46 protein-coding genes and 6 pseudogenes (2 of these 52 only partly in view) are annotated in these 57382 nt (G+C 73.3%); 23 read left to right on the top strand and 29 right to left on the bottom strand.

The features are described from left to right. The 7 genes from ACZ3YO_RS23915 to ACZ3YO_RS23885 form a co-directional block, all read right to left on the bottom strand. On the bottom strand, positions 1-570 hold the 5' end (the start) of the coding sequence (locus ACZ3YO_RS23915) for an AI-2E family transporter (RefSeq protein ID WP_465572651.1). 606 nt of this gene lie to the left of the window's left edge; 570 of the gene's 1176 nt are visible here — the first part of the coding sequence; it begins with the start codon at positions 568-570; the stop codon falls past the left edge of the window. 152 nt (positions 571-722) lie between these two features. Then, complete coding sequence (locus ACZ3YO_RS23910) at positions 723-1166, bottom strand: hypothetical protein (RefSeq protein WP_465572649.1); 444 nt, start codon at positions 1164-1166, stop codon at positions 723-725. Between the two features lie 160 nt (positions 1167-1326). Beyond that, entirely contained in the window at positions 1327-2436 is a 1110-nt protein-coding gene (locus tag ACZ3YO_RS23905; RefSeq protein WP_465572646.1) for a winged helix DNA-binding domain-containing protein, read from the bottom strand. Continuing rightward, on the bottom strand, positions 2433-3152 hold the full coding sequence (locus ACZ3YO_RS23900) for a glycerophosphodiester phosphodiesterase (protein ID WP_396323639.1): 720 nt from the start codon (positions 3150-3152) through the stop codon (positions 2433-2435). The genes ACZ3YO_RS23905 and ACZ3YO_RS23900 overlap by 4 nt, the downstream gene beginning before the upstream one ends. A gap of 65 nt (positions 3153-3217) precedes the next feature. Beyond that, entirely contained in the window at positions 3218-3670 is a 453-nt protein-coding gene (locus tag ACZ3YO_RS23895) for a hypothetical protein (protein ID WP_465572644.1), read from the bottom strand. Positions 3671-3824: 154 nt separating this feature from the next. Beyond that, entirely contained in the window at positions 3825-4241 is a 417-nt protein-coding gene (locus ACZ3YO_RS23890; RefSeq protein ID WP_465554250.1) for a TOBE domain-containing protein, read from the bottom strand. A 207-nt stretch (positions 4242-4448) separates the two neighbouring features. After that, positions 4449-5642, bottom strand: coding sequence for an ROK family transcriptional regulator (locus ACZ3YO_RS23885; RefSeq protein WP_465572641.1), 1194 nt, complete (start codon positions 5640-5642; stop codon positions 4449-4451). Between the two features lie 173 nt (positions 5643-5815). On the opposite strand from ACZ3YO_RS23885, the gene ACZ3YO_RS23880 reads away from it, so the two are divergent. The 7 genes from ACZ3YO_RS23880 to ACZ3YO_RS23850 all read left to right on the top strand — a co-directional run bounded on the left by ACZ3YO_RS23880 (position 5816) and on the right by ACZ3YO_RS23850 (position 12536). After that, a complete protein-coding gene (locus ACZ3YO_RS23880) occupies positions 5816-7075 on the top strand; it encodes an MFS transporter (RefSeq protein WP_465572639.1) in 1260 nt (419 codons plus the stop codon). Between the two features lie 121 nt (positions 7076-7196). Then, positions 7197-7982 carry a dienelactone hydrolase family protein gene (locus tag ACZ3YO_RS23875; protein WP_465572637.1) on the top strand — a complete coding sequence of 262 codons (786 nt, stop codon included), beginning with the start codon at positions 7197-7199 and terminating at the stop codon, positions 7980-7982. A 99-nt stretch (positions 7983-8081) separates the two neighbouring features. Next, positions 8082-8822, top strand: coding sequence for a TVP38/TMEM64 family protein (locus ACZ3YO_RS23870; protein ID WP_465572634.1), 741 nt, complete (start codon positions 8082-8084; stop codon positions 8820-8822). Between the two features lie 91 nt (positions 8823-8913). Further along, positions 8914-9444, top strand: coding sequence for a DinB family protein (locus ACZ3YO_RS23865; RefSeq protein ID WP_465572631.1), 531 nt, complete (start codon positions 8914-8916; stop codon positions 9442-9444). A 268-nt stretch (positions 9445-9712) separates the two neighbouring features. Next, a complete protein-coding gene (locus ACZ3YO_RS23860; protein WP_465554207.1) occupies positions 9713-10105 on the top strand; it encodes a cell division protein SepF in 393 nt (130 codons plus the stop codon). A 231-nt stretch (positions 10106-10336) separates the two neighbouring features. After that, positions 10337-10882 carry a TetR/AcrR family transcriptional regulator gene (locus ACZ3YO_RS23855; protein WP_396323648.1) on the top strand — a complete coding sequence of 182 codons (546 nt, stop codon included), beginning with the start codon at positions 10337-10339 and terminating at the stop codon, positions 10880-10882. A gap of 70 nt (positions 10883-10952) precedes the next feature. Beyond that, complete coding sequence (locus ACZ3YO_RS23850; RefSeq protein ID WP_465572627.1) at positions 10953-12536, top strand: MFS transporter; 1584 nt, start codon at positions 10953-10955, stop codon at positions 12534-12536. A 56-nt stretch (positions 12537-12592) separates the two neighbouring features. Here the strand turns inward: ACZ3YO_RS23850 and ACZ3YO_RS23845 are convergent, their stop codons facing one another. The 3 genes from ACZ3YO_RS23845 to ACZ3YO_RS23835 form a co-directional block, all read right to left on the bottom strand. Beyond that, on the bottom strand, positions 12593-15058 hold the full coding sequence (locus ACZ3YO_RS23845) for a SpoIIE family protein phosphatase (protein ID WP_465572625.1): 2466 nt from the start codon (positions 15056-15058) through the stop codon (positions 12593-12595). Between the two features lie 148 nt (positions 15059-15206). Continuing rightward, the gene (locus ACZ3YO_RS23840) at positions 15207-15827 is read right to left on the bottom strand and encodes a TetR/AcrR family transcriptional regulator (RefSeq protein ID WP_465554215.1); all 621 of its coding nucleotides are present in this window, start codon (positions 15825-15827) and stop codon (positions 15207-15209) included. A gap of 133 nt (positions 15828-15960) precedes the next feature. Continuing rightward, complete coding sequence (locus ACZ3YO_RS23835; RefSeq protein ID WP_465572622.1) at positions 15961-17547, bottom strand: 4-coumarate--CoA ligase family protein; 1587 nt, start codon at positions 17545-17547, stop codon at positions 15961-15963. 236 nt (positions 17548-17783) lie between these two features. Here ACZ3YO_RS23835 and ACZ3YO_RS23830 point away from each other — a divergent pair, with 236 nt between their 5' ends. Further along, on the top strand, positions 17784-18461 hold the full coding sequence (locus tag ACZ3YO_RS23830; protein ID WP_465572619.1) for a hypothetical protein: 678 nt from the start codon (positions 17784-17786) through the stop codon (positions 18459-18461). Positions 18462-18480: 19 nt separating this feature from the next. Next, positions 18481-19143, top strand: coding sequence for a class F sortase (locus ACZ3YO_RS23825; RefSeq protein ID WP_465572617.1), 663 nt, complete (start codon positions 18481-18483; stop codon positions 19141-19143). An 18-nt stretch (positions 19144-19161) separates the two neighbouring features. Here ACZ3YO_RS23825 and ACZ3YO_RS23820 read toward each other — a convergent pair whose 3' ends face one another. The 5 genes from ACZ3YO_RS23820 to ACZ3YO_RS23800 all read right to left on the bottom strand — a co-directional run bounded on the left by ACZ3YO_RS23820 (position 19162) and on the right by ACZ3YO_RS23800 (position 26444). Beyond that, positions 19162-20349 carry an acyl-CoA dehydrogenase family protein gene (locus ACZ3YO_RS23820; protein ID WP_465554221.1) on the bottom strand — a complete coding sequence of 396 codons (1188 nt, stop codon included), beginning with the start codon at positions 20347-20349 and terminating at the stop codon, positions 19162-19164. A gap of 39 nt (positions 20350-20388) precedes the next feature. Beyond that, positions 20389-22320, bottom strand: coding sequence for an acetyl/propionyl/methylcrotonyl-CoA carboxylase subunit alpha (locus ACZ3YO_RS23815; RefSeq protein ID WP_465572614.1), 1932 nt, complete (start codon positions 22318-22320; stop codon positions 20389-20391). Between the two features lie 10 nt (positions 22321-22330). Beyond that, positions 22331-23929 (bottom strand): acyl-CoA carboxylase subunit beta, encoded by a 1599-nt coding sequence (locus tag ACZ3YO_RS23810; protein WP_465572611.1) that lies wholly within the window; start codon positions 23927-23929, stop codon positions 22331-22333. Next, positions 23926-25635, bottom strand: coding sequence for an acyclic terpene utilization AtuA family protein (locus ACZ3YO_RS23805; RefSeq protein ID WP_465572608.1), 1710 nt, complete (start codon positions 25633-25635; stop codon positions 23926-23928). The genes ACZ3YO_RS23810 and ACZ3YO_RS23805 overlap by 4 nt, the downstream gene beginning before the upstream one ends. Before the next feature lie 281 nt (positions 25636-25916). Next, a complete protein-coding gene (locus tag ACZ3YO_RS23800; RefSeq protein WP_465572808.1) occupies positions 25917-26444 on the bottom strand; it encodes a GNAT family N-acetyltransferase in 528 nt (175 codons plus the stop codon). A gap of 411 nt (positions 26445-26855) precedes the next feature. Here ACZ3YO_RS23800 and ACZ3YO_RS23795 point away from each other — a divergent pair, with 411 nt between their 5' ends. Beyond that, complete coding sequence (locus ACZ3YO_RS23795; RefSeq protein ID WP_465572605.1) at positions 26856-27290, top strand: VOC family protein; 435 nt, start codon at positions 26856-26858, stop codon at positions 27288-27290. A gap of 69 nt (positions 27291-27359) precedes the next feature. On the opposite strand, the pseudogene ACZ3YO_RS23790 reads toward ACZ3YO_RS23795, so the two are convergent. Then, positions 27360-27711: pseudogene (locus ACZ3YO_RS23790) on the bottom strand (transposase family protein); the annotation flags it as partial. 147 nt (positions 27712-27858) lie between these two features. Here ACZ3YO_RS23790 and ACZ3YO_RS23785 point away from each other — a divergent pair. After that, a complete protein-coding gene (locus ACZ3YO_RS23785) occupies positions 27859-28389 on the top strand; it encodes a hypothetical protein (RefSeq protein ID WP_465572602.1) in 531 nt (176 codons plus the stop codon). 142 nt (positions 28390-28531) lie between these two features. Beyond that, positions 28532-29300: pseudogene (locus ACZ3YO_RS23780) on the top strand (transposase). Positions 29301-29370: 70 nt separating this feature from the next. Here ACZ3YO_RS23780 and ACZ3YO_RS23775 read toward each other — a convergent pair. The 4 genes and pseudogenes from ACZ3YO_RS23775 to ACZ3YO_RS23760 all read right to left on the bottom strand — a co-directional run. After that, positions 29371-29785: pseudogene (locus ACZ3YO_RS23775) on the bottom strand (transposase family protein); the annotation flags it as partial. A gap of 183 nt (positions 29786-29968) precedes the next feature. Beyond that, positions 29969-30409: a hypothetical protein gene (locus tag ACZ3YO_RS23770; RefSeq protein WP_465572599.1), complete on the bottom strand. Its 441-nt coding sequence runs from the start codon at positions 30407-30409 to the stop codon at positions 29969-29971. Between the two features lie 529 nt (positions 30410-30938). Continuing rightward, the gene (locus tag ACZ3YO_RS23765; RefSeq protein WP_465572596.1) at positions 30939-31922 is read right to left on the bottom strand and encodes a GNAT family N-acetyltransferase; all 984 of its coding nucleotides are present in this window, start codon (positions 31920-31922) and stop codon (positions 30939-30941) included. A 42-nt stretch (positions 31923-31964) separates the two neighbouring features. Next, a pseudogene (locus ACZ3YO_RS23760) lies at positions 31965-32174 on the bottom strand (IS256 family transposase); the annotation flags it as partial. A gap of 97 nt (positions 32175-32271) precedes the next feature. Between ACZ3YO_RS23760 and ACZ3YO_RS23755 the strand changes: the two are divergent. Then, complete coding sequence (locus ACZ3YO_RS23755; RefSeq protein ID WP_465572594.1) at positions 32272-32625, top strand: hypothetical protein; 354 nt, start codon at positions 32272-32274, stop codon at positions 32623-32625. Positions 32626-33599: 974 nt separating this feature from the next. Here ACZ3YO_RS23755 and ACZ3YO_RS23750 read toward each other — a convergent pair. Together ACZ3YO_RS23750 and ACZ3YO_RS23745 are read right to left on the bottom strand one after the other, a co-directional pair. Continuing rightward, positions 33600-34106, bottom strand: a complete 507-nt coding sequence (locus ACZ3YO_RS23750) for a GNAT family N-acetyltransferase (protein WP_465572591.1) — start codon at positions 34104-34106, stop codon at positions 33600-33602. A gap of 116 nt (positions 34107-34222) precedes the next feature. Then, complete coding sequence (locus ACZ3YO_RS23745; RefSeq protein ID WP_465572589.1) at positions 34223-35842, bottom strand: MFS transporter; 1620 nt, start codon at positions 35840-35842, stop codon at positions 34223-34225. A 523-nt stretch (positions 35843-36365) separates the two neighbouring features. On the opposite strand from ACZ3YO_RS23745, the gene ACZ3YO_RS23740 reads away from it, so the two are divergent. From ACZ3YO_RS23740 to ACZ3YO_RS23730, 3 genes are all read left to right on the top strand, one after another. Beyond that, on the top strand, positions 36366-37748 hold the full coding sequence (locus ACZ3YO_RS23740) for a diacylglycerol/lipid kinase family protein (RefSeq protein WP_465572586.1): 1383 nt from the start codon (positions 36366-36368) through the stop codon (positions 37746-37748). 264 nt (positions 37749-38012) lie between these two features. Beyond that, positions 38013-38264, top strand: a complete 252-nt coding sequence (locus ACZ3YO_RS23735) for an amphi-Trp domain-containing protein (RefSeq protein WP_396323662.1) — start codon at positions 38013-38015, stop codon at positions 38262-38264. Positions 38265-38458: 194 nt separating this feature from the next. Beyond that, entirely contained in the window at positions 38459-39616 is a 1158-nt protein-coding gene (locus ACZ3YO_RS23730) for a TIGR03617 family F420-dependent LLM class oxidoreductase (RefSeq protein WP_465572583.1), read from the top strand. 27 nt (positions 39617-39643) lie between these two features. Here ACZ3YO_RS23730 and ACZ3YO_RS23725 read toward each other — a convergent pair. Then, positions 39644-40934, bottom strand: a pseudogene (locus ACZ3YO_RS23725) (DUF885 domain-containing protein); the annotation flags it as partial. A gap of 205 nt (positions 40935-41139) precedes the next feature. Between ACZ3YO_RS23725 and ACZ3YO_RS23720 the strand changes: the two are divergent. Next, on the top strand, positions 41140-42087 hold the full coding sequence (locus tag ACZ3YO_RS23720; protein WP_465572580.1) for an NAD-dependent epimerase/dehydratase family protein: 948 nt from the start codon (positions 41140-41142) through the stop codon (positions 42085-42087). A 253-nt stretch (positions 42088-42340) separates the two neighbouring features. After that, entirely contained in the window at positions 42341-43372 is a 1032-nt protein-coding gene (locus tag ACZ3YO_RS23715; RefSeq protein WP_465572577.1) for an alpha/beta hydrolase, read from the top strand. 307 nt (positions 43373-43679) lie between these two features. On the opposite strand, the gene ACZ3YO_RS23710 is transcribed toward ACZ3YO_RS23715, so the two are convergent. Beyond that, positions 43680-44477 (bottom strand): GNAT family N-acetyltransferase, encoded by a 798-nt coding sequence (locus tag ACZ3YO_RS23710; RefSeq protein ID WP_465572574.1) that lies wholly within the window; start codon positions 44475-44477, stop codon positions 43680-43682. Positions 44478-45226: 749 nt separating this feature from the next. Here ACZ3YO_RS23710 and ACZ3YO_RS23705 point away from each other — a divergent pair. Beyond that, the gene (locus ACZ3YO_RS23705) at positions 45227-45979 is read left to right on the top strand and encodes a DUF3152 domain-containing protein (protein WP_465572571.1); all 753 of its coding nucleotides are present in this window, start codon (positions 45227-45229) and stop codon (positions 45977-45979) included. A gap of 114 nt (positions 45980-46093) precedes the next feature. On the opposite strand, the gene ACZ3YO_RS23700 is transcribed toward ACZ3YO_RS23705, so the two are convergent. Then, complete coding sequence (locus ACZ3YO_RS23700; RefSeq protein WP_465572805.1) at positions 46094-46993, bottom strand: Gfo/Idh/MocA family protein; 900 nt, start codon at positions 46991-46993, stop codon at positions 46094-46096. A gap of 392 nt (positions 46994-47385) precedes the next feature. On the opposite strand from ACZ3YO_RS23700, the pseudogene ACZ3YO_RS23695 reads away from it, so the two are divergent. From ACZ3YO_RS23695 to ACZ3YO_RS23685, 3 genes and pseudogenes are all read left to right on the top strand, one after another. After that, positions 47386-49141, top strand: a pseudogene (locus ACZ3YO_RS23695) (cation:proton antiporter). Further along, a complete protein-coding gene (locus ACZ3YO_RS23690) occupies positions 49138-50457 on the top strand; it encodes a DUF2254 domain-containing protein (RefSeq protein ID WP_465572568.1) in 1320 nt (439 codons plus the stop codon). The pseudogene ACZ3YO_RS23695 and the gene ACZ3YO_RS23690 overlap by 4 nt, the downstream one beginning before the upstream one ends. A 145-nt stretch (positions 50458-50602) precedes the next feature. Then, on the top strand, positions 50603-50932 hold the full coding sequence (locus tag ACZ3YO_RS23685; RefSeq protein ID WP_465572565.1) for a hypothetical protein: 330 nt from the start codon (positions 50603-50605) through the stop codon (positions 50930-50932). 118 nt (positions 50933-51050) lie between these two features. Here the strand turns inward: ACZ3YO_RS23685 and ACZ3YO_RS23680 are convergent, their stop codons facing one another. From ACZ3YO_RS23680 to ACZ3YO_RS23670, 3 genes are all read right to left on the bottom strand, one after another. Continuing rightward, positions 51051-51437, bottom strand: a complete 387-nt coding sequence (locus tag ACZ3YO_RS23680; protein ID WP_465572562.1) for an aldose epimerase family protein — start codon at positions 51435-51437, stop codon at positions 51051-51053. Between the two features lie 47 nt (positions 51438-51484). After that, on the bottom strand, positions 51485-52846 hold the full coding sequence (locus ACZ3YO_RS23675) for a chloride channel protein (RefSeq protein WP_465572559.1): 1362 nt from the start codon (positions 52844-52846) through the stop codon (positions 51485-51487). Between the two features lie 149 nt (positions 52847-52995). Further along, positions 52996-53967, bottom strand: a complete 972-nt coding sequence (locus ACZ3YO_RS23670) for a DUF389 domain-containing protein (RefSeq protein ID WP_465572556.1) — start codon at positions 53965-53967, stop codon at positions 52996-52998. Between the two features lie 212 nt (positions 53968-54179). Here ACZ3YO_RS23670 and ACZ3YO_RS23665 point away from each other — a divergent pair, with 212 nt between their 5' ends. Next, the gene (locus tag ACZ3YO_RS23665) at positions 54180-56000 is read left to right on the top strand and encodes a glycoside hydrolase family 15 protein (protein ID WP_465572553.1); all 1821 of its coding nucleotides are present in this window, start codon (positions 54180-54182) and stop codon (positions 55998-56000) included. Between the two features lie 103 nt (positions 56001-56103). On the opposite strand, the gene ACZ3YO_RS23660 is transcribed toward ACZ3YO_RS23665, so the two are convergent. Continuing rightward, a protein-coding gene (locus tag ACZ3YO_RS23660; protein WP_465572550.1) for a cation:proton antiporter crosses the window boundary here: on the bottom strand, positions 56104-57382 show its 3' portion. 488 nt of this gene lie beyond the right edge of the window; the window shows 1279 of its 1767 coding nt (coding positions 489-1767); the start codon falls outside the window, past its right edge; its stop codon occupies positions 56104-56106.

The following is a 57382-nucleotide window of genomic DNA, read 5'->3' as shown; positions in this document are numbered from 1 at the left end:
GAAGACCAGGGCGAGGGCGAGGACGCCGCCGGTGGCGATCTGGGTGGCGAGGCCGAGCCCGGAGAGCACGCCGTTGGTGAGCGCGGAGACCAGCGAGCTGGTCTCGCCCTTGGCGTTGTCCAGGGCGTGGCGGATCTTCTCGCCGAACGGGCCGAGCCAGTTCGCGAGCCGGTCCCCGGCCTGCGGGAGCGCCTCCGCGATCTGCGGGGCACTGTGCACCAGCGAGTTGACCAGCAGGGCGATCACCCCGCCGACGGCGGCCACCAGCAGGGCGCAGGTGAGCCCTGCGGCCAGTCCGCGGCCGGCCCCGCGCCGCACCATCCACGGCATCGCGGGGTAGAGCAGCGAGGTGCCGAGCAGCGCCAGGATCACCGGGACGGTGGCGGCGCGCAGTTCGACCAGGGCGAAGACGACCAGCGAGGCGACGGTGATGAGGAGGATGCCCGCGACCGACCAGGCGGCCGCGGCCCGGACCGGGGGCGGCAGCATCAGGTACGGCCTGCGGTGGTCCGGCCGGGCCTCGCGGACCGGGCCCTCCGGATCACTTCCGGACGGCAGCTCCCCCGACATCTCCACCTCCGCCCGGGCCGATCAGTCCCTCTGTGCCCCATCTCAGCAGATGATCTGACCGAATGCCCGTTTTCCCGTTCCTCCCGCGCCCACCCCGCCGGGGCGCCCGGCCGGCCACCGGAGTGCCCGGCCCGGACGCCCGCCGAGCACACCTACGGCAGGTGGATCAGAAAGTCCCAGGCCTGCTGCGGGTCCTTGGCGTCCAGCGGTCGCAGCGCGATCCGGGTGGGGAAGATGTCCAGCACGCTGATGTCGAGAGCCAGCTCCTCACCCTCGACCGGCCCGCCGGGGACGACCAGGTGGAACCGGAAGTCGTCCTGACCACCCACCGGGCGCGGCTCCCACTCCCGGGCCTCGGGCGAGCCGACGACCTCGGTGTTCTCCTGCGGGTAGCCCTCGTAGCCCGCGAAGGACCGGTGCCGCTGGTTGCGGAGCACGATGTTGCCGTTGTCCAGCTCCTCCACCTCCCACGACTGCGCCTCCAGCTCGCCCTCGGCCGGCGGGATGAGGACCACGAGCTCCTTGGCCCCCGCCAGGGAGAGCAACTCCTCGTTCGGCTTGCTGATGCTGTAGGTGCCGTTCGGTACGGATGCCACGGTCGACTCCACTCTCGCGGGCGGCGCCGTGCGGGCACCGCCGACTGCTGGGCGAGTCGATTCAAGCGGCGGCGCCCCGGCCGTACACGGAGGAACCGCCGGAGCCTCACCCCATCGAGACCCCGGCCCCGTACGCCCGTACGAGGCCCGAACTCCCGCGCTACACCGCCTCCTCGAACCGGACCGCCCCGCCGCCGCCCGCGAAGGCCAGCACCCGCTGCGCCTCGGCCTCCGCCGCCTGCCGGTCGGCCCGGCGCAGCGCCGCGTACGGGCGGATCACCACCGCGCGCTCCTCGCCCCGGCCGCCCTCCGCGAGCTGCCAGCTGCCGGCGACCAGGCCGTCCACCAGCAGGATGCCGGGCACGATGCCGTTCTGCGTCATCAGCCGGTGCCGGTACTCCTCGGGCAGGACGCGGCTGCGGTCGGCGTGCGAGAGCACCAGGTTGTCGAAGGGGGCGACCAGCCGGACGGGGGCCGGGACGGACGGGTCCGGCCGGGGCGCGTCGGGCAGGTCGTAGAGCAGCCGTCCGTGCTCGTCGCGGAAGGTGAGCAGCCCCGGGGCGAGCCGCTTCAGCACCGGGCCGAGCCGGCTGAGGCCGCACCACTTCTGCAGGTCGGCAGCGGTGGCCGGGCCGAAGGCGGCGAGGTAGCGCAGGGCCAGGTCGTCCAGCGAGGGGGCCGGGTCGAGGGGCCGGCCGAGCCAGTGCTCGGCGGTGGTGTGCGCGGCGCCGCCGCCGCGGCCCCAGACCCCGCGCGGCGGGACCTGCACCAGCGGCAGCCGGCAGCGTGCGGCCTGGGCCAGCGCGGCCGGGTCGCGGTCGGGGCGGGTGGCGGCGAGCAGCGGGCCGAGCTGCCGGAAGGTGCGCGGCTCCTCCTCGACCAGGGCGCGGGCCTCGTCGGCGAGCGCGTCGAGGTCGAGGCCCGCAAGCTGCTTGCCGTAGGTGCCGCGCAGGCCCTGGTCGAGCTGGGGCTGGAGGAGCGGGCGCAGGGTCAGGCAGTCGTCGGCGGTGACCAGGTGGATGGTGCCGCGCTGGAGCGCGATCCGGACGACCCGGCGCTGCTCGATCAGCGCGGTGAGCTCCTCGGCGGCGAAGCCCTCCAGCCGGCAGAGCAGGCCGAGGTAGGGCGGCTGCGGTGCGGCCTGGGCCTGGAGCCCACCGAGGTGGCGGACCAGGTCGGCGGCCGTCATGGTGGCGCGGTCGAGCAGGTGCTGACGGGCCAGCAGGGCGCGGCCGAGCGCCCGGGGGCCCAGGACGTCCGGTGAGGTCACCGACGGCCGTCCAGGACGGAGCGCAGCACGCCGATCCGGTTGCTGGTGATCGAGTCCACGCCGGCCCCGCGCAGCCGGCGCATGGTGCGGCGAAGGTCGGCGGTCCAGGTGGAGACGGCGAGCCCGGCGTCGTGGGCGGCGGCGGTGAACTCGGGGGTGGCCAGGCCGAACGGCGGGTTGAGGTAGCGCGGGCGAAGGTCGTCCAGCAGGGCTCGGGCGGGCAGCCGCGGCTGCTTCCAGGTGAGCGCGATCTCGGCGTCCGGGGCGAGGGCGCGGACGGCGAGCATCGCGGTGGCGGGGCCGCAGAAGGCGACCCGCTGTTCGGCGCCGAGGCCGGTGACGGCCTGCCAGGTGGCGGCGGCGGGGTGTGGGTCGTCCAGGTCGATCAGCAGCCGGGCGGCCGGGGTGGCGGCGACGGCCTTGACCGCCTCGGCCAGGGTGGGGACGGCGAGGTCGCCGTCGCGCAGCTCGTCCAGCTGGTCGAGGGTGACCCGGCGCAGGGGGCGCGGGTCCCCCCAGAGGCGTTCGAGGGTCTCGTCGTGGAGCAGGACGGGCACGCCGTCGCGGGTGAGCCGGACGTCGACCTCGACGGCGTCGGCGCCGGCGGTCAGCGCGGACTCGACGGAGGGCAGGGTGTTCTCGCGGTACCGGTAGGGGTCACCGCGGTGGGCGACGGCGAGGACGGGGCGGCGGTCGGCGGGGATGGGTGCGTTCACGGCGGTGGCGGTCCTCGGGGCCTTCGTCGGGGTCTCGGGTGGAGTGCTCGGCAGGCTGGCGGGGTTCACCGGATCAGCCCCGCGAGCCACGGGGAGAGGTGCTGGTGGGTGACGGCCTCCCGGTAGGGGGCCTCGCCCGGCACGGTGACGATCAGCGTGCAGGACGGCGGGAAGGTCCGCTGCCTCACCTGGACCAGGCCGCTCCAGACCGAGTCGAGGAAGGCCGGCACGCTGTCGCGCGGCACGTCGAAGGCGATGCTCTCGACGGTGACCACCGCCTCGTCGTGGACGAAGAGCCGGACGGTGGTCCCGGGCCGGCCGGTGATCTCCAGCAGCGCCTCGTGGGGTATCGCGTCGAGTTCGCCGTCGGCGCCGCCGACGCCGGCGCCGACCAGGCCGGCGAAGGTCTGGTCGCGGCCGATGTCATGACCGGCCCGGACCTCGCGGCCGTGCCGGGCGGCCATCGCCTCGACCGCGAACACGGCACTCTGGGTGGACGGCAGTGGCGGATGGGGCATCGGGCGGCGGTCCTCTCGTCGGCGGGGCTCTGCGGGGAATCGGGGGCCTACGGGGCGTCGGCGGGTCGGGGCCCTACGGGGCGTCGGAGGTGCTCGGCGGGGCGTGCGGCCGGGAGCCGCAGGGGCGTCGGCGGGCCGAAGCGGCGGAGCCGCCTCAGCGCCTTTCGACCATCACGTTGGTCGACTTGATGACCGCCGTGGCGGGCGCCCCGGGCACCAGGTTGAGCTCCTCCGCCGACTCCCGGCTGATCAGCGAGACCACCCGGAACGGCCCGGCCTGGATCTCCACCTGCGCGGCGACGTCGCCGAGCACCACGTGGGTGACGATGCCCGGGAACCGGTTGCGGGCGGACGACGGCCGCCCCTCGGCCTCGGCGTTCTCGGGGCGGGCCAGCTCCCGGGCGAAGGCGGCCAGCTCGGTGCCGGGGATGATCCGGTGGCCGTGCTCGTCCCGCTCGGCGGCGACCCGGCCGGCGTCCACCCAGCGCCGCATGGTGTCGGCGCTCACGCCGAGCATCGCCGCCGCCTCACCGATCCGGTACGGGTTGACCGGTCCCTCGGGGTGGCCCATGTACGACTCCTGACGGTGGTTCGGTGGCACGGCGGACTCCGGTGTCACGGCGGTCTTCGGCAGCACGTCCGTATCACAGGGGGCGACGGCGGTGGTCCGGCCGTCGCCGCCATCCTGCCGCACCGGGGGCCCGCTCGGCCAAGCGGAGCACCCGCCGTGGCGGCGCGGCCCGGCTGTCCCGGCTCGCCCGGGCCGCCGGGCGGCTCGCTACGGCTCGCCGAAGAGGTCCCGCCGGACGGCGTCGCCGGCGGTGAGGACGGCGCCGCCGAGCACCGCTCCGCCGCCGGCCGTCCCGGCCCGGACCTCGGTGCGCAGCGGGGAGAGCCCGGCGAGCCGGCGCTCGACCCGGCGGGCCAGCTCGACGCCGCCGGCCCGGCCGATCTCGCCGCCGAGCACGACGCAGCCCGGGTCGAGGACGACGCAGACGGCGGCCGTGCCGACGGCGATCCGCCCGGCCAGCTCGTCCAGGAACGGCCCGCCCGGCTGCCCGTCGCCGAGGGCGTCGAGCGCGGCCCGGACGGCGGCTTCGGCGGCGGCCGCGTCGTCGCCCGGGCCGGCCGGCAGGCCGTGGGCGCGGGCCAGGGCGCAGACGGCGGCGCTGCCGACCAGGCCGTGGAAGCCGCCCTCGCAGTCGGTGGCGCTGGGCAGGGCGACGGTGCCCGGCACGGGCAGGAAGCAGATCTCGCCGGTGCCGCCGGAGGCGCCCCGGCGCAGCCGTCCGTCGATGATCACGGCGGCGCCGACGCTGTGGCCGAGCCAGACCAGGACGAAGGTGTCCTGGCCCCGGGCGGCACCGGTCCGGTACTCGGCGCGGCCGGCGAGGTTGACCTCGTTCTCCAGGATGACGTCGGTGCCGGGCAGCTCGCGCAGGGCGGTGAGCAGTTCGGCGTGCCAGGCGGGCAGCGCGCCGGTGCTCTTGAGCCGGCCGGTGGCGGGGTCGACCAGGCCGGGGGCGCCGACCGCGACGGTGTGCAGCTGCTCGACGCCGGACCGGCGGGCGGTGTCGAGCAGGGTCCGGACGATCCGGGCCGCCGTGCCGCTCTCGCCGTCGCCCTCGACGGCAAGATCCGCCGCCGCCAGCGTCTGCCCGGCGAGGTCCGCGACGACCAGGCTGACGCCGCCGGAGCGGACGTCGATGGCGCCGATGTGCGCCCGGGAGGCCACCAGCGCGTAGAGCCGGGCGTTGGGGCCGCGCCGCTGCTCCCCGCGTTCGCCGACCACGGCGACCAGGCCGGCGCGCTGGAGGCGTTCGAGCAGGTCGGCGACGGTGGGCCGGGAGAGCCCGGTGAGGTCGCGCAGTTCGGTCGCGGTCAGCGGTCCCTGGTCGAGGAGCAGGTCGAGCGCCAGCCGGTCGTTGATCGCCCGGGCGGTGCTGGGCGTGGCCGTTCGCGCGATGGTCATGGAAGCGCATCCTTCCAGAGTGTTTCTATCAGGGTCCCTTCCTGATAATTTATCGAACCGCGGCGCCGCACCCGAACCAGGTCGCGCCGGGCACATGGGGGGCAGGACACCTGTGTGCGGAAACCACCCACAGGGCACCGCCGCGCCTCGGCGCGGCCGGGAGGGAAGACCGGATGACCGACACACCGACCGCAGTTCCGCGCCACGACCCGGCCGGCCCCGGCCCGCTGGAGCGGCCCCGCCGGGCCCGGACGGCCGTCGCCCTGGTGTTCGCCGTGCACGGCGCCGTCGGCGGCACCTTCGTCACCCGGATCCCGTGGATCCAGGACCGCCTCGACCTCTCCCCCGGCCAGCTGGGCCTGGCCCTGGTGATGCCCGCCATCGGCTCGTTCCTCGCGATGCCACTGGCCGGCCGGTTCGTCCACCGCTTCGGCGGGCGGGCCGCGGTGCGCGGACTCCTCACCCTCTGGTGCCTGACACTGACCCTGCCCGCCCTCGCCCCCTCGCTCCCCGCCCTCTGCGCGGTGCTGTTCGTCTACGGCGCGACGGCCGGCATGGCGGACGTGGCGATGAACGCGCAGGGCGTCGAGATCGAGCAGCGGCTCGGCCGCTCGATCATGTCCGGGCTGCACGGCATGTGGAGCGTCGGCGGGCTGCTGGCCTCCGGCTTCGGCATCCTCGCCGCCCACCGGGACCTCGACGCCCGGATCCAGCTGCTGGTCACCGCACTGGTACTGACCGCCCTGGCCCAACCGGTCTGCCGGGAGCTGCCCGACTTCCGGGCCGCCGACGGCGCCGAGGCACCGCCGCGGTTCGCGCTGCCGCCGCGCAGTTCGCTGGTGATCGGGCTGGTCGGCTTCTGCGCGGTGTTCGCCGAGGGCGCGTCGATGGACTGGAGCGGCGTCTACCTCAAGGACGTCACCGGCGCCTCGGCCACCCTGGCGGCCGCCTCCTACACGGCGTTCTCGCTCACCATGGCGGTCAGCCGGCTGGCCGGCGACGCGGCGATCCGCCGGCTCGGGGCCGTCCGGGCGACCAGGCTCGGCGGCGCCGTAGCCACCGCGGGCGGCCTGCTGGTGGTCGGCGCGGACAGCCCGGCGCTGGCCATTCCCGGCTTCGCGCTGATCGGCATCGGGATCGCGGTGATCGTGCCGCTGGCCTTCGCCGCCGCCGGCCGGATCGGCACCAACCCGAGCCAGGCCATCGCGGGCGTCGCCACCGTCACCTACACCTCCGGCCTGGTCGCCCCCGCGATCGTCGGCGGGCTCGCCCAGGCCACCTCGCTCACCGTCTCCTTCGGGGTGGTCACCGCCCTCGCCTCCGCCCTGCTGCTGAGCGCGGGCGCGCTGCGCCGCGCCGAGCCGGAGTTCCCGGGCGGCGCCGGCCCCCGGGAGAAGGCCGCCGAAAACGTGACGGCATTGTCACCGAAATAGCCTTTCGGAAATAATCTCCGAGCGATATGATCCATATCCGGAAGAGGATTTCCGCACTAATATCGCCAACTGCCGGACGCACCCGCGCCCGGCAGTTCCGCGACCCGTGGAGTCCTTTCCCGTGTGCTATGACGCCCATGCCGCGCCGCCTGCTTTCACCCCTCCCACCAGCGCGATCGCCGAGGCCACCCGGGTGACCCTGCGGTCCGCCGACGGCACCGCGTTCGCCGCCTTCCTGGCCAGGCCGGAATTCCCCACCGGCCCGGGAGTCCTCGTCCTGCCCGACAACAAGGGCCTTTCCGGTTTCTATCGGGAGACCGCCGTCCGGCTCGCCGAACAGGGCCACCCGGCGCTCGCCCTGGACTATTACGGCCGCACCGCCGGGCCCGACCCGGAAATGCGCGCCCCGGAATTCGGCGAACTGCCGAACCTGCTGCCGCACCTGCTCGCCCTCACCCCGGACGGGCTCGACGCCGACCTCTCCGCAGGCGTCACCCGTCTCCGGGAGTCGGGCGCGGCCGAGGTGGTCGCGCTCGGCTTCTGCTTCGGCGGCCGCCAGGCGTTCCGCGCCGCCGCCCCCCGCTTCGGCCTGGCCGGCGCGGTCGGCTTCTACGGCTACCCCGACGCCCTCAACGGGGCCCCCGGCCCCACCCAGCTCGCCCCCGGCCTCACCGCCCCGGTCCTCGCGTTCTGGGCCGGGGCCGACGAACACATCCCCCCCGCCGCCGTCGCCGCCTTCGATGCCGCGCTCACCGAAGCCGGCTGTCCGCACGAGTTCACGACCTTCCCCGGGGCGCCGCACAACTTCTTCGAGCGCGGCGAGGCCGAGCACGCCGAAGCGGCCAGGACGGCCTGGTTGCGACTGCTGGCCTTCCTGGCCCGCCCCGACGCGTCCAGGCCTGCCTGACCCCACCCCCGCACGTCTCCTCCCCGGGCCCGCCGGCCCGGCCGTCGCGCCCCGGACCTGCCCCCGGGGCTCGACGGCCCACCGATTAGGCTCGGGGCCGTGCCCCTCCCCGCATCGCCCGCACCGGCCGCCACGCCCGCGGCGCCGGCCCCGCCGAAGCCCTCCGACACCGACCCGCACCCGCCGCTGCGCTCGTCGTGGCTGCGGTTCGCCCTGCTGGTGGTGATCCTCGCGGCGGCGGCCGGCTCGCTGCTGCTCTGGAGCCCGACGGCGCTGCTCTCCGGCGGACTCCCCGCCGGGATGCCGGGGTACTGGCTGGCGCCCGCGTTCACCGCCGTCTACGCCGTGGGGACGCTCGCCTTCGTGCCGCGGCCGGCGCTGAACGCGGCGGCCGGCCTGCTGCTCGGCATCCAGCAGGGCGTACTGCTGGCCGTACTGGGGACGACGCTCGGGGCCGCGATGGCCTTCGTGCTCGGGCGGCTGCTCGGACGCGAGGCACTGCGCCCCTATCTGCGCGGGCGGATGCTCACCGCGCTGGACCGGCGGTTCACCGAGCAGGGGTTCCGCAGCGTGCTGCTGCTGCGCCTGCTGCCCGGACTGCCCTTCCAGGCCGGCAACTACGGCGCGGCCTTCTCCGGCGTACGGTTCCTGCCGTTCCTGACCGCGACCGCGCTGGGCGTCGTCCCGACCACGGCGGTCTACGTGACGGCGGCGGCCAGTGCGGGCGAGCCCGGGTCGGCGGCGTTCCTCGTGTCGGCCGGGGCGATCGCCGCCCTGGTCGTGGTGAGCCTGGTCTCGCTCTGGCGGGCCGCGTCCCGGCGGCGCTCGGCCGCCGCCTGAGCGCCCGCCGACCCCGCCGCACCCCGGCGCCGCGCGCGCCCCGCCGACTAATCGGTGGCTTCCGCCGTACCCCTGCGCCAGGATGACCGCCATGACAGCCCCCGTGACGACCGCCACCACCCGGTCCGAGCCCCCGTTCGCCGCGGACGAGACCGCCATGCTGACCGCCTGGCTGGACTTCCACCGTGCCACCCTCTCCGTCAAGTGCGCGGGCCTGAGCGCCGACCAGCTGCGGCTGCGATCCGTCCCGCCGTCCTCGCTCTCCCTGCTCGGCCTGGTCCGGCACATGGCGGAGGTGGAGCGCTTCTGGTTCCGCGCCATCCTGCTCGGCGAGGAGACCGGCCCCGGTGGCCTCTACTGGAGCGAGCAGCACCCCGACGGCGACTTCGACCTCGTCGACGCCGCCGACGCCGAGGCGGACTTCGCCACCTGGCAGGCCCAGATCGCGGCGGCCCGCGCGGCCTGCGAGGGCCTGCCGCTGGAGACGGTGGGCAAGCGCGACCGCCGGGGCGAGCAGGTGACGCTCCGCTGGATCCTGGTGCACATGATCGAGGAGTACGCCCGGCACAACGGCCACGCCGACCTGTTGCGGGAGCTGGTGGACGGCACAACCGGCGAGTGAAATCGTTCCCGCATTGTTGACAGAAGGTCAATTAAGCGGTGACCGCGACCGATATGGTCTACGCGCGCAACCGTCCGCCGTTCCGCTGCGTCGCAACAGTTGCCCGGGTTCGCCCGGGTTTCCGGCGCGGCACGACTCGTACGGGGGTCGCGAGCGGGCACGGGACCGGTGATCAGTGCGATACTCGGACAGTTCCGACGAGTGGATGACGTGTCAAAAGGACACGCGCACCGGGGGACCTGTACGGAACGAGGCAGGGAGGCGCGGCATGGGAGCACTTCGCGACGAGCACCACAACGGGTGGCTGATGCCCTCCGGGAACTACCCGGCCGCGGTGTACGACGACGAGTGGATCGAGCAGGAGACGGTACCGTCCTCCCCCGCTCCCACGAAGATCGTCTCCCTGCGGCCGACGGGCTTCGAGGCCGCCCGGACGGTCGGCGAGCACATCCGGGCCAGCACGCCCGTGGTCATGGACCTCACCGAGATGGAGGAGGCCGAGGCCAAGCGCATGGTCGACTTCGCCTCCGGCCTGATCTTCGGCACCCGCGGCGGCATCGAGCGGATCGCCCGCCGGGTGTTCCTGCTCACCCCGGCGGACGTCGAGGTCATGGTGATCGACCGCCCGCTGGACGACACCGGCTTCTACAACCAGAGCTGAGCACGACCGGCGCCGAGCGGAGCCGGGCCCGAACGCAGTCGGGTCCGAGCAGAGCCGGGCCCGGGCACGACCGGGCCCGAGCAGAGCCCGCCGGCCGCACAGCGCGCACGACCGGGGACGGCACCGCCGTCCCCGGTTTTTTGCTGCCGCCACACCGGCCCCTCCCGCCTCAGATGAGGCTCCGGAGAAATTATTGAGACATCCATGTCTCATTCGACGTACACTCGCCCCATGGCCACCGACCGCGACTCCGTCCTCGAGGCCGCCGTGGGCGTGCTCTCCCGCCGCCCCACCGCCCACCTCGACGAGATCGCCCGCGCCGCGGGCATCAGCCGCGCCACCCTGCACCGGCTCTTCCCCGGCCGGGAGGCGCTGATCCGCGAGGTCGGGCTGCTCGGCCTGCAGCGGTTCGGGGCCGCGCTCGACACCGCCGCCGTCGAGGACGGCGACGCGCACACCGCACTGCGCCGCCTGGTCGACGCCACCGTCCCGGACGCCGCGCTCTGCGCCTTCCTCGCCGGCGAGAACCAGCTCTACGACGACGACGAGATCAACGACCTCTGGGAGTCGCAGATCTCCCGGCTGCACGCGCTCTTCCTGCGGGGCCAGCAGCAGGGTGTCTTCCGCATCGAGCTCTCCGCCGGATGGCTCAGCGAGGCCTTCTTCGACCTGGTGGCCGGCATCGGCTGGGCCATCCAGGACGGCCGGCTCGCCCCGCGCGACGCCGCGTTCTCACTCGCCGAGCTCTTCCTCGGCGGCGCCCTGCGCCGCCCGTAGTCCACCAGCCCCCCCACCCACAGCACCTCGGATCACAGGCCCTCGGAGCAGCGGCCGGAAACCGATACCCATGAGCAGCACCGTCCTCACCCGCCCCCGCCAGCGCTGGACCGGCCTCGCCGTCCTCGTCCTGGCCGTCACCCTGGTCGCCGTCGACGCGACCGTCCTCTCCCTCGCCATACCGTCGATCAGCGAGACGCTGCACCCCAGCGGCACCCAGCTGCTCTGGATCGGTGACGCGTACTCCTTCGTGCTGGCCGGCCTGCTGGTCAGCATGGGATCGCTGAGCGACCGGATCGGCCGCAAGAAGCTGCTGCTGGCCGGCTCCTCCGCGTTCGGTGCCGCCTCGCTGCTGGCCGCCTACGCGCCGAGCGCCGGCTGGCTGATCCTGGCCCGCGCGCTGCTCGGCGTGGCCGGGGCGACCATCATGCCGTCCACCCTGTCGCTGATCCGCTCCCTCTTCCCGGACGACCGCGAGCGGGCCACCGCGATCGGCATCTGGGGCGCGGCCGCCACCGCCGGCGCCGCGCTCGGCCCGGTGGTCGGCGGGGTGCTGCTGGAGCACTTCTGGTGGGGCTCGGTGTTCCTGCTCAACATCCCGGTGCTGGTGCTGCTGCTCGTCCTCGGTGCCTGGCTGCTGCCCGAGTCCAAGGACCCGAAGCCGGGCCGCTGGGACGTGCTGAGCGTGCTGCTGTCGCTGGCCGGTGTGATCGGCGTGGTCTACGCGATCAAGGAGGCCGCGGCCCACGGCGTGGCCCGCTGGGACGTGCCGGTCGCGGCCGTGCTCGGCGCCGCCGCGCTGACCGTCTTCGTCCGCCGCCAGCTGCGACTGCCCACCCCGCTGCTGGACGTCCGGCTCTTCGCCGACCGCCGCTTCACGGGCGCAGTGCTGGCCTCGCTCACCGCGCTCATCGGCCTCTCCGGCGTGGTCTTCGTGACCTCCCAGTACCTCCAGCTGGTCCGCGGATACGAGCCGCTCAAGGCCGGCCTGGCCGAGCTGCCGGCCTTCGCCGGCGCGGTGGTCGGCGGGCTGCTGACCGCCCGGCTGGCCCGGCGCACCGGCGCCCGGGCCGCACTGACGCTCGGCCTGCTCGCCATGGGCATCGGCCTCGGCCTGATCGGCTGGGTGCACCAGGACACCACGTACCTGCTGCTCGCCGCCGCCTTCCTGATCGTCGGCACCGCCGAGGGCGTCGTGTACACGCTCAGCGCCGACCTGGTCCTGGGCGCCGCGCCCGCCGACAAGGCGGGCGCCGCCTCGGCCGTCTCCGAGACGGCGTACGAGCTGGGCACCGCGCTCGGCATCGCGCTGGTCGGCTCGGTGGTCGGCGCGCTGTACACCGGCGCACTGGCCGTCCCGGCCGATGCCGGGGCGGAGGCCACCGCCCGGGCCGGCGAGTCGCTCGGCGGCGCCGTCGAGGCCGCGCACGGCCTGCCGCAGACGGTGGCCGGGCCGCTGCTCGGCAGCGCCCGGGACGCCTTCGTGCACGGCATGAACGTGGCGGCGGTCCTGGCCGCCGCGCTGCTGCTGGCCGCGTCGGCCCTGGCCTGGCGCCTGCTGAAGGGGCTGCCGCAGGCGGCGCAGGAGCACGCGGGCCGCGCGCAGACCGAGCAGCAGCGGGCGGCGCAGGTGCCGGAGAACGTGGGCGCCTGACCGCACGGGACCCCTCGCCCCGACCGGGCGCGGGGTTCCCGTCTACCCGGGAGCCGTCAGACCGTCCCGAAGGGGAGCTCCAGCTCGGCCCAGACCACCTTGCCGTCGCGGGTGAGCCGGCTGCCCCAGCGCTGGGCGAGCTCGCTGACCAGGAACATGCCGCGGCCGCCCTCGTCCTGCTCGGCGAAGGGCCGCAGCTGGGGCGTCTGCCCGCCGGCGTCGGCGACCTCGACGGTGAGCACCCGGTCGCGGAAGAGCCGGAGCCGGCGCGGGGCGTCGGCGTGCAGCAGGGCGTTGGTGACCAGCTCGCTGACCAGCAGCTCGGCGTAGTCGGAGAGGGCGGACAGACCCCAGCCGTCGAGGGCGGCGCGGGTGAAGCGGCGGGCTTTGCCGGGGAGCCGGCCGCCGCCGGTGAGCGGGAGGGTGGCGATCCGGTCCGCGGGCAGCGGCAGTACCCGGGCCATGATCATCGCGATGTCGTCCTCGGTCCCGTCGGTGACCAGCGCGCCGAGGACGGCGTCGCAGCTCTCCTCCAGGGTGCGGCCGGGGCCGGAGAGGGTTTCGGCCAGCAGGTCGATGCCGTCGTCGAGGTCCTGGCCGCGCCGCTCGACCAGGCCGTCGGTGTAGAGGGCGACCATGCCTCCCTCGGGGAGGGTGAACTCGATCGACTCGAAGGCCACGCCGCCGACGCCGAGCGGCACGCCCGGGGGGACGTCGATCCTGCGGGCGGTACCGTCGGGGCCGACCCAGACGGGGGGCAGGTGCCCGGCCGAGGCGACCTGCACGGTGCGCTCCAGCGGGTCGTAGACGGCGCAGATGCACGTGGCGAACTGGCCCTCGCCGATACCGGAGGCGGTCTCGTCCAGTCGGGTGAGCACCTGCTCGGGCGGCATGTCCAGGGTGGCGAGCGTGCGGGCGACGGTGCGCAGCTGGCCCATGGTGGCGGCGGCGCGGATGCCGTGGCCCATGACGTCGCCGACGACCAGGGCGACCCGGCCGCAGGAGAGCGGGACGACGTCGAACCAGTCGCCGCCGACCTCACTGACCACGCTGCTGGGCAGGTAGCGGTAGGCGATCTCCAGGCCGAGGGTGCGGTGGATCTCCTGCGGCAGCAGGCTGCGCTGCAGGGTGAGCGCGGTCTCGCGTTCGCGCCGGTAGAGCCGGGCGTTGTCGATGGCGAGCGCGGTGCGGGCGACCAGCTCCTCGGCGAGGGCGACGTCGGCGGCGGTGAACGGCTCGGGGTTGCGCATCCGGATGAACTCGGCGCCGCCGAGCACCATGCCGCGGGCGGTCATCGGCACCATCAGGTACGAGTGGATGCCGGCCTCTATGCCGGGCCCGACCCGCTCGGGGGTGGCGACCAGGCCGCGCAGCACCTCCGCGTCCACGTGGGCGCGCAGCAGCGGGCGGCCGCTGCGCAGGCACTGGGTGTAGCTGCGGTCGGGCGCGTACTCGGAGACCTCGCCGACGGTGTCGACGGCGTGGACGAGGCCGGACTCGTAGGACTCGCCGACGGCGACGGCGCGCAACTGGACGGTGCGGTCGTCCGGGATGGGGGTCGGTTCGGCGCCGCGCAGGACGGGTTCGAGCAGGTCGACGGTGGCGAAGTCGGCGAACCGCGGGACGACCGCCTCGATCAGCTCCTCGGCGGTGCGCTGGAGGTCGAGGGTGGTGCCGATCCGGGCGGTGGCCTCGGCGATGGTGGCGAGACGTTCCTGCGCGCGGGAGGCGCGGGCCTCGGCCTGGAAGCGCTCGGTGACGTCGATGATGGAGGAGCAGACGCCGAAGACCCGGCCGGTGGAGTCCTCCAGCCGGAAGTAGGAGGCCGACCAGGCGCGGTCGCGCTTCGGGTCGCCGGGGACGCGGCCGTGCGAGCGGGCGTCGACCACGGGCCGGCCGGTGACCAGCACCTGTCTCATGGTCTGTTCTATCTCGGCGCTGTTGATGCCGGGCAGGACGGCGCTGATCCGCCGGCCGAGGTGCTCCTCGACGGAGACGCCGTTCATCCGGGCGAGCGCCTCGTTGAGACGGACGTACCGCAGGTCGGTGTCGTAGACGGCCATGCCGATCGGGGACTGGCCGAAGATGCCGTCGAGGACGGCGAGGTCGGCCTCGACCCGGTGCAGGGCCTGGGTGTCGGAGGCGGTGGCGAGCAGCAGCAGGGTGCCACCGGGGCCGGCTATCGGGTAGGTGCGGAACTCCAGCTCGACCAGGTGGCCGTCCCGGTGGCGGACCGGGAAGACACCGGACCAGCCCTTGCCGCTCAGGATGCGCTCGAACAGGGCGAGCACCTCGGGGCGGTCGGACTCGTCGGTGAGCAGCCGGGCGGCGTACCTGCCGACGACCTCGTCGGCGGAGTAGCCGAGCAGGGCCTCGGCGTCCTCGCTCCAGTGCAGGATCAGACCGTCGTCCTGGAGCAGGGCGGTGGCGAGCGGGACGAGTCGATGGCCGTCCAGGCGTGCGTGGGCTCCGCCCGGTGCGGGTCCGGCGGCGTCGGTCGCGTCCCACTCGTGTCCGTGCATGATCAGGCAGCACCCCGGTTCGGCTCGTGCCCGGCCGGGCGGGGGCCTCGCGGTCCGCCGGCCGGGTTCTTCTCCAGACTGCACGGACATCGGCCGCCCGGCGACCCCTTTGGTCAGGAGGCGTTCCGGGCATCCGGGTGTACGGGCGTCATGGGCGTACCGGCCGCAGCGTACCCTCCAGAACGCTTGCCCACTGCCGGATCACCCCGGATCGTCTGGCGCTGTCGTCGGTGAGCAGGTTGGCCAGTCCGAGACCGCGTGCCATGTCGAGGGTGGCCTGGACGGTTTCGCGTACGCCGGGCACGGTTTCGTCGGCTCCGAGGAAGTCCACGGCGGCCCGGTGGGCCTCGCGGCCGACGTGGCCCTCCAGCGCGACGATGCGCTCGCGCAGCGGCTCCTCGGTGGCGGCGGCGACCCACAGGTGCAGGGCCGCGCGGAACAGCGGACCGGTGTAGAGGCGCACGATCATGCCGACGACGGCCTCGGTGCGGGCGGGGCCGGCGGGCGGCAGCTCGTCCGCGTGGGCGCGGACGGCTGCCAGCCGCTCGGCGGTGACGTGCTCGACGGCCGCGGTGAAGAGGTCCTCGCGGGTCGGGAAGTGGTGCTGGGCCGCGCCGCGGGAGACGCCGGCGCGCTCGGCGACGACGCTGACGGTGGAGCCGTTCCAGCCGACCTCGGCGAGGCAGTCGACGGCCGCCGCCAGCAGCCGTTGCCGGGTGGCGCGGCTGCGGTCCTGCTGCGGGGTGCGGGCGGCGGGGTGGCTGGTCATCGTCGGCGGCTGGTCCTGTTCGTGCGGCGGCGCGGCGGGTCGATCCTCGCAGATCTCCGGGTACTGCCCGGTGGCAGGTGCGGTGGCGTGGTCCGCGGCAGGTCCGGCAGCCGCCCCGCGGGCCGGGGAGGGGTCAGCGGGCGGCCTCGCGGGCGCGCAGCTCGCGGCGGAGGATCTTGCCGGCGGGGGACTTCGGGACGGCGTCCAGGAACTCCACCGCGCGCACCTTCTTGTACGGCGCGACCTGCCCGGCCACGAAGGCGGCGACCTCCTCCTCGGTGAGCGTGCTGCCCGGGGCGCGCACCACGAAGGCCTTGGGGCGCTCGGTGCCCTCCGCGTCCGTCACGCCGATCACCGCCGCGTCGGCGATTCCGGGGTGGCTCAGCAGCAGCGCCTCCAGCTCCGCGGGGGCGACCTGGTACCCCTTGTACTTGATCAGCTCCTTCACCCGGTCGACGATGTACAGGTAGCCGCGTTCGTCGACGTACCCGACGTCGCCGGTGTGCAGCCAGCCGTCGGCGTCGACCGTGGCGGCCGTTTCGGAGGGGCGGCCGAAGTAGCCCCTCATCACCTGCGGGCCGCGGATCAGCAGCTCGCCCCGCTCGCCGGGGCCGAGGTCGGCGCGGGTGCCGTCGAGGGCGGTGACGCGCAGCTCGGTGGAGGGGACCATCCGGCCGACCGAGCCCGGCGAGGGGTCCGTCTCCGTCGGGGAGACGACGTGCGAGACGGGCGACAGCTCCGTCATGCCGTAGCCCTGGAGGACGCGCGGCAGGCCGAGCCGGCGGGCACAGGCGGCGGCCAGCTCGTTGTCCAGCGGGGCGGCCGCGCAGAGCAGGTACTCGACCGAGGAGAGGTCGAAGCGGTCGACGATCGGGTGCTTGGCGAGGGCGAGCGCGATCGGCGGGGCCACGATCAGGGCCTGGACGCGCTGCTCCTCGATCGTGCGGCAGAACTGCTCCAGGTCGAAGCGGGGCAGCACGACCACGGTGGCGCCGCACCGCAGCGGCTGGTTGAGCAGGGCGGCCAGGCCGTAGATGTGGAAGAAGGGCAGGACGGCGAGGATCCGCTCGCCCTCCTCCGGATGGTAGAGGGCGTCGGTCTGGGCCAGGTTGGTGGCGATCGAGCGGTGGGTGAGCATCACGCCCTTGGGCAGCCCGGTGGTGCCGCTGGAGTAGGGCAGCACCGCGATGTCGTGGCCGGGGTCGATGACGACGTCGGGCGCCGGGCCGGTGGCGGCGAGGAGGTCGGCCAGCGAGCGGTGGCCCTCGGCGCCGTCCAGCACGATCAGCTCGACCGGCGGGCAGCCCTCGGCGGCGAGCTGGCCGGCGGCCTGGCGGGCGGTGGCGAGGAACGGCGAGACGGTGACCAGCCAGCGGGCGCCGCTGTCGGCGAGCTGGCCGGCCAGCTCGCCGGGGGTGGCGAGGGAGGAGACGGTGGTGACGGTCGCGCCGGCCCGGGTGGCGCCGTAGAAGGCCATCGGGTAGCCGATCGTGTTGGGGCTGAACAACGCCACCACGTCGCCCTTGCGCACGCCCGCCTCGGCCAGTCCGGCGGCCACCCGCCGCACGGCCGCACCGAGCCGGGCGTGGCTGACCGTCTCCCCCGTGACACCGTCCACCAGGGCCGGCCGGTCGCCGTAGCGCTCGGCCGCGCCGAGCACCGCGTCATGGATCGGCAGGTCGACGATCGCGACGTCCGGGAACTCACTGCGGAACACCAAGGCGTGCCTCCAAATAGGTAGTTGACGCACGATCGGGTGCCCGGCGAAGGCGCTGGAGAGCGGCCGGCCGGGCGCGCGGGACAGGAGCATACGGACAGTCACGCGGTACTGCGCCAATGTGACGAACGATCGGGGAAGCGCGCGTGGCACGCTTGCCGCGTGCGGCGGGAAGACCGGACGGTGTGCGCATGGCCGCCCGCCCCCGAGCGCGGCCCTGACCAGGGAGCACCCCCACCGTGAGACGCACTGCCTTTCTGCCGTCCTCCCCCCGCCGGCTGATGACCGCCACCGCGGCGGCCGCCGCACTGACCTTCGGTGCCGCGCCGCTCGCCCTCGCCGCGCCGGGCGACAACGGCGACGTCAAGGTGCACGACAGCGCCACCTCGCCGGACAGCCGGAACGACGACCCGAAGGTCTGCCAGTTCTACCTGGACGCCTTCGACTTCGACACCGTCACGCTGGTCAACTGGACGGTCGAGCAGCAGCCGCCGACCGGCAACGCGCTGGTCCTGGCCGGGGCCCTGGCGCTGGCCGACGGCACCGGGAGGACGGCCGACTACAGCCTGCCGGACGGGCACTACCGGCTCAACTGGACGTTCGTAGGCGAGAACGGCAGTGCCAAGCACAAGGTGTTCGACGTTCAGTGCGCCTCCTCCTCCCCGTCACCCTCCGGATCGCCGTCGCCGAGCGGGTCACCCTCGCCGTCGGCCTCGCCCGGCCACTCCCCCGGCGGCCCGCCCAGCGGCTCGCCGAAGCCCGGCGGCGGGCCGCACGGCGGGGTCGGCACCGGCGGCGGCGGCACCTCCGGGCCCAACAGCGCGGAGATGCTCGGCGGCTCGGCGCTGATCGCCGCCGCGGCGTGGTTCGGTGTCCGCACGCTGCGCCGGCGCGCCGGACGCAATGCCGAGTCCTGACCGTCGGCACCGCCGCCCCGTGCGGCTCGGCCCCGGCCGTCTGACGGCCGGGGCCGTCGCCGTGGCGGTGGTCGCCGGGGTGTGGCTGGTGCAGGACGGCAGCGCGGACGGCGGCGGGCCGCCGCTGCCGCCCGCTCCGGCCGCCGCACCGGCTCCGGCCCCCGCGCCGGTGACGGCGGGCGGGCCGCCGTCACCGGTGCCCGTCCTGCCCGCGCACGCGCCGCTGCCCGTGTCGGCGCCCACCCGGATCAGGATTCCGTCGATCAAGGTCGACGCCCCGGTGGTCGGCCTCGGCCTGGACCCCGCCGAGCACCTCGCCAGCCCGCCGATGGACCAGCGCAACCTGGCCGGCTGGTACCGCGACGGCGTCACCCCCGGGGCGCAGGGCAACGCGATCACCGTCGGGCACGCCGACAACCGCACCGGGCCGGCCGTCTTCTACCGGCTGGGCCTGCTGCGCGCCGGCGACACCGTCGAGGTGGTCCGCAAGGACCGGCGCACTGCGGTGTTCACCATCGACCAGGTACGGGTGTTCGCCAAGAAGGACTTCCCCGACGCCCTGGTGTACGGCGCGACCGACCGGCCGGAGCTGCGGGTGATCACCTGCGGCGGCCGGTTCGACCGGCGCACCGGCTACGAGTCCAACACCGTGGTCTTCGCCCATCTCTCCTCCGTCAGGTGACCCGCGGCCGGCCGGCGGTCAGTAGGACTTGGGCAGGCCGAGGGTGTGCTGGGCCACGTAGTTGAGCACCATCTCCCGGCTGACCGGCGCCACCCGGCCGACCCGGGTGGCGGCGAGCAGGGTGGCCAGCCCGTACTCCTGGGTGAGCCCGTTGCCGCCGAGGGTCTGCACGGCCTGGTCGACGGTGCGGGCGGCGGCCTCGCCGGCCGCGTACTTGGCCATGTTGGCGGCCTCGCCGGCGGCGAGGTCGTCGCCCGCGTCGTAGAGCAGGCCTGCCTTCTGGGTCATCAGCCGGGCCAGTTCGATCTCCACCGCGCACTGGGCGAGCGGGTGGGCGAGGCCCTGGTGGGCACCGATCGGGGCCGACCAGACGGTGCGCTCCTTGGCGTAGCCGACGGCCTTGCCGAGAGCCTGGCGGGCGAGCCCGAGCGAGAAGGCGGCGGTCATGATCCGCTCGGGGTTGAGGCCCGCGAAGAGCTGGAGCAGCCCGGCGTTCTCGTCGCCGACCAGCGCCTCGGCGGGCAGCCGGACGTCGTCCAGGAAGACCTGGAACTGCTTCTCCGGGGCGACCAGCTCCATCGGGATCGGCCGGTACTCGAAGCCGGGGGTCTCGCGCGGGACGATGAAGAGAGCCGGCTTGAGCTTGCCGGTGCGCGCGTCGTCGGTGCGGGCGACGAACAGGACGGCGTCACAGTGGTCGATGCCGGAGACGAACACCTTGCGGCCGGTGAGCAGCCAGTCGTCACCGTCGCGGCGGGCGACGGTGGTGATGCGGTGGGAGTTGGAGCCGGCGTCGGGTTCGGTGATGCCGAAGGCCATCCTCCGAGTGCCGTCGGCCAGCCCGGGCAGCCACTGCCGCTTCTGCTCCTCGGTGCCGTAGCGGGCGATGACCGTGCCGCAGATCGCCGGCGAGACGATCAGCAGCAGCAACGGGCAGCCGGCGGTGCCGAGTTCCTCCAGGACGATGGCGAGGTCGGTGATGCCACCGCCCCCGCCGCCGTACTCGGCCGGCAGGTTGACGCCGAGGTAGCCGGCCTTGCCGGCGTCGGCCCAGAGTTCGTCGGCGGCCTCGCCGGCACGGGCCTTTCCGAGGTAGTACGCGGAGCCGTACCGGTGGCCGAGGCCGGCCACCGCGCTGCGCAGCGCCTGGCGTTCGGGGGTCTCGATCAGCGGGCTTCCGGGGGTGGTGGTGCGCGGTGCGGACATGCGGGGGTCCTTTCCGGGCGGGGGGGTTCGGCGCGGCTCTCAGGGCTTGGGCTGCACGACGGCGAGCAGGGTGCCGAGTTCGACCTGCTGGCCCGGGGTGGCGCGGAGTTCGGCGAGGACTCCGTCGGCCGGGGCGGTGACGCGGTGCTCCATCTTCATCGCCTCCAGCCAGAGCAGCGGCTGGCCGGCGGTGACGGTGTCGCCGACCGACGCGGCCGTGCGGACGACGGTGCCGGGCATCGGGGCGAGCAGGGCGCCCGGGTCGGTGTGGGCGGCGGGGTCGGGGAAGCGGTCCAGGACGGTGAGCACGGTGGAGCCGCCGGGGGTGTCGACGTACACGCGGTCGCCGTGGCGGGCCACGTCGAAGGTCCGGCGGACCGGCCCGGTGCGCAGGGTGACCTGCTCCGCCGAGGAGGACACCAGGGCCGCGTCGGGGTGGCCGTCGGCCTGCAGGCCGTCACGGGTCAGCCGGTAGCGGACCTCGAACTCGGCTCCGCCGGCGGCCCGGTAGCGCTTGACCTGCGGTTGGGAAGGCAGATTGCGCCACCCGGACGGTAGCGGGGTGCGGCGGGCCGCCGCGTCGGCCAGGGCCGCGGCGAGGGCGGCGATGGCCGTGTGTTCGCCGTCCGGGATGGTGAGTTCGGCCGCGTGCTCGGCCAGGAAGGCGGTGTGCAGGCGTCCGGCCAGGAAGTCCGGGTGCCGCAGCGACCGGACCAGCAACTCCCGGTTGGTGGCGGGCCCGTGGACGCGGGCCCGGGCGAGCGCGTCGGCCAGCTGCCGGGCGGCGGCCGACCGGGTCGGCGCCCAGGCGATCACCTTCGCCAGCATCGCGTCGTAGTGCGCGGTGATCTCTCCGCCGTTGGCGACGCCGGAGTCGAGCCGCAGGCCCGTCCGCCCCCGGCCGCCGAACTCGCTGTGCGGCGAGGTGAGTTCGAGGCGGTGGAGGGTGCCCGTCGCGGGCCGCCAGTCGTTGCCCGGGTCCTCGGCGTAGAGCCGGGCCTCGATCGCGCAGCCGACCGGCTCCGGTGCCCGCCCGGTCAACTTCTCGCCTTCGGCGACGGCGAGTTGGAGGGCGACCAGGTCGAGTCCGGTGACGGCCTCGGTCACCGGGTGCTCCACCTGGAGGCGGGTGTTCATCTCCAGGAACCAGAACCGGCCGTCCTCCGCCAGCAGGAACTCCGCCGTCCCCGCGCCGGCGTACCCGATCGCCTTCGCGGCCGTGACCGCGGCGGCGTGCAGCTCCTCGCGCAGCCGCGCGGAGAGGCCGGGCGCCGGCGCCTCCTCGATGACTTTCTGGTGCCGCCGCTGCAGCGAGCAGTCCCGGTCGCCGACCGCCCAGACGGTGCCGTGGGCGTCGGCGAGCAGCTGGACCTCGACGTGCCGGCCGGTGGGCAGGAAACGTTCGCAGAACACCTCGTCGGAGCCGAAGTTCTTCGCCGCCTCGGCGCGGGCGGCGGCGAGCTGTCCGGCCAGCTCGTCCAGCCGGCGGACCACCCGCATGCCGCGCCCGCCGCCGCCGGCGGCCGCCTTGACCAGCAACGGCAGGTCGGCGGCGACGGGGTCGGTGACGGCGTCCAGCACGGGGACGCCGGCGGCGGCCATCAGACGTTTGGCGGCGGTCTTGGAGCCCATCGCGGCGATGGCAGCCGGGGGCGGGCCGACCCAGGTGAGGCCGGCGTCCCGGACGGCCCGGGCGAACTCGGCGCTCTCGGAGAGGAAGCCGTAGCCCGGGTGCACGGCGTCCGCCCCGGCGGCCAGCGCGGCCCGGACGATCAGGTCGCCGCGCAGGTAGGTGTCGGCGGGCGCCGCGCCGGGCAGGCGGACGGCGGCGTCGGCCTCCCGCACGTGCGGGGCGTCGGCGTCCGGGTCGGAGTGGACGGCGGTGGTGGCGATGCCCAGGCTCCGGCAGGTGCGGAAGACCCGGCGGGCGATCTCGCCGCGGTTGGCGACCAGCAGGTTGGTGATCAGCATGGGGAACCCCTCACATCCGGAAGACGCCGTAGCCGCGCGCGCCCTCGACCGGCGCGTTGTGGATCGCGGAGAGGCAGAGGCCGAGCACCGTCCGGGTGTCGCGCGGGTCGATCACCCCGTCGTCGTAGAGCCGGCCGGAGAGGAAGACCGGCAGCGACTCCGCCTCGATCTGCTGCTCGACCATCGCCCTGATCGCGGCGTCCGCGTCCTCGTCGTAGGGCTGTCCCTTGGCCGCGGCGGACTGCCGGGCCACGATCGAGAGCACACCGGCCAGTTGCTGCGGTCCCATCACCGCCGACTTGGCGCTCGGCCAGGCGAACAGGAACCGCGGCTCGTACGCCCGCCCGCACATGCCGTAGTGGCCGGCCCCGTAGGAGGCGCCCATCAGGACGGAGATGTGCGGCACCCTGGAGTTGGCGACGGCGTTGATCATCATCGCGCCGTGCTTGATGATGCCGCCCTGCTCGTAGTCCTTGCCGACCATGTAGCCGGTGGTGTTGTGCAGGAACAGCAGCGGGGTGTCCCGCTGGTTGGCCAACTGGATGAACTGGGCGGCCTTCTGGGACTCCTGGCTGAACAGCACGCCCTGCGCGTTGGCGAGGATGCCGACCGGGTACCCGTGCAGGCTCGCCCAGCCGGTGGCGAGGCTGGAGCCGTAGAGCGGCTTGAACTCGTCGAAGTCCGAGCCGTCGACGATCCGGGCGATCACCTCGCGCGGGTCGAACGGCACCTTGAGGTCGCCGGGGACGATGCCGAGCAGCTCCTCCTCGTCGTACTTCGGCGGCGCGGCGGCCGCGTCCGGACCGGGGCCCGGCTTGCGGTGGTTGAGCCGGGCGACGATCCGGCGGGCCAGGCGCAGCGCGTCCGGCTCGTCCACGGCGAAGTGGTCGGCCAGGCCGGAGGTGCGGGCGTGCATCCCGGCGCCGCCGAGCGACTCGTCGTCGGACTCCTCACCGGTGGCCATCTTCACCAGCGGCGGCCCGCCCAGGAAGACCTTGGCCCGCTCCTTCACCATCACGGTGTGGTCGGACATCCCCGGTACGTACGCGCCGCCGGCCGTGGAGTTGCCGAACACGACCGCCACGGTGGGGATCCCCGCCGCGGAGAGCCGGGTGAGGTCGCGGAAGAGGGCGCCGCCGGGGATGAAGATCTCCTTCTGGCTGGGCAGGTCGGCGCCGCCCGACTCGACCAGGTTGACCAGCGGAAGGCGGTTGGTGAGGGCGATCTCGTTGGCGCGCAGGGCCTTGCGCAGCGTCCACGGGTTGCTGGCGCCGCCGCGTACGGTGGGGTCGTTGGCGGTGATCACGCACTCGACGCCCTCGATCACGCCGATTCCGGTGACCAGCGCCGCACCGACCGGGTAGTCACTGCCCCAGGCGGCGAGCGGGGAGAGTTCGAGGAACGGCGAGTCCTGGTCGATCAGCAGCTCGATCCGCTCGCGCGGCAGCAGCTTGCCGCGGCCGCGGTGCCGTTCGACGTACTTGGGACCGCCGCCGGCCAGTGCCTTGGCGTGTTCCCCGGCGAGGTTCTCCAGCTTCGCGAGCATCGCGGCCCGGTGCTCGGCGTGGTCGGCGCCGGCCGGGTCGAGGCGGGTGGGCAGGACGGTCACAGCAGCGCCTCCGGGATGTCGAGGTGGCGGGAGCGCAGCCACTCCCCCAGTGCCTTGGCCTGTGGGTCGAACCGGTGCTGGGCGGCGACGCCCTCGCCGAGCAGGCCGGTGAGGGTGAAGTTGACGGCGCGGAGGTTGGGGAGCAGATGCCGGGCGATGGGCAACCCGGCTGCTTCGGGGAGGAGTTGCCGGAGACGCTCGGTGGTGAGGGTGTGCACGAGCCAGCGCCAGCCGGCGTCGTCGCGGGCCCAGACGCCGAGGTTGGCGTCCCCGCCCTTGTCACCGCTGCGGGCGCCGGCCACCAGGCCGAGCGGGGCACGGCGGGTCGGGCCTGCGGGGAGCGGGTCGGGGAGGTCCGGCTCGGGCGGCTCGCCGTCCGGGCCCTTGCCCGCCGGCACCGGCGGGACGGCGATCCGGCGGCCGTCGGGCAGCACGGCGGTGTGCCCGATCGCCGCGGCATCGATGTGGGCGGCGGTGAACACCCCGTACGGCGCGCCCGGCCCGGGCGGGGCGGTGAGGTGGAATCCCGGGTAGCCCGCCAGGCCCAACTCGACCGCGGCCCTGCCGAGTTCGCGGCCGACCTTGGCCGGGTCACGGTCCCGGGCGGTGAGCCGCAGCAGCGCCGAGGCGGTCTCCTCGGTGGCGGCGTCGGGGTGGTCGGTCCGGGCGAGCGTCCAGCGCAGCTCGGCGGGGCGGTCCTGCGGCGACAGGGCGTCCTCCAACTGCCGCCGCACCAGGGCTGCCTTGGCCTCGATGTCGAGCCCGGTGAGGACGAAGACCACCTCGTTGCGGTGGCCGCCGAGCCGGTTCAGCCCGACCTTGAGGGTCGGCGGCGGCGCCTCCCCGCGCACCCCGTCGATCCGGACCCGGTCGGGCCCCTCCTGGGTGAGCCGGACGCTGTCCAGGCGGGCGGTCACGTCCGGGCCCAGGTAGCGCGCTCCGCCGGTCTCGTAGAGGAGTTGGGCGGTGACGGTGCCCGTGGTGACGGCCCCTCCGGTGCCCGGGTGCTTGGTGATGACGCTGGAACCGTCGGCGTACAGCTCGGCGACCGGGAAGCCCGGCCGGGTGACGTCGTGCTCGCCGAAGAACGCGTAGTTGCCGCCGGTCGCCTGCGCACCGCACTCCAGGACGTGCCCGGCCACGACGGACCCGGCCAGCGCGTCCAACTCGTGGGAACCCCAGCCGAAATGGGCGATCGCCGGGCCCGCGACCAGCGCCGCGTCGGTCACCCGGCCGGTGACCACGATGTCCGCCCCGCCCCCGAGGCACTCGGCGATCCCGAATGCGCCCAGGTAGGCATTGGCGGCCAACAGCCCCTCAGGCAGCCCGAGTTCGGCCCTGCGCGGCAGCAGGTCGTCGCCCTCGACGTGCGCGACGGCGGGCGCCAGACCCTGCCGCTTCGCCAACTCCCCTATCGCCTCGGCGAGTCGGGCCGGGTTGAGCCCGCCCGCGTTGACGACGATCCGCACCCCGCGCTCCAGCGCCAGACCTAGGCACTCCTCCATCTGCCGGAGGAAGGTCTTCGCATAGCCGAGGGCGGGATCCCTGAGCCGGTCCCTGGCCAGGATCAGCATGGTGAGCTCGGCCAGGTAGTCCCCGGTCAGCACATCCAGCGGCCCGCCCGTCAGCATCTCCCGGACCGCCGAGAAGCGGTCCCCGTAGAAGCCCGACGCATTCCCGACCCGCAACACCGCACGCGACCCCACAGGCACGCCTCCCCTACCGGTGGCCACAACCTTGCCGTCGCGCAGCAGCGTGGCACCGGGGCGAAAAAAAAGCAATCATGCCTGCTTGTTTTTGCGCGATTGACCACCCCGCTCCCGTCGGCGCTGACGGCGGGCTTGGGGCGCGACGGGTGGTCTGCACGCAGAAAGTGCCTTCCGGCCGGTACGCCTGGGGCCTTGGACAAGCCACGTCGTTGCAGCTCAGACGGTACCCTCGCTTTTCCGGTCATGATCCGGACGCGGCCCCGGGTGGAACGCACAGCTCAGTCGCCGAGGATCCGCTCCCACACCAGCCCGTCCCGCCAGCTCCCATCGAGGAATATCGAGGAGTGCGCGACGCCGTACGGGTTGAACCCGTTGCGGCGCAGCGCCCGCTGCGACGGCAGGTTCTCCAGATTGGTGGACGCCTCGGCGCGGTGCAATCCGAGTTCGTCCGTCATCACCCGGAGTACAAGCCCGACGGCCCGCCCGGCGTGCCCTTGATTCTGGGCGACGCTGGCGATCCAGTATCCGACGGAGCCGCGGCGCAGGTGCAGTTGCGGCAGGATGCCTCCGACGGTGACCTGGCCGATCACCTGGTCATCGGCCAGCACCACGCCCGGCCAGACCGCGCCGGCCCGATACCCGGCCAGAAGCCTGTCGATCCGCTCCGCCTGGCCCTCAGGGGTGAAGAAGGCAGCCGGCTGGGCCGGTTCCCACGGCCGAAAAGCCTCGAAGTCCCGCACCCGATGCGCAGCGATGGGGGCGGCGTCAGTGGGCTCGATCAGGCGGATCCTGGTGGTGCTGTGGATGCGCTGGTCCTCGTCGCGGTTGCGTCGGATGAAACGGCCAGCCTGGGCAACTGTCCTCGCGCCGCCGGGCCCTACGCCTGCCCGCAGCACGCAGAAAGCGCCTTCCGCTCGGACCGGCAGAATCTCTCGACAGAGTTCATCGTCCTAGCCCGGAAGGCACTTTCGCACTTCCCTATGCTTCCGGCCCCATCTCAACCGAAACGGCGGGGCCAAGGGTTGTGCCGTAACTGATCTTCGCATGAGAGTGGTTGGCCGGGATTGGACCCTGGGGTCCCATCCCTTTGGGAGGCACGGCCCTCGGTTCACCCCTGCGACCGCACGACACGGCAGCGGAAGGCGAGGGGCGTAGTCCCGGCAACGTGCGACCCACCCGCCCAGGGAGATGAGCAGGGCCGCTGCTATCGTGCGCTGATGTCAACGATCAAGCAGTTCCAAGTGACCTTCGACTGCGCGGATCCTGCGCGTCTCGCCGGCTTTTGGTGCGAGGTGCTGGGGTACGTCGTACCTCCGGTCCCGACGGGGTTCGCCACTTGGGAGGACTACCATCGCTCACTGCCGCCTGAGGATCAGGTTATCTACTTCGCGTGCAGTGATCCCTCGGGTGTGGGCCCGCGCGTGCTCTTCCAGCGCGTTCCCGAAGGGAAGGTCGTCAAGAACCGGCTGCATCTTGACGTGCGGGCCGGTATCGGGCTCGTGGGTGAGGAGCGGCTGGCCACGCTTGAAGCCGAATGCGCACGGCTGGTCGCGCTTGGCGCGGTACATGTGCGAACGATGCACGCCGATGGCAAGAACGAGTCCTGCATCGTGATGCAGGACATTGAGGGCAACGAGTTCTGTCTCGCCTGAGGATCCTCCGACTCGGCGAGGTAGGTAGCCGTCTCCCATAGACCCCTTCGGTCTTGTATGCGGCGGGAGTTATCCCGTGAGAGCAAGGTTGTGCAGCCGGGCGATCCCGCGGATGGCGTGGTGGACGCCGTGGCCTTTTTTGAGACGGCAGTCACGCAGGATCTTCCAGGTCTTCATGCGGGCGAAGGCGTGCTCGACGCGGGAGCGGACTCGCTTGTGGGACTTGTTGTGCGCCTGCTTCCGGTCGGGCAGTTCATCGCCCTTGCGACGCCGATGGGGCATGAGGAGTCCGGTGCCGGGGTAGCCACCGTCGGCGATCGTTGTGGTCTGTCCGGCCGACGGCGGCCCTCGCGCCGGATTCTGCCCACGCCTCGCAGTCATTGCGATTGCCCGGCAGAGGGCGGCCCATCACGACGACCAGGGGTTGTCCCGTAACTGACTTCCGAGATCGCCGCCCGGGTTCTGCCGACGGTCGGCCGCCAGGACGATCGAGGGGTGGCTCTCGTGGGGGATCGTGATCGTGCACGTGGGCGATGCACTGCCGTCGGGGTTTGGCGAGGGTGGGGTCATGCCGATCACACGTCTCGCCCTCCCGCTCGGTGACACCGAGCGTCCCGTCCCCGTCTGGGCTCTCCGACTCGCCAAAGCCCTCCCGTTCGTGGTGCTGCCACACTGCCTCTGGCGGCTGCCGTTCGCCGCCGACTTCCGGATGGGAATGGTCGACCCGGCGGCGCCAGCTGCTCCCTGGTGGACGCCGTTCTACGTCGTCGGGCTCAGTCTGCTCACCGAGGCGCTGGCGCTGCTCAGCACCGGCCTGGTCAGCGGGTGGGGCGAGGTGGTACCGCGCTGGGTGCCGTTCCTCGGCGGCCGGCGGGTGGCTCCGTTCGCCGCGGTGGTCCCAGCGGCCTTGGGCGGCCTGGCCCTGGTGGCGATGTTCGACCTCTACCCGCTCGCCTGGGCGGGCGTCCTGCCCGAGGGCGGGTTCAGCAACGGATGGTGGATGGCCCTGGCCCGTGTGTGCATCACGCCGGCAATGCTGTGGGGGCCGATCGTGCTGGCCCTGGCCTGGGCCTACTACCGACGCCGCCGACCCGCCTGATGGGTTCGCCGGTCCAGACCGGCCGAGCCCGGATGGCTCCGTTCACGCGAGCCGGCGCAGGGTTGGGCAGCGTGATTCGCCGCGCGGCACAGTGGCCGCGGTCGCCCGGCTCCCGGCAAAGGAGGGGTGAGATGATCTTGCGGTGGCTGGTGTGATCACGGCGGTGGAGCCGTCCTGGATAGCCCCGTTCACCGGGCTGAGTCCGCGCGACTTCCGCAAGCTGTTGACCGTGTTGCGCCGCGAGGGCGCCGACACGGTGCGTCCGGGCCGGCCGTGGAGCCTGCCACTGGACGACCGCGTCCTGCTGGTCGCGGCTTACTGGCGGATGAACCTGACACTGCGGCAGCTCGCGCCGCTGTTCGGCGTATCCAAGTCGGCGGCCGACCGGATCACCGACCACGTGGGCCCGCTGCTCGCGCCCAAGCCCCGCCGCCGCTTCGCCAAGGACACCGTGCTGATCGTGGACGGGACCCTGGTGCCCACCCGCGACCACACGGTCGCCGAGCAGTCGAAGAACTACCGCTACTCCACCAACCACCAGGTCGTCATCGACGCCCACACCCGCCTGGTCGTCGCGGTCGGCACACCTCTGCCGGGCAACCGCAACGACTGCAAGGCATGGGAGGAGTCCGGCGCCAAGGCCGCCGTCGGCAGAACCACCACGATCGCCGACGGCGGCTACCCCGGAACCGGCCTGGTCATCCCGCACCGCCGACCCCGAGGCGGAGAGCTGACCGACTGGCAGGAAGAGCACAACCACGACCACAAGCGAGTTCGCGCGCGCGTCGAGCACGCCTTTCGCCCGAATGGAGACCTGGAAAATCCTGCGCGACTGCCGACTCAAGGGCGACGGCGTCCACCACGCCATGCTCGGCATCGCGCGCTTGCACAACCTCCTCCAGGCCGCATAGGCGGGCGCGTCCAAGGGCCACCCAGCCCTGCCCCGAATCCCTCAAAGATCAATTACGGGACAGCCCTCGGGCGGCTGTCGGCGTCGATGACAACCTGGTGGTTGGTGGAGTACCGGTAGTTCTTCGACTGCTCGGCGACCGTGTGGTCGCGGGTGGGCACCAGGGTGCCATCCACGATGAGCACGGCGTCCTTCGCGAAACGCTGTCGAGGCTGGAGAGCGAACAGGGGACCGAGCTGGTTGATGATGCGGTCTGCAGCCGACGTGGATACGCCGAACAATGGGGCGAGTTGGCGCATCGTCACGTTCGTGCGCCAGTAAGCCGTGACCAATAGCAGCCGGTCTTCCAAGGGCAGGCCCCATGGCCGCCCCCGGCGGACCGTGCCAGCTTCCTTGCGCCGCAGTACGGTCACCAGCTTGCGTAACTGGCGCGAGCCGAGCCCTGTGAACGGGACCTATCCAGGACGACTCCGACGCCGTGATCACACTACTGAAGTTGAATTCGTGATGTCGGTCTGCAGGTCCTGAAGCCGGATCCGCTCCCGCGCGGCCCTCTCGGCGTCGGTCGAACCGCCGCCCTGCGCATACCTCACAGTCCAGGGCCACCGACAGCATCTGCCGGTTGTCAGGCGAACGGCACCGACTCCACCCAATCAAGTTGACCGCATGTCACTCTCCACGACGGCGCTTGTAGTACGCGTACGTCAGAGCCAGGAGAAGAGGGCCCCACAGAATCAGCGGGAGAGTGGCCGCTGCCGCGAGGGCCTTCCACCAGCCGTTGGAGTACTCGACGAGGGGGACCCCGCCGATGTGGAGAAAGGCGAGCGGCAGTGGGTCCCACAGCGCGATGAGTGCCAGACCGCCCAAGGCGGCCGGAACGATCGCTGCGAGCGGTGGAATACGTCGGCCGCCGATGATCGGGATCCAGGAAGGAGCGACTTCGCCCCATCCGGCCACCAGGCCGAAGCAGAGATAGGCGAGCCCCTCGGAGAGAAGGCTGAGCCCGAAGACGTAGAGGATCACCCACCAGTGCCACGTCTTGTGGACGGCGTAGACCTGGCCCATCTCGAAGTCGAACGCGAACGGCAGACGCCAGAGGCACGATGGCAAGACAGCCAGGGGTATGACCTGGGCGGAGCGGATGGCCCACCTGGGGACCGGCTGCGCGGTGTCACCGACCGTCGGGGACGGATGAAGCGTCTTGAATCGCATGGGCCGATCTTCCTTGCCCGGCGGGCGCAGGGGATCGGCCTGAAGTAGTGTCCGACGGTCACCCTCGCGAGGGGCATCGAGTCCTCCGCTGGAAGGGCGGCCGCGGCTCCGGGCGAGCTTCGGTGGCAGGGATGGCTGCTACGAGCCGGGCGAACGGCTGCTTCGCCGGCACCAGCCTTACCCCGGAAGGCTGACCGACATCACGCTCGCCGCTGTCGGTGCGGCGTCATCGCTGCCGCATTGAGCCGTGACACGGCCACCAACCGCCACTCATGGCCGCCGACTTGAGGCCCAACGTCTCACCTGGCTTCCACGCTGTGCGGGTCCGCCACCTGGCCAAGCCGTGCCGGGTCTCTGTTGCGGGTGTCATGATCCGGAGGAATTGTCAAATCCTGTGGACTGACCCGACAGCCCAATGGCCGGTCGATCAAGCAAGCGGCTTGCGGTAACGGACGTACTCGTTCTGCCGCCGGAACCCCACACTCTCGTAAAGGTCGTAGGACCGGTGCGGATTTGCCGTGCCCGTGAACAGCCGAGCGGTCGTTGCACCCTGCTCGCGAAGGCTCCGCAGGCCGTCCAGCAGCAGGACCCGGCCGATTCCGAGGCGTCGCTGGTCCGTCCGGACACTCAGCTCTTCCACCTCGCCCACGGTGTGGTCGTGACGGTGGATGGAGCAGAGGGCGACGCCGACCATGTCCTGCCCGTTCCAGGCAGCCCTCCAGCATGCCGGGTCGGCGGTGCCGACGAAGTCCTGGAAAGGCCATCTCTGAGTGAAACCGGGGTCCGCGTACGAATCGACGACCGTCCTCCAGGCTGCACGGTAGTGGCTTGTCCCGATCGGCCCTGTCCGTATCCCGGCTGGCAGTTCGCTGCCCGGCTCGGGCACCTGCTGCAGATCGCCCAGCTCCAGCTCGACCAGGCTGAAGACACGTCGGTAGCCGGCTGCGCGCAGAAGTGCCGTGGCGTCCTGTTCGGAGGCCATGGCGTTCGCGCCGATCACTGCCGTCCGCGCCGTTCCATGCTGTTTGACGAGCTGGCGGATCCGCTCTTCGGCCCAGCTCAGCATGGCTGAGCCGATGCCCTGGCCGCGATGCTCGGGCAAGAGGTAGCCGCGGTGCAGGTACAGCCACGTATCGTCCCGCTCTTGCCACCACCGGATCGTCGAGTAGCCGACGACGCTCCCGTCGAGCACCACCAGGATCTGGTTCTTGGACGGCTCCTCCAACTTGGCGGAAGCTTCGGCGATCTCGGCCGCTGTCGGGAGCCCTTCCACAACCGAATGGACATCGACCCGGTCCCGTTCAACACACCCCAGCCGCACCGCGGCCATGGCGCCGTGGTCTTCGTCGCCGCGATACGGCCGGAACCCGAAGCCGACCGGAAGGTCCTGTCCTGCCGTGCCATCCAACATGACCGGATGTTCTCGAACTTCGAGGCAGGTCCGCCACCCTATTCACGCCGCGGTCGTCTGCGGCCGTTCAACGAGCTGGCCGCGTTCGAAGCGGGCCCCGGCGCGGACGAGGGCAACGAGGTGGGGTGCATTCACGGCTCGCCAGCGGGCCTGGGCGGACTCGACGAGCTTGAAGACCATCGCCAGGGCGGCGGCCCCGGTTCCGGCGCCCTTGGTGACCTTGGTCCGCAGACGGACGGTCGCGAAGGTCGACTAGATGACCAGAAGTCGATCAATCGGGAAGGTACGCCGTTCGCGTCCAACCCGAGGCCGATCCACAGGTCATGAGCATTGCTCCATAATCTCGCTCGTGGACGAGGTCATGAGTGTTCTGAGGCAGGAGTTCGAAGCGGAGGAAGGAAGCTTCCTGCTTCGGCTGCGGGGTGATCTGGAATGGGATCGGGCGGCCTTCACGCGCCTGGAGCAGGCAATGCGCGCAGCGTGCGAACAACTCCAGGGAGATCGGAAGCTTGATCGCTGGGTCGTCGAGGGGTTCTACGAGGTGGCAACCTGGGTTCCTTCTTGGACCGCACACCCGAACTTCCCGAGACCGGTGCCCAACAGCTACTACGAGGACTGCATGGAGCGTCTCGGCGATCTCGCAGACTGGTTCTTCCGCGGGTGGCACGACCATCCGAATGTGCATTCATGGGTCGACCTCTGAAGCCGCTGTCAGTCAGGCCGCCTCCAGCTCCCGTTCGATGGAGGTGAGTCGGTTTCTCAGCCGACAGCTGGGGCCGTTGAGGGAGAGGGATCCGGCCGGACGGCGAAGCGGCGCTTACGAGGCATCCCCCCGGTCCGGGGTTCAGCATCTCCGCAACCACCACGGCTGGGACGGGTCGCCGTAGGAGTCCACGATCGTGCGGGAGCAGTAGAGCTCGTCAAGAGGATGCACCCGTCGCCCGAGCTCCCCCGACGCGCCTGGCGGTAGCCCGCACAGAGCCTGCTCCAGCAGCTCTCGTGGGTGAGCCTCAGAGGGGCAGCACGCCTCGACTCCGCAGCCGCGGGGCTGCACGTCTGTCAGCCTGCGGGCCGGCCCGTGAACGGTGGCGGCCCACCGCGTCATCGCGTCGGCGATGGCCCCTGGCCACAGATGTGCGTCCTCGAACCTGGCGATCTCGCTCTGTGTGCGCGCCGAGACCCCGGAAACGGTCGTCCTGCCCTGCTCCGGGCGGAGCCTGCGCGACAGCTTGGCGCGCACCTGCCCTGGCGGTCTACGCGCCATGGGCCTTTCGTCGGTTCGTCATGGCCGACATCCTCCCAGAGGGCGGCCGCATCGATCAATGCGGCCCCATCCGTCCGGCCTGTCCTCGCTCACCGGTCAGACGCCCGGCCTTTCGTGAGCCCCCGTCGAGAGGGCGCAAGCCACGCATCGCCGCGGGCCGAAGACCATCCGTGGACTCCCGCCGTCCGTGAAGCGGTGTGGCAGCACCGGGCGCCGGGCGCGTGTGCGCCGAGCCGGGCGCCGGGCGCGCGAAGCACCGCCCGAACTCCCGTTCGCGGCGGCCGAGTCCGGATCCGTGCTGCACAGCACCGCCGAGCCCGACGTGTTCGTCGCGGAGACCGACACCGTCTTCGACGGGGACGGCGGCTGGGCGGCGGCCCGGTGCGCCTGCGCCTCCACGGCGGGTGGCGGCGTCAGCGCAGCGGCAGGGCCATCTCCAGCAGGCGGCTGCTCGGGTCCAGCTCGTAAGGCTCGTCGAGGCCGGTGAGCTCGAAACCGCGGCGGCGGTAGAAGGCCGTCGCCCTGGGGTTCTGCTCGTGCACCCGCAGCAGGAGGCGCTCCGCCCCGACCTCGGTCCGGGCCCAGGCCAGGACGGCGTCCAACAGGGCGTCCGTCACGCCGAGTCGGCGGCCCCGGTACGCCGGGTCGGTCCAGACGCCCACCAGCAGCGCCGCCTCCGGCTCGGGGGTGAAGGAGATCATCGTGCCGACCCACCGGCCGTCCGGGGCCACCGCCGCGAACCCCGCGCTCCCGTCCGCGCTGACCCGGGCCACCCGTGAACGCCACTCGTCCTCGTCGTGGCCGAGCGCCGTCTCGTGCGTCTCCATGAATGCCATCGGCGCGTCCAGCAACTGTGCGAGCCGCACCTCGCGCATCCGCTCCCAGTCCCCGGGGCCGATGCGCTCCACGCGGTAGTCCATGTGCGCCTCCCTCCGTTGTGCGTGCTCACGTGATCACCGAGACCGCAGCAGCATAGGGCGGTGCGGCCGGCCCCGGCCGCCCGGGGCCTCCGACGGGGTCTCGGCCGAGCGAGCCGTCAGGAACGGTTCGTCGAGCGGGGCTGGACCGACGGAATCCGCTGGGTGAAGAACAGTGCGACGAGCCCGATGAGGGCCAGCACGGCCAGCGCGGCGCGAAGGCCGTCGAGCCTCGCGGCGGCGTTCGCGTCGAGCGCGGCCCGGCTCACCTCCGGGCTCACGCCCGCGGTGTCGAGGGCGGACTGCAGCTGGGCGTCCGACAGGAAGGGGACACCGCTCTCCAGCTCCACGACCGCCTGGGCACCGACCTCGGCCGGCACGGCCGGGTTCTGTTCGACGGCGGTCAGGAAGGAGGACGTGAGCGCCGCGATCAGGATCGATCCGGCCAGCGCGGTGCCGATGGAGGAGCCGAGGTTCATCACGGCGTTCTGGACACCGCCGACCTCCGCACTCCGTTCGTCCGGTACGGCGGACACGGTGACCGCTCCCAGCTGGGACGCCAGCGCTCCCATCCCGAGCCCGATGAGCAGCAGCGGGATGGTGACGATCTCCGCTCCCGCGTCCGCGTCGAGCGCGGCCAGCAGCACCACCGCGCCGACGAGCAACGAGAGGACACCGAGCCGGACCACCCGCCGCGGCGAGACGTCCGGAAGACAGCGCGGGATCAGGATCGCCGCGGCCAGCAGTGTCAGCGACAGCGGCAGGATGCGCGCGCCGGTCTGGAGCGCGGAGAGACCGAGGGCGACCGACAGGTAGAGCGGCACCACGAAGAACACGCCCATCTGGACGAGGTACTGGAAGAAGAACATCGTCAGACCGCCGGTGAGCTGCCGGTTCCGCAGCATCGCCGGGTCCACCAACGGTTCCCTGCCCCGCTCGACGAGGTGGGCCTCCCAGCGCAGGAAGAGCCAGATCAGGAGCAGACCGGAGAGCATCAGCCAGACGACCAGGGAGACCCCCAGCCAGGCCGGGGCGTCGGGCTTCGGCCGGAACCAGCCCCACTCGTCCGAACGGAGCACGCCGTAGACGAAGAGCCCCAGCCCGAGGGCGGAGAGCACCGCGCCGACGAGGTCGATGCGCGGCTGCTCGCCGTGCGGCGCGTCCGCGATGCGGCGGGCGAGGACGAGGATCCCGAGGACGATCGCGACCTCACCGGCGAAGACCCATCGCCAGGAGAAGTACGTCGTGGCCACACCGCCGATGAGCGGCCCGACCGCGATCGCCACCGCTCCTGCCGCCGTGACGAGCCCGTAGGCGGCGGGCCGCCGTTCCACGGCGAAGTTGCCGGCGACCAGCGCCACGATCGCAGGCATGATGAGCGCCGCCCCGACCCCTTCGAGGAACGACCAGCCGAGCAGGAGCACGGGCAGGCTCGGGGCGAGTGCGGTCGTCAGGGATCCGCATCCGTAGACGACACAGCCGATCAGGAACGCCCGCTTGTGGCCGATGAGCGCGCCGACCTTGCCCCCGGGGATCATCAGCATCGCCATCACGAGCGTGTAGGCCGTGATGGCCCCCTGGATCCCGGTCACGGTCGTGTCGACGTCCTCGGCGACGGTCGCGATGGAGACGTTCATCACCGAGCTGTCGAGGGTCATCAGAAACTGACCGGCCGCGAGCGTGAGCAGGACGAGTCCTGCTCTGGCCGTCGGACCGGGAGTGCCTGTGCTGGGTGCCATAGCCGCCATGGTCCCGTCGGCCCCGGCAGCCCCGGCCGACGGATCTCCGACCCGCCACGGATGTCAGCCGGTTGGCGGCGCTCGGCGGCCCGGCTCCCCCGCGGCCGCCGGGCCCACCGCCGGGCGCGTGGCGGCGCGCGGGCGCCGGTGCGCAGGCGCCGCAGGCCCGGCGACAGGGCGCGGGGTGCATACGGGGCGGTTTGTTCTTAAGGTCGGTATGCGGGGTTGCGGGAGCACACCCCGCACACCGAACCCCAACGATGCGGTCCGGACACCGATCCCGGCCCCCGTCCCCCGAGCCCCGGCGCCCCACCCCGGCCGGACGGACAGCGGACGCGGCCCACCCCGGCGCGACACGCGCCGCCGTTGCCGCCGTTTCCGTCGGCGCGGACTCCCACAGCCCCCGTGACGGTCCTGACCAGACGAATCGAGTCCCCATGTCCTCACCCGCACCCGCGACGGGAGTCGACGCCGGCCGTTCCCCCGGCGTGGCGGGCGGCCCGGACGACGGCTCCGCGACCGCATGAGCGGCCGGCCCGGGGCTCCGTACCAACCGGGTCGGTCCGGCCCGGGCACACCCCCGGGCGTCCGTCTCCGGGCCCGGCTCGCGGTGGCCTGCGCCCTGGGCGCGGTGGCGGCGCTGGTGGCCGCGAGCGGGCCCGGCGGCCTGTTCATCCTGGTTGTCGGCGTGGTCGGCTCGGCGCTCACGGCGGCCGGCGCCTGGTGGGTGGTGTCCCATCACGGGGTGGTGCGGACCGCCGGGGCGGTACTCGTGGTCGCCTCGCCCATGGCCGTCGTGGTGCTCTACGCCCGGGCGGACCTGTGGCCCGCCGCGCTGGTCGCGGTGGCGCTGGCGGGAGTGGCCGTGCTGTGCGCACGGTCGGCGATGCGCCGGCTGCGACGGCCGGACGGTATGCGTGGGGTCGCGGCAGAGCTCCCCCGGCATCCGGTCCTGATCATGAACCCGAAGTCCGGCGGCGGCAAGGTCGGCCGTTTCGGGCTGGTCGAGAAGGCCGAGGCGCTCGGCGCCCGGGTCGTGCTGCTGGACACCTCGGTCCCGACGGACGTCGCCGCGCTGGCCCGCCACGCCGTGGCCGAGGGTGCGGACCTGCTCGGGGTGGCGGGCGGCGACGGCACCCAGGCCGCGGTGGCCGAGGTGGCGGCCGCGCACGACCTGCCGTTCCTGGTGATCTCGGCGGGCACCCGGAACCACTTCGCCATGGATCTCGGCCTGGACCGGGAGGACCCGGCGCGCTGCCTCGACGCGCTCACCGACGGCGAGGAACTACGGGTCGACCTCGGCGTGGTGGGCGGCCGTGCCTTCGTCAACACGGCCTCGTTCGGGGTCTACGCGCAGATCGTCCAGCGCCCCGAGTACCGCGACGACAAGGCGGGTTCCGCACTGGGCGCGCTGCCCGACCTCCTGCTCGGGTACTCCGGCCACCGCCTCGACGCCCGCGCGGACGACACACGGTTGGAGGCCCAGCAGGCGCTACTGGTCAGCAACAACCCCTACGCCGGCTCCGAAGCCGTCGCCGCGGGCGGCCGCCGGCCCCGGCTGGACCTCGGAGTGCTGGGCGTGGTCGGGATCCGGGTGACCAACGCGGCCCAGGCGGCCGAGCTCGCGCTCCGCGGCGCCAGGGCGACGGGCCTCCAGGTACTGGCCTGCCGTCACATCACCGTCGGATCGGACACGGACCGCATCCCGGTGGCCGTGGACGGCGAGGCCCTCGTCCTGCCCGCGCCCGTCAGCTGCGAGATCCGTCCGCAGGCCCTGCGCGTCCTGGTGCCGAGGCACCGGCCCGGCACCCCGGCGGCCGGTCCTCCCACGGACTGGCGTGCGATCGTCGCCCTGGCCTTCACCCGGCCGCGGCCCGGACCTGCGGCGGGCGACCGAGCCGGCTGACCACGGTTGCGCGGGCAGGGGCAGTGGACAGGGGCAGTGGACGGCGGGCAGCCAGCGGGACCCGGGCCGCCGTGGAAGGGGACGAACGGCCACCCCACCACCCGGCGGCCCGACGTGCAGAGACCGCCGGGGACACGCAGGCTTGAAGGACCTGGGGCCCCACGCGGGTCGAGGGCAGGCGGCCACCACCACCCGGGGCCGTCGGAACCCGGGGCGGGGCGCCGCCGCCGTGCCCCTGCTGATCCCACCGGATTGGAGAGATCCGTGAAGGACCTCAAGTTCGAGCAAAAAGGTTCGCTGTCCCGCCTTGAGGCCGCCGATCTGCTCGCCTCACTCGCGGCCGCGCTGCGGCACGAGGGCAACGCCGAGCTGGAACTCGGTCCCGGAAGGATGACCCTGCGGATCCCCGACGAACTCCGCAGCGAGGTCGAGGTCGAGGTCGGCGACGACGAGATCGAGCTGGAGATCGAACTCAAGTGGTCGACCGCGCCGAACGGGGCGAAACCGTCGCAGTGACCGTGCGACTGGGCCTGCCACCGGAAGCGAGGGGCGGCTGACCCGGACGACCCGCTGGTCGCCGAGGCCCGGCAGCGGCCACCGGCGCACCACACGGGGCAGGCGAGCGTACGGGCAGGCGAGCGTACGGGCAGGCCGGCGTGCGGGCGTGGGAGGCTACGGGAGCACTGCCCGCCCCCGCCAGGAGACCCCCCGTGAACCGCGCCCCGGACCACCTGCCGGACCAGCCGCTCGACCACCTGCCGGACCAATCACTCGACCACCCGCCGGGCCACCGACCCGGCCACCCGGGGGACCGCCCCGGGGACCGCCCGCGCGCCGCTCTGCACCTCGACGCGCAGGCGTCCGGGCATCCCGCGGGCATCCTCGACGCCGCCGCGCGGGCCGAGCGCCGGGGCATGGACCGGCTGGTGGTCGCCGAGACCGCGTACGACCCGTTCCTCCAACTGGCCCGCGCCGCCGACCGGACCAGCACGATCGAACTGGCCACCGGCATCGCCGTCGCCTTCGCCCGCACCCCGATGACCCTGGCCTACGAGGCCTGGGGCCTGCACGCAGCCTCCGGCGGGCGCGCCGTGATCGGCCTCGGCTCGCAGGTCAAGCCGCACATCGAGAAGCGCTTCGGGATGCCCTGGGACCGGCCGGCCGCGCGGATGCGCGAGTACGTCCACGCGGTACGGGCGATCTGGCACAGCTGGCAGACCGGCGAACGGCTGCGGTTCCGCGGCGACTTCTACACCCACACCGTGATGACCCCGGTCTTCTCCCCCGACCCCGTCCCCGCCGGCGCGCCCCGGATCCTGCTGGCCGGCGTGGGGCCGCTGATGACGCGCACCGCCGGGGCGGTGGCCGACGGCTTCCTCAGCCATCCGTTCACCTCGGTCGCCTACCTCACCGGGCAGGTGCTTCCCGGTCTGGCCGAGGCTCGCGCCGGCGCCGAGGCGGACGGCGCCGCCTGGACCGCCCGGCCCTTCGAGATCACCGGCAACGTCCTCACCGCGACCGGCCGGACCGAGGAGGAACTGCACGCCAACCGGGCCGCGGTACGCGAGCGGCTGGCCTTCTACGCCTCCACGCCCGCCTACCGCCCGGTGCTGGCGCAGCACGGGTGGGAGGACCTCCAGGAGCAGTTGCACCACCTGTCGGTACGGAGCCGGTGGCAGGAGATGGCCGCGCTGGTCGACGACGAGGTGCTGGACACCTTCGCCGTCACCGGCCCGGTCGAGGAGGTCGCCCGGGAGATCCACCGCCGGTACGCCGGCCTGGTCACGCGCCTCTCGGTCAGCGTCCCGGACGACGCCGACCCGGAGCTCGGCCTGGACGTCCTCGCCGCCGTCCGCGCCCTGGGCTGACCTCACGGGCGGGGACGGCGCCGACGACTACAGGGCGGCGAGGCTGTCCACCAGATCGTCGAGGCCGAGCGGTCCCAGGGACAGCGCACCCGTGTGCCAGGCCTTGAGGTCGAAGGCGGCTCCGTGACGGCGGCGGGCCGCCTCGCGCCCCCGCAGCCAGGCCCGTTCGCCCAGTTTGTAGCCGATGGCCTGGCCGGGCCAGCCGAGGGTAGCGGTCGATCTCGCCGGCCCGCCGGGCGGGCGAACTGCCGTGGTAGGCGGCCATGAACCCGGTCGCGAGGCCCGGCGTCCAGCGTTCGCCGGGGTGGAACCCGGAGCCGGCGGGCACCGGTAGTTCCAGGTGCATCCCGATGTCGACGATGACCCGGATGGTCCGCAGCATCTGCTTGTCCAGGTAGCCGAGGCGGCGGGCCGGGTCGGTGAGGAAGCCCAGCTCGTCCATCAGGCGCTCGGCGTAGAGGGCCCAGCCCTCCTTGTTCGCGCTGACCGCCCCCACGGTGACCTGGTAGCGGCTGAGCCGGCCGACCTCGGCGACCCAGCGGGCGGTCTGCAGATGGTGGCCGGGGACGCCCTCGTGGTACCAGGTGCTGACGATCTCCCAGGTGGGGAAGGTGCGTTGGCCCAGGGTCGGCAGATAGGCCCGGCCCGGCCGGCTGAAGTCCAGGCTGGGGCCGGCGTAGTACGGCGCCACCGAGCTGCCCGGCGGCGCGATCACCGTCTCCACCCGGCGCAGCGGGCCGGAGATGTCGAAGTGGGTGCCGTGCAGGGCCTCGATCGCCTCGTCGGTGATCTCCTGGAGCCAGGCCCGGATCGCCTCCTCGCCCTCGATCGTGTGCCCGTGCCGGTCCAGGTGGTCCATGGCGGCACGGACGGAGGCGCCCGGCAGGACGCGGCCGGCCTCGGCGCGCATCTCGGCGGCCGTGCGGTGGAACTCGTCCCATGCCCAGGCGTACGCCTCGGCCACGTCGACGTCCGCGCCGTTGGCCCAGCGGGCCGACCGCAGGTAGCGCTCGCGGCCGACGGCGTCCGGGGTGCCGTCGGCGGCGGGCAGGTAGGTGTGCCGCAGCCAGTCGCGGAATCCGGCGACGGCGGCGGTCGCCTGGACTGCGGCGGCCTCCAGCTCGGACCTGAGCCGCTCGGGCCCGGCGGCGACGAACCCGGTGAACCAGCCTGCCCCGCCGTCGGCCTGGCCGGTCCAGGCGGCGAGCTGGTCGACGACCGCCCGGGCCTGGCGCGGGGCCGAGAGCAGCCCGCGGGCGATCCCCTCGGCCAGGGTCGCCCGGTAACCGTCCAGCGCGCCGGGCAGGTTGCGCAGTCGCCCGCGCCGGGGCCCCGCCTCCGCCCCGCCGACGCGGTACCCCGAAGGCGCGGCCGACGCGGTTGCCCCGGTGGAACAGCCGGCGCGGGTGCCCCGGTGGAACAGCCGGCGCGGGTGCCCCGGTGGAACAGCCGGCGCGGGTGCCCGGGCAGGCCCCCGCCATGCCCGTGTCACCCGCCTCCCGGGCCCGGACTAGGCTGTGACGGTGAGTCTTCATGTGGTTGTCGGATATGGGCCCGCGGGGGCGGCCACTGCTCGGCTGCTGGCCGGCCAGGGGCATTCGGTACGTGTGGTCACCAGGTCGGGCCGTCCGGCGGAGCCCGGCATCGAGCATGTGGCGCTGGACGCGGCGGCCGCCGGACAGCTGGCCGGGGCCGCGCGCGGCGCCGCGGCGATCTACGGCTGCGCCGCGCCGCCCCTCCACCGCTGGGCGGCCGAGTGGCCGCCGCTGGCCTCGGCGCTCTGCGCGGCGGCCGAGGAGACCGGGGCCGTCCTGGTGGGCCTGGGCAACCTCTACGGCTACGGCCCGGTGGACGGCCCGCTCACCGAGCGCCTGCCGCTCGCGGCGACCGGCCCGAAGGGGCGGGTCCGGGCCGCGGTCTGGGAGCAGGCGCGGGCCCTGCACGAGGCGGGCCGCATCAGGGCGGTCGAGGTGCGTGCCTCGGACTTCTTCGGCCCCGGTGTGACCGACGGCGGCCACCTGGCCTCGCGGGTCGTGCCGCGCGTACTGAACGGCAGGCCGGTCACCGTACTGGGCGACCCGGATGCTCCGCACAGCTGGAGCTACCTCCCCGACGTGGCCCGGGCGCTGGCCGAGGTCGCAGGTGAGGAGCGGGCCTGGGGCCGGGCCTGGCACGTGCCCACGGCCCCCGCACTGTCGAGCCGGGAGATGGTCGGCCGGCTCGCCGCGGAGGCGGGGTCCGGCCCGGTGGCGGTGCGGAGGATGCCGGCGGCGGCCCTGGCCCTGGCCTCGCTCTTCTCGCCCCTGATCCGCGAACTGCGCGAGGTCCGCTACCAGTTCGACCGTCCGTTCGTGATGGACTCGGCCGCCTACGAGTCCGCCTTCGCCGTGCGCGCCACCCCGGCCGAGGAGCAGTTCGGGGCGACGGTGGCGTGGTGGCGTGAGCGGATCTCCGCGGCGAAGGGCGCCTGAGCCCGCCGGCGCCCGGCCGTCCTCACGTACCCCTCACCGACCCCTCACGGGCTCGCCCGACTCCCGACCGTCTGTGCAACCGACGAGCCAGTGATCACGTCCTAAGATCACATAATGGCGCACCTCCCCGGCCGGGGCGGTGCGCCATCCGGGGGTGTGCAGGTCCGGCCGCCCCCGGTCGCGTGCCGGTCCCGCCCGGGGCCGCCGTCCGGCTCCGCGGACCGGACGTCACACTGGTCGGAGAGTTCTCACCGTGCAACCGCCGTCTCCTCGCTTCCGTGCCCTTCTGACGGGTACCACCGCGCTCGTCCTGGCCACATCGCTGGCCGCCTGCTCCGGCGGCGACGGCGGCAGAGGCGACGCGGCGAAGGACGCCGGTACCGCCACCGGCCCGGCCGCCGCCGGCACCGCGTCCGCAGCACCCACCGCCCCCGCGGCCGGCAGCAAGGTGGCCATGCCCACCGGTCCGACCACGACGCTCGGCAAGGCGAGGGACACCACAGCCGGGCCGATCACCGTGACCACCCTGACCGGTGCGAAGTCCGGCGTGTCGGGAAAGGTCTGGGTCTGGCTGCCGCCCGAGTACAGCGACCCCAAGTACGCCAAGACCGGCTTCCCCGTCATCGTGCTCTTCTCCGGCGGCCAGAGCGCCGGCTACAACACCTACACGGACAACCAGTTGCCCATCCAGGCGGCCGACGTGGAGATGACGAAGGCCGGCACGGCCCACCCGTTCATCATGATCATGCCGGTGCAGAACCTGGACCCCGACGAGCACAAGGCCCTGGAGTGCAGCGACATCCCGGGCCAGCCCAAGATGGGCACCTGGCTGGCCGAGGACATACCCGCCTTCATCCGGGCCAACTTCCGCACCCTGAAGAGCCGGGACGGCTGGGGCGTGATGGGCGCCTCCACCGGCGCCTTCTGCAGCGCCAAGCTCGCCCTGCAGCACCCGGAGACGTTCGGGGTCGCGGTTCCGGTCGACGGCTACTGGGCCCCGGACTCGCCGCTCTGGAAGGGGCACGAGGCGGAGCGCCAGGCCAACAGCCCGAACGCCATGGTCTCGCAGGGCAAGGCGGACGTACGGATGCTCGCCACGGCGGCCGGCGGCACCCCGCCCGAGGTCAAGCTGGTCAAGGACTGGGTCGCCAAGGCCGTCCCGCCACTGAAGATCGACTACTACGAGCAGCCCGGCGGCCAGCACCTCACCTCGGACTTCAAGAAGATGATCCCGAACACCCTGGAGTGGCTCACCAAGAACATGGCCGGGCCGACCGCCGACTGACGGTTCGTCCACAATGTGCCCCCGCCGGAGAGTTGGCATGACTGAAACCCCGTCCGACCGGGCATACCGTGGATAGCCCGTCAACGGGCCCGGTTGGAACTCCCCACGAGCGCAACCGGGCCCCGACTGGCGGCCGGGCCTGGACGTGACTTCCCCCACGGAGTCGCTGCCAGGCCCGCATGCTGTTCAGCCAGCGACACGCAGCGTACATGCCACCTCCACGTAACGCTACCGTGCGGCCGTCGGACACTTCATCTCCCGGCTCCCGGAGCCGAAACGGGTCCGCAGGCGTCCAGTGGGGACGCGGTCACACGGCACACTCCCCACCGGGGACCTTCAGGCCCAGGAACATGACCTGCCGGCGCAGCCGGAACCCCAGCGACTCGTAGAGCCGGATCGCCGTGGTGTTGTCGGCGGCGGTGTGCAGGAACGGCGTGTCGCCGCGCTCGCGGATCCCGGCCGCGACCGCCCGCACGAGCCGGGGCGCCAGGCCCTGCCCGCGGTGGGACTCGGCCGTGCAGACCGCGCTGATCTCGGTCCAGCCCGGCGGGCGCAGGCGCTCCCCGGCCATCGCGACCAGCGCGCCGCCGCGCCGGATGCCCAGGTAACGGCCGAGTTCGACGGTGCGGGGCAGGAACGGGCCGGGCCGCGCCTGCTCCACCAGCGCCAGCATCTCCGGCACGTCGGCGGGGCCCAGCCGGACGGCCTCCTCGTCGGGCGCGGCGCGGACGCCGTCGTCCACCAGCTGGACGCCGGGGCCCTGCACGAGGATCTCCCAGTCGGCCGGCACCGCGGTCGGCGAGCCGGTGGCGACGAGGACGAAGCCGGGGCCGCACAGCGCCGCCACGTTCCGCCAGGTCTGCCGGTCCGGCCGGTCCGGAAGGGCCAGGAACGGCGACACGTCGGCGGGGTAGCACAGGACGTCGCCCCGCCGCCGGGCAAGGTGCGCGTGGGGGCCGAACAGGGCGGCGCGGGCCGGGTTGTCCAGGATGTGGACCGGGTTGTCCGGTGATCCGACCGGGTCGCCCAGGACGCGGCGGTACACGGCACCGCCCGTGGCGCCGTCCGTGACGCCGTCGGGGGTGAGCGCGGGGTACTGGGACATGCGAAGCCGTTCCTCGATCTCGATGCTTCTCGCTCCTTCGGCGGCGGCGTGCCCCGGTCCCGGCCGGAGCCGGCGGCGACGGAGCGCAACCGCCGGACGTACCGAGCGTGCGGGCCCCTTGGGAACGGGCTCGCACGCCGGTGGAGCCCCCTGACGGCGTGGGCGGCGGACCGTTACGCGCGACAGAGTCCGGCCGGGGAGCCGGCCCCGTCGATCCAGCGGCGCCGCACGAGCGCGGCGCCACGGCCCCGGCCCCCGGCGACAGCACGGTGGGCGGCGGTCGGCGGGCGGAACGCCGCACGCGGCGGCACCGGGAGCCCGAGGGCCACCCGCTCGTCCCGCCGTTGGCCTGCGCGCATCGCCCGTCCGTTTCGCATCCGGCAACCGTGAACGTCCACGGTACCGCGCACCACGGCCGGTTCCGGAAGCGATCCCACGGCCGGTTCCGGAAGCGATCCCGCGACGCCGCCCGCGGACGCAGTTCCCCGGAGCCCGGCGCCACCACCCGGTCCCGCGGTCGCCTGAACCGGTGGTCCACCTCGCCCCGTTATTACCTACATAACCGATTACCTACATAATCGTGCATCAGTACGATCCTCGTACAGGAGTTATCGCACCACCATGTCCATCCAGGCCCCAGCCCGCCCCCGCGCGGCCGCCACCGTCCCCCCGAGGCCCCACGTGCCCCAGCCCGCCCACCGGAAGCCCGCCCACCGGTCGTACGGCCGCCCCGCCACGGGGACCAACCAGTGAGGGTCTTCGCCGGTTCCCGGCGCGACGAGGCCTCCCCGCAGGACCCCGCGGGCGACCGGACCGGCCGGCGGAGAGCCTGGAAAGGCGCGCTCGCCATCGTGGTGGTCGCCGCCGTGACCGCCGGCCTGCTGTGGTGGCAACCGTGGAGCCCGGCCCCCGCCCGCCGGCAGAAGCCGATGGAGTTCACGACGGCCACCGGCGGCTCCCCCCGCTTCGGCACCGGCGAACAGCTCCTCCGCTACAAGGTGCGTGCCGAGAACGGAATCAGGGAGAGCCCCGAACAGTTCGCCGCCGAGGTCGACACCGTCCTCGGCAACGTCCAGCGCGGCTGGGCCGCGGACGGCACCCGCTCCTTCCAGCGCATGCCCGCCGACCCGGTGGACTTCACCGTCTACCTGGCCACCCCGGAGACCACCGACCGGATCTGCGGCCAGTACGGGCTGGACACCGGCGGCTGGGTGAACTGCGGCGTGGGCCACCAGGTGGTCATCAACCTCAAGCGCTGGACCGAGCTGACCGAGTACTACACCGGCCGACCCGACCTCTACCACGCACTCGCCGTCAACCACGAGGTCGGCCACGTACTCGGCCTCGGCCACGTCGACTGCCCCGGTCCGGGCCAGCCGGCACCGGTGATGATGCAGCAGATCAAGGGACTGCACGACTGCGTGCCGAACGGCTGGCCCTACTCCGAGACCGGCACCCTCCTCACCGGTCCCCCCGTCCAGGCCCCCACCCCCGTCCCCTAGAAGCACCTCAGCCGAAGCATCTCAACCACAGCAGCACAGCCGCCGGGCCCGTCGCACCCCGCTGCGCCGGGGTTCCGCGCACGCGAGGCACGGGGCACCCGGCAGGCCCGTGCCTCAGGCCGCCTCGATGCGCTCCACGATCAGTTCGCACAGCTCGTGGGTGCGCAGCGCGTCACGGGCGTCGAGGGTCTTTCCGGTGCGGACGGCGTCCAGGAACGTGAGCACGACCTGCTCGATGCCGCGCTGGCGGGCCACCGGCACCCAGTCGCCGCGGCGGCGGATCGTCGGCTGGCCCCGGTGATCGATCACCTCCGCCAGGTTGTGGACCTCGCGCTTGGAGTCCCCGCCCGAGACCTGGAGGATCTCCTCGGTGGAGCCGCTCACCCGGTTCATGATGCCCAGTGCCGTGAACCCCTCACCGGCGAGGGTGAGGACGAGGTGCTCCACCAGGCCGTCCCGCACCCGGGAGCGGACGTCCACGTGCTCCACCTCACCGGGAACCAGGAATCGCAGGACATCCACGACATGGATGAAGTCGTCGAAAACCATCGGCCTCGCCGCCTCCGGCAGGCCCTCCCGGTTCTTCTGCAGCACGATCAGGTCGCGCGGCCGCTCCAGCGCCTGGACGTAACCGGGCGCATGACGGCGGTTGAAGCCCACCATCAGCGAGCGGCCCGTGCGGTCCGCGAGGCCGACCAGCCGGCGGGAACCGTCCAGCGTGTAGTCGAGCGGCTTGTCCACGTAGACGTCGACGCCGGCGGTGAGCAGCTGCTCCACGATCGTGACGTGCTGGTCCGTTGCCGCGTGGACGAACGCGGCCCGGATTCCGCCCGCGATCAGCTCGCCGAGGTCGGTGAACCGCTTGCCGGGGTCGATGCGGTGGGCGTCGCCGATCCGGTCGAGCTTGGCCCGGTCCCGGGTCATCAGACGCAGGTCGAGACCCGGCAGCGCCGCCAGCACCGGCAGATACGCCTTCTGGGCGATGTCGCCGAGACCGATCACCCCGACCGGCAACGGGGCATCGAGGACGGGGATCGGACTCATCGGCTCTCCTGTGGGGACGGGGGACGGGGGGACGGGTGATCATCGACGGCCCCACCCTATTCGCCACGCACCGCACGCGGCACGACACCGCCTGCGCGGCCGCGCACGCCTCCCCGGCACCGGACCGGCCCGTCGCGGCACCGGACCGGCCCGTCGCGGTCCCGTGCGGTGTTGCCCGTCCCGGCCGGGCGGCGCTCGGCCGGGACCGGGAGGCCTCACGGCGGCGGTCACGTCCCGGGTGTCCGGGCGCGGGCAGGGCCGATCGGGTGGCCGCTGCCGTGTCCGGCCGCGAGGGCGAGTACGGGCCCGGCGGGACGCGGTTTGATCCCGTAGACCCCGACGTCGTGAGGAGGGCGGCCGCCGTGTCCGACGAGGACATCCTCCTTGGCATCGCCCTGACCGTGGCCCTCGCCACGGGTTCCCAGGTCCTGGCGAACAAGCTGCGGGTCCCCGCCCTGATCGTGCTGCTGCCGGTCGGGTTCACCGCGGGCGCGCTGACCGACGTCATCCACCCCGCGAAGCTCGTCGGTCCGGACTTCCCCGCGCTGGTGTCGCTGTCCGTCGCCGTGATCCTCTACGACGCCGGCCTCGGACTGAACCTGCGCAACCTCACCGGCCGCACCCGCGGGATCGTGGTCAAGCTGCTGGTCATCGGCATCCTGGCCACCTTCTTCGCCGTCTGCGCCGTCGGCCCGGCGCTGTTCGGGATCCCGCTCAGGGTCGCTGCCATGATCGCCGTGATCCTGGTGGTGTCCGGCCCCACCGTGGTCGGCCCTCTGCTGGAGTACGTCCGGCCGACGGACCGGCTGCGGCGCATCCTCATCTGGGAGGGGACGCTGACCGACCCGATCGGCGGCATCCTCGGCGCCGTCGTCTTCCACGCCGTCGCCACCACCGGCCGGGTCGACATCGGCCGGGGCTACCAGTTCGGCCAGTTCCTCCTCAGCATGGCCGTCGGCCTCGCCGGCGGCGCGGTGGGCACCGTCGTCCTCTGGCTGGCGCTGCGCAAGCTGCGGCTCGGCGAGACGCTCGGCACCCTGGCCCAGCTGGCGACCGTGGTCCTCGTCTCCGCGGGCTGCGACATCGCCCGTGACGACACCGGCCTGATCGCCGCGATCGTCACCGGACTCGCCGTCACCAACCTCCCCGGCCTGGACATGCCGGCGCCGGCCCTTCCTCGAAACACTCGTCCAGCTGATCATCGGCCTGCTGTTCATCTCCATCTCCTCCGCCGTCGCCCCCGCCTCCGTCACGCCCGTGCTCGTCCCCTCCCTGATCCTGATCGCGATCCTCGTCCTGGCCGTCCGGCCGCTCATCGCCTTCGCCGCCGCCCGGGGCTCCGACCTGACCACGGGCGAGTGGGGCTTCATCGGCTGGATGGCGCCCCGCGGCATCGTCGCCGCCTCGACCGCGTCCGCCTTCGCCGCCACCCTGGTGGAGAAGGGGCTGCCCGGCGCCAGGAAGATCCTCCCGATCACCTTCCTCGTGATCGTGGGGACGGTCGTCCTGTACGCGCTGACCGCCGCCCCCGTGGCGCGACGGCTCAAGGTCGTCCGGCCGAGCCGGACCCGCCCGCTCCTCGTCGGCGGCGAACCCTGGGTGATCGGCCTGGGGAAGGCCCTGCAGTCGGCCGGGCTCGACGTGCTGATGTGGGCGGGGCTCGACGAGGAACGCGACCGGATCACCATGGCCGGCATCGAACTCGCACACGGGGAGATGCTGGCGACCGCGACCAACCCCCGGGCCCGTCTGGAGGGCGTCACCGCGGTGTTCCTGCTCACCGACGACGACGACTTCAACGCGCTCGCCTCCGTCGTCGTCAAGGACAACGTCGAAGGCCCCGTCTACCGCGTGGGCCCGCCACGGGACAGCCACGGCGTGGTCGCCCCCTACACCGGGGGCGACATCCTCTTCGGCCACGCCCTCGTCCGGCACCGCCTGGCGGCCCGCTACGAGCAGGGCGCCCGCTTCCACCTGCAGCCGGGATCCGTGCCCGTCCCCCCGGACCACGACCTCCTCTTCGTCATCAGCACCGACGGCCTCCTGGCCCCGGTCACCGAGGCCCAGGCGATCACGCCGCGGCCGGACGAGACCGCCGTCCTGCTGGGCCCCGCATGATGTCCTGGGCCGCCCGATTCCGGCTGCGGCAGTACGCCAAGGCCAGCCTGTGGATCGTCCCGCTGGTCGGGCTCGTCCTCGGCGTCGCCCTGGCCGAGGCGGCGACCGCCGTGGACGGGGCGTCCTGGCTGCCGAAGACCTGGGACTACTCCGCGTCGACCGCGAGCAGCGTCCTCAGCTCCGTGGTCGGCTCGATGATCGCGCTGCTCGGGTTCGTCGTCACCATCGGCGTCCTCGTCATCCAGCAGGCCACCGGCACACTCTCCCCCCGCTACATGCGGCTCTGGTACCGCGACCGGCTGCAGAAGGCCGTCCTGGCCACCTTCACCGGCACCTTCGCGTTCGCCTACACCCTGCTGCGGAGCATCGAGACCGACTCCGTGCCCAACCTCGGCGTGACCCTCGCCGGCATCGCCGTCTCGGCCAGCCTCCTCCTCCTGCTGATCTACCTCAACCGCTTCACGCACAACCTGCGCCCCGTGGCCATCGCCGACATCGTGGGACGCCTGGGCGAGCGAGTCCTCGACCGCGCCGCGGCGGGCATCCGGAGCTCCGCCGCGCGCGACCCGGCGCCGCGGCCGGGCGCCCCGGCCGGCCGCATCCGGTCGGAACGCGGCGGCGTCATCCAGGCGATCAACGCGCCCGGCCTGGTCGCGCTCGCCGCCCGGCACGACTGCGTCCTCGTCCTGGCCGCCTCCGTCGGCGACTTCGTACCGCCCGGCGCCACCGTGGTCGAGATCCACGGCGGTGCACCCGCGCCGGATCCCCACCGGGTGACCGGCCTGCTCGCCCTCGGCGCCGAGCGGACCGTCGAGCAGGACCCGGCGTTCGCCCTGCGCATCCTGGTCGACGTCGCCATCCGGGCCCTCTCCCCCGCCGTCAACGACCCCACCACCGCCGTCCAGGTGCTGAACCACATCGAGATGTTCCTCTACACCGTCGGCCGCGTCGGGCTCCGCGGCAGCTACGTGCTCGCCGACCACCACGGCCGGCCGCGCCTCGTCCTGCCGGGCCGGCCGTGGGAGGACTACCTGGAACTCGCCGTCACCGAGATCCGCGACTACGGCGCGACCTCCGTCCAGGTGTGCCGACGGCTCAGGGCCCTCCTCGAAGGCCTCCTCGCGGCGCTGCCGCAGGAGTGCCGGCCCGCCCTCCGCCTCGAACTCTCCCTCCTCGACCTCGCGGTCGACCAGGCGTTCGGCGACACGCCCCGCCGGGCCGACGCCCGGACCCCCGACCCCCAGGGCATCGGCGGAGGACGACACCCCGGGGGCGCACCGCCCGACACCCCCGCACCTTTCGGGCCCGGCCGGTAGGGACGCCTCCGGCCCGGCCGGGCCCGCCGGCCCCCGCGGCTCCCACCGGCCGGTCCTCGCCGGTAGCGACAGCCTCCGGATCTCGCGGCGGCCGCCCGCCGGTGTCACGATGGACGCAAGAATTCCGCCGCGATCGGAGGCGGTCATGGGCCGTTCCTACCACTTCCACCGTGAACACGCCGGCTACTCCGTGACCGTCGACGTGCACCTGGGCGGACCCCGGGAACTCGTGCTCCTGGTGGACGGCAAGGAGGTTGCGGCGGTGCGCATCCACGGCCACCACTCCGAGGTGCGGTCGCTGGCCACGACCCTGCCGACCGACCCGCCACGCCACATCGAGGCCCGGGTGACACTGCCCGGACCGGTCCGGGGAGAGCCGACCAGCGTCCTGATCGAGGACGGCACCCGGCTCCCGATGCCCGAGAGGGAGATACCCCGCAGGGCGCGGCTGACGGAGGTCTCCTGGTACGCCTGAGCGGCGCTTCCCCCGTACTGCCCTGCAGGACAGACCGCGCACCGCGGAGGTGGACTGTACCCGTGCCCGGCCGGCCGGGCGCGGCCGGGCGCCCGTCAGGCCGTTCCGTCCCAGGCGGTCAGGCCCCAGCGGAACGTGTGCAGGTCGCCGACGCCGAGCTCCACCAGATCGGCCCGGCCACGGAACGCGTCCGGTGGGCAGGACATCGGCTCCACCGCGAGGCCCAGCGCAGCAGCCCGTGAATGGCGTTGCCCGCCTCCGGTTCGGTCAGCGGGAGTTGCAGGTCCTCGTCGTTCCAGCGGTACCGTCCCCCGCCGATCCGGTTCGGCCAGGGCACCAGGAGCTGTCCACGGCCGCCGGTGATCCGCTCGTCGGCGGCGAAGCCGTCCAGGACGGTGCGCCCGGCCACCGTGTAGCGGCCCAGGGCCGCGCCGAGCTCCACCACGACGGCGCTGTGCTCGCCGCTGCGCAGGAGGAACTGCCGCCCGGTCGGGCTGTGGGACATGGCCGGCCTCCAGGTCAGGGTGGAGCGGGCGGATCGCGGACCACGATTCAGGGGGACACCCCGGCCGGCGGCGGCGCGGAGGCCGGCGCAGGGACGGGGGCGGGGGCGGGGGCGAGCTTGAACGTGAGGACGTAGGAGACCACGACCGCGACGATCACGAGCGGCATGACGGTGAGGCCCTGCGCTCCGAGGAGCAGGGTGGCCAGCAGCACCGCGGTCATCGGCAGTTTCAGCATCGCCACGCACAGCGCCCCGACGCCCATCGCGAACCCGGAGGTCACGTCCAGTCCGGGCAGGTGCGCGAGGGCGAGCCCGCCCGCCGCTCCCACGAACATCGACGGAAAGACCGGGCCGCCGCGGAACCCACCGAGCGACAGGCTGTAGGCGAGCGCCTTGCAGACCACCAGGACGACCAGGGTCCCCGCCGTGTACCCGGCCTGACCGGCCAGCAGCGGCCCGAGTGCGCTCTGCCCCGAGTACAGCACGTCCGACGCCGCCTTGCCCGTCCCCTCGGCGTACACCAGCGCGACGACCCCCACGAGCGCGCCGGCCACGGTGGTGAGCACCACCCGCCTCCGGTCGACCCGGCCCTGAAGGAACAGGCCCGAACGGTGGATCCCCGCCCCGAGGACGGCCGAGGCCACCCCGATGACGAGTGCCCAGCCGAACCCCGCGAGGTCGGGGCGGTGGGCCTGCGGCACCTGCGAAAGGGCCAACGAGTAGGTGCCCAGACCGGTCCAGGAACCGAGGCCGGTGAAGATCAGTGCGCCGACGCCGGCCGCGAGGAGACCCGGCACCAGAACGACACCCATCATGGCGCCACCGAGGCCGGCCGCCTCCATCAGCAGGAACGCACCGAGCAGCGGCGATCCGAGCAACGTACTGACCGCCGCGAAACTCCCCGCGGCCCCCAGCACCGCGGCCGAACTCGGCTGGACGTCCCGTTTCACCGCCCGGACGGCGAACACCGCCAGACCCCCGCCGAGCGCGATGAGCGGAGCCTCGGGACCGAGCACCACGCCCGCCCCGAGCGACGCCACCGCCGCGAGCGCGATACCGGGCAGTTCCGCCGCCGTCGGCGCCCCCTTGGTGACCAGCCCCTCGGCCGGCTTGTGGCCGCCCTCCCCCGGCAAGCGGCTGATGGCGAGCGCCACCAGCAGTCCGGCCACGGCGAGCAGCGGGATCGGCCACCACGAAGGCGTTCCGTCGAAGCCCAGCGCTTCGGGGAGGTCGCTGTAGGTCAGCGACTGCAGTTCGGACACGAGCGCGAGGAACCCGAACGCCATCGCGGAGATCGGGACGCCGAGAACCGCCGTCATCACCAGCAGTACCGCGTACTTGCGGCTCCGGATCAGTACGAGGGGGTCCGGTGGCGGGGCGGCGGGCGGTCCGACGGCTGTGGTCGGCATGCTCATCGTCTCCTCAGCACCGGACGGCAGCCTGAATCGCGTCGGTCGACAGGCCTAGAAGCCGTCGTACCACGGCTCGGGGGCACGCTCGGCACTTCCCGGCCCGTGGGCGCCCGGCGATCCCCCGAACGTCATCCGGACGGCTCAGTTCACGCCCGGGGATGCCCCTGCGGCCGGTCGGCGCGTGCGCGCCGGGCGGCGACCCGGCGCCAGATCCCGCGCTGCCCGCGCAGCGTCAAGGTGCCCACCACGATCAACACGACGATGTTGACCAGCAGTTGGACGAGCGAGCCCCCGGCCTCGCGCCAGCTGGAGAAGGCGACGGACACCGCGATGTCCGCCGCCGCCGGGATGGTCGTGACCGAGATGAAGACGCCCAGCAGCGCGCTGGTCCTCGCCTCGCTGAGCGAGACGATGCCGACGACGCCGGCCAGGCCCGCCACCGCGAACGAGAAGAAGTTGGGGGTGTCGATCAGCTGGGAGACCGGCCGCAGGCCCAGGCTGAACGCCTTGGATTCGAAACCGAACCCGCGGATCACGAGGCTGAACAGGAAGGTGACCACGACGGCCAGGACGAAGCCCAGCAGCAGCGCCCGCAGCCCCTGGCGGACCCGCCTGCCGTCACGGCGGTCGATGCCCAGCGCGATGCTGACGATGGCCCCGTACTCGGGGCCGACGACCATGGCTGCGACGATCAGGATCTGCGAGTTGGTGACGATCCCGACCGCGCCGATGAGGCCGGCGATGACCAGGTAGAGGTAGAAACTCGGCGCGTACGTCCCCTCGGCCCGGATCCGTGCCTCGACCTCGTCCCAGACCGGCGCGTGGGCGAGTGCCCCGAGCTTTCGGGTGCCGGCCTCCGCGGCCCCGCCGACGAACGCCACGTCCACGGGCTCGATGACGATCGAGCCCCGGCTGTCCAGGTCCAGCGCGCGCAGGGCACGCAGGACGTCGTTCGCCGCGCCGGTCAGCACGTCGCAGGCGATGGCGTCACCGTCCGGGTTGCGCGCCGCACCGGACTGCACGATCAGGTTGAGGACCGAGGGGGAGCCCGCGAGGCAACCGACGACCCGGTCGGTGAGGTCCCGCGGGCTCACCGCACGGACATGGATCATGTCCAACCCCGAACCTCCACAGGCTTCGGTTTCCCGGCCGGGTGCCGGCCCCTGCAGGATCCCCCACCCGGCCCCGCCCGCCGCGGCATCGCCGCGCGCGGGCGCCCGAGGATTCCCGCCGCAGCCCCTCGACGGAGGGCACCGGCGACCGCAACGGGCGCGTCCGCCCGTCCTGGCCGATAGTGAAATCAAAGGATCACTCTGACCTTGGGAAGCTCATGGACCGCTACCCGCCCATAGCCGAGCACGGCCTGATAGGCGACCTGCAGACCGCCGCGCTGGTGACCTCGCGCGGCGTCGTCGACTGGTTCGCCGCACCGCGCTTCGACTCCCCCAGCATCTTCGCCGCCCTGCTCGACCACGACCGCGGCGGCTACTTCCGGCTCGCGGACGTCAATCCCCAGGCCACCTGCAAACAGCTGTACTACCCGGACACCGCCGTCCTGGTCACCCGCTTCATGTCGCCCGACGGGGTGGGCGAAGTGGTCGACTGGATGCCGCCGAACACCAGCCGCACCCCGACCGACCGGCACACCCTGATCCGGACGGTGCGCAGCGTGCGCGGCAGCGTGCGCTTCGAGCTGGAGTGCCGCCCGCGGTTCGACTACGGCCGAGCCACCCACGAACTGGACCTGCGGCCCGAGGCAGCCGTCTTCCGGGCGCCGGGCGTCTGCGCGTACCTCCAGAGCACCTTCCCGGTGGAACGGGACGGCGACGACCTGCGGGGCTCCGTCACGCTGAACGTCGGCGAATCGGCAGGTGTCGTCCTGACCGTCTGCGACACCGACGGCCAGGTGCCGCCGCCCCCCACCGTCGACGGGATCACCGGACAGCTGTGGGACGCGGCCGACTTCTGGCAGAAGTGGGTGCACGGATCCAACTACCGCGGCCGCTGGCCCGACATGGTGAACCGCTCCGCGATCACCCTCAAGCTGCTCACCTACGCCCCCAGCGGCGCACCGGTGGCCGCGGCCACCATGGGCCTGCCCGAACAGGTCGGCGGCGAGCGCAACTGGGACTACCGCTACACCTGGGTCCGCGACGGCTCGCTCTCCGTCCGCGCCCTGCTCGACCTCGGCTTCGTCGAGGAGGCGACGGACTTCACACACTGGCTGGGCGACCGCCTGCACGAGACGTCCGGGAAGGTCGGCGAACCGCTCCAGATCATGTACCGGGTCGACGGCGAACCGCTCCTGACCGAGGAGGTCCTCGGCCATCTGGAGGGGTACCGCGGCTCCGCACCGGTGCGGCTCGGCAACGCGGCCGCCGACCAGTTGCAACTGGACATCTACGGTGAGGCGCTCTACGCGCTCTCCGAGGGCCGGGAGATCGCCGCCCAGGCCGGCTACCGCGGCTGGAAGGTCCTCTCCCAGAGCCTGGACTGGCTGGCCGACTCCTGGGACCGCCCCGACGAGGGCATCTGGGAGACCCGTGGCGGGCGGAAGGACTTCACCTACAGCCGGGTGATGTGCTGGGCGGCCTTCGACCGCGGCCTGCGGCTGGCCGACGAATTCCGCCGGCCGGCCGACACCGAGCGCTGGAAGAAGGCCCGCGACACCATCCTGCTGCAGGTCATGGAGCGCGGCTGGAGCGAGGAGCAGCAGGCGTACGTCCAGCACTACGGCGGGGACGACGTCCTGGACGCCTCGCTGCTGCTGATGCCCCGGGTCGGGTTCGTCGCCCCCCGGGACCCGTCCTGGCTGTCCACCCTGGACGCGATGGACCGCACCCTGGTGTCCGACAGCCTCGTCTACCGCTACGACCCGGCCGCCTCGCCCGACGGCCTGCGCGGCTCGGAGGGCACGTTCAGCCTCTGCACCTTCCTCTACGTCGATGCACTGGCCCGGGCCGGGCGTCTGCGGCCCGCCCGTTACACCTTCGAGAAGATGCACACCTACGCCAACCACGTCGGCCTCTTCGCCGAGGAGGTGGGGCCCAGCGGCGAGCAACTCGGCAACTTCCCACAGGCGTTCACCCACCTGTCGCTCATCACCGCCGCCTGCACGCTGGACGAGGCCCTCGACCGCCAGCGCCCCTGACAGGGCACGGGAGCGGCGTGCACGGCGCTGTGCGACCGACCGCGCCGCCGGAGCCGGAGCGGTCCGAGGCCCTCCACTCCCGCGACGGGCTGCGCGGGCCGGCCTACGGCGCGGACCCGGCGGCCGGGGTGAGGAGGACGGCGATGTCGCCGCCGGTCGGCGTCGGCACGGTGGTCTCCGTCGCGGCGACGAGCCGGCCGTCCGCGTTCACCAGGAACAGCACGTCGTGTCCGGCCGGGAGGCCTCCGTCAACCCGGAAGGCGACGATCCGGGCTCCCCCCTCATACCGGCGGGCCAGTTCGGGCCTGTTGAGGGCGGGTGCGAACAGCGCCTCGCTCTCGATGTAGGGGGCGACCACACCGTGGCTGGGGGTGGCCGGCGCCAGGCGGTGGACGGGCCCCTCCACAGTCTCCTTCAGCGTCATGAACGCGAGGGCGTTGAAGTCGTCCTCGTCGGTGAGCAGGAGCACCTCGGTGATGCCCTCCAGCTCGGCACGGGCCCCGGTGGCGGCGGCGAGCAGTTCGCCGGGGGCCAGTTCGAGGCCCGCGTCCTTGATGGTCCGGCGCTGCTGGTCGAGTCCCGCCCACATGAGCACGTCCAGGCCCGCCGACCGCAGGGCGCCACCCAGCTCCACCACCCAGGGATCGCCCCCGACCAGCAGCGGCCGCGACCGTGCCGACCGGCGGACGACGAGCCGCCGGGCCACCGGGAGCGCCGTCAGGCCGTAGACCATGACGGTGGCGACGATCACGACGAAGGTGGCCGGAAGGATCTTCTGGGCCCCGCCGACACCGGCCTGCACCAGGGAGGCGGAGAAGGTGGACGCGGTGGCCGCGGCGACGATGCCGCGCGGCGCCATCCATCCGATGAACCACCGCTCCCGGTAGGGGACGTCGGTGCGGGCGGTGGAGAGCAGCGCCACCAGCGGCCTGACCACCAGGACGAGGGCCGCGACGAGGCCGAGGGCGGGCAGAACCACGTGGCGCAGCGACTGCGGGGTGACGGTGGCCGAGATCGAGATGAACAGCAGGCCGATGGTCAGCGAGACCAGCGTCTCGAAGAAGACCCGGCGGGCCGGGATGTCCAGCCCCGGCAGATTGGCCAGCGCGATCCCCATCACCACGGCCGCGATCAGGCCGGTGTCGTCCCGGAAGGCGTCGAGGAGCCCCGCCACCAGGACCACCGCGGCGAGCTGCACCGTCGTGCCGAGCACCTCGCCGAGGGGCAGGTGGTGCAGCAGCAGCCAGAGCACGGCGGCTCCCACGGCGCCGCCGGCCAGACCGACCGCGGCACTGCCGCTGAACATGCCCACCTGGCTGCCGAGACCGTGCTGTTCGGCGGCCAGGACGCCGTGGAAGACGAACGCCCCGAGGATGCCGCCC

The sequence above is a fragment of the Kitasatospora sp. NPDC022785 genome, assembly GCF_055561295.1.
This window is presented reverse-complemented; position numbering and strand designations above follow the sequence as displayed.

Excerpts from the sequence above, each read along its gene's own strand:
- ACZ3YO_RS23890 (WP_465554250.1), bottom strand. The coding sequence starts at position 4,241 with ATGGGCCACCCCGAGGGACCGGTCAACCCGTACCGGATCGGTGAGGCG.
- ACZ3YO_RS23745 (WP_465572589.1), bottom strand. The coding sequence starts at position 35,842 with ATGGCACCCAGCACAGGCACTCCCGGTCCGACGGCCAGAGCAGGACTC.
- ACZ3YO_RS23795 (WP_465572605.1), top strand. The coding sequence starts at position 26,856 with ATGTCAACGATCAAGCAGTTCCAAGTGACCTTCGACTGCGCGGATCCT.
- ACZ3YO_RS23895 (WP_465572644.1), bottom strand. The coding sequence starts at position 3,670 with ATGCCCCATCCGCCACTGCCGTCCACCCAGAGTGCCGTGTTCGCGGTC.
- ACZ3YO_RS23690 (WP_465572568.1), top strand. The coding sequence starts at position 49,138 with ATGATGTCCTGGGCCGCCCGATTCCGGCTGCGGCAGTACGCCAAGGCC.
- ACZ3YO_RS23785 (WP_465572602.1), top strand. The coding sequence starts at position 27,859 with ATGCCGATCACACGTCTCGCCCTCCCGCTCGGTGACACCGAGCGTCCC.
- ACZ3YO_RS23850 (WP_465572627.1), top strand. The coding sequence starts at position 10,953 with ATGAGCAGCACCGTCCTCACCCGCCCCCGCCAGCGCTGGACCGGCCTC.
- ACZ3YO_RS23885 (WP_465572641.1), bottom strand. The coding sequence starts at position 5,642 with ATGACCATCGCGCGAACGGCCACGCCCAGCACCGCCCGGGCGATCAAC.
- ACZ3YO_RS23685 (WP_465572565.1), top strand. The coding sequence starts at position 50,603 with ATGGGCCGTTCCTACCACTTCCACCGTGAACACGCCGGCTACTCCGTG.
- ACZ3YO_RS23880 (WP_465572639.1), top strand. The coding sequence starts at position 5,816 with ATGACCGACACACCGACCGCAGTTCCGCGCCACGACCCGGCCGGCCCC.
- ACZ3YO_RS23820 (WP_465554221.1), bottom strand. The coding sequence starts at position 20,349 with ATGTCCGCACCGCGCACCACCACCCCCGGAAGCCCGCTGATCGAGACC.
- ACZ3YO_RS23765 (WP_465572596.1), bottom strand. The coding sequence starts at position 31,922 with ATGTTGGATGGCACGGCAGGACAGGACCTTCCGGTCGGCTTCGGGTTC.
- ACZ3YO_RS23860 (WP_465554207.1), top strand. The coding sequence starts at position 9,713 with ATGGGAGCACTTCGCGACGAGCACCACAACGGGTGGCTGATGCCCTCC.
- ACZ3YO_RS23675 (WP_465572559.1), bottom strand. The coding sequence starts at position 52,846 with ATGCCGACCACAGCCGTCGGACCGCCCGCCGCCCCGCCACCGGACCCC.
- ACZ3YO_RS23840 (WP_465554215.1), bottom strand. The coding sequence starts at position 15,827 with ATGACCAGCCACCCCGCCGCCCGCACCCCGCAGCAGGACCGCAGCCGC.
- ACZ3YO_RS23665 (WP_465572553.1), top strand. The coding sequence starts at position 54,180 with ATGGACCGCTACCCGCCCATAGCCGAGCACGGCCTGATAGGCGACCTG.
- ACZ3YO_RS23855 (WP_396323648.1), top strand. The coding sequence starts at position 10,337 with ATGGCCACCGACCGCGACTCCGTCCTCGAGGCCGCCGTGGGCGTGCTC.
- ACZ3YO_RS23845 (WP_465572625.1), bottom strand. The coding sequence starts at position 15,058 with ATGCACGGACACGAGTGGGACGCGACCGACGCCGCCGGACCCGCACCG.
- ACZ3YO_RS23740 (WP_465572586.1), top strand. The coding sequence starts at position 36,366 with ATGAGCGGCCGGCCCGGGGCTCCGTACCAACCGGGTCGGTCCGGCCCG.
- ACZ3YO_RS23710 (WP_465572574.1), bottom strand. The coding sequence starts at position 44,477 with ATGTCCCAGTACCCCGCGCTCACCCCCGACGGCGTCACGGACGGCGCC.
- ACZ3YO_RS23680 (WP_465572562.1), bottom strand. The coding sequence starts at position 51,437 with ATGTCCCACAGCCCGACCGGGCGGCAGTTCCTCCTGCGCAGCGGCGAG.
- ACZ3YO_RS23750 (WP_465572591.1), bottom strand. The coding sequence starts at position 34,106 with ATGGACTACCGCGTGGAGCGCATCGGCCCCGGGGACTGGGAGCGGATG.
- ACZ3YO_RS23865 (WP_465572631.1), top strand. The coding sequence starts at position 8,914 with ATGACAGCCCCCGTGACGACCGCCACCACCCGGTCCGAGCCCCCGTTC.
- ACZ3YO_RS23815 (WP_465572614.1), bottom strand. The coding sequence starts at position 22,320 with ATGCTGATCACCAACCTGCTGGTCGCCAACCGCGGCGAGATCGCCCGC.